49 protein-coding genes and 1 pseudogene (2 of these 50 running past the window's edge) are annotated in these 57,671 nt (G+C 67.3%); 20 read left to right on the top strand and 30 right to left on the bottom strand.

Annotated elements, in window-relative coordinates; genetic code table 11:
* The 3 genes in view from ACAG21_RS11870 to ACAG21_RS11860 are tightly spaced (at most 11 nt apart) and all read right to left on the bottom strand, a layout consistent with a single transcriptional unit that may run on beyond the window.
* Window positions 1-1,157, bottom strand: partial view of an amidohydrolase family protein gene (locus ACAG21_RS11870; protein WP_370496262.1) — the 5' portion only. It extends 157 nt beyond the left edge of the window; the window shows 1,157 of its 1,314 coding nt (coding positions 1-1,157); it begins with the start codon at window positions 1,155-1,157; the stop codon falls past the left edge of the window.
* Window positions 1,151-2,347 (bottom strand): CoA transferase, encoded by a 1,197-nt coding sequence (locus tag ACAG21_RS11865; RefSeq protein ID WP_370496261.1) that lies wholly within the window; start codon window positions 2,345-2,347, stop codon window positions 1,151-1,153. Before ACAG21_RS11865 ends, ACAG21_RS11870 begins: the two co-directional genes overlap by 7 nt.
* A gap of 11 nt (window positions 2,348-2,358) precedes the next feature.
* Complete coding sequence (locus tag ACAG21_RS11860) at window positions 2,359-3,363, bottom strand: MaoC family dehydratase (RefSeq protein ID WP_370496260.1); 1,005 nt, start codon at window positions 3,361-3,363, stop codon at window positions 2,359-2,361.
* A 57-nt stretch (window positions 3,364-3,420) separates the two neighbouring features.
* Between ACAG21_RS11860 and ACAG21_RS11855 the strand changes: the two genes are divergently transcribed.
* Together ACAG21_RS11855 and ACAG21_RS11850 are read left to right on the top strand one after the other, a co-directional pair.
* Entirely contained in the window at window positions 3,421-4,566 is a 1,146-nt protein-coding gene (locus ACAG21_RS11855) for an acyl-CoA dehydrogenase family protein (protein ID WP_370496259.1), read from the top strand.
* 111 nt (window positions 4,567-4,677) lie between these two features.
* The gene (locus tag ACAG21_RS11850) at window positions 4,678-5,118 is read left to right on the top strand and encodes a CD225/dispanin family protein (RefSeq protein WP_370496258.1); all 441 of its coding nucleotides are present in this window, start codon (window positions 4,678-4,680) and stop codon (window positions 5,116-5,118) included.
* Here ACAG21_RS11850 and ACAG21_RS11845 read toward each other — a convergent pair.
* The 7 genes from ACAG21_RS11845 to ACAG21_RS11815 form a co-directional block, all read right to left on the bottom strand.
* Window positions 5,112-6,080, bottom strand: a complete 969-nt coding sequence (locus ACAG21_RS11845; RefSeq protein WP_370496257.1) for an enoyl-CoA hydratase/isomerase family protein — start codon at window positions 6,078-6,080, stop codon at window positions 5,112-5,114. The genes ACAG21_RS11850 and ACAG21_RS11845 overlap by 7 nt on opposite strands.
* A gap of 3 nt (window positions 6,081-6,083) precedes the next feature.
* Complete coding sequence (fadD4, locus tag ACAG21_RS11840; RefSeq protein ID WP_370496256.1) at window positions 6,084-7,601, bottom strand: fatty-acid--CoA ligase FadD4; 1,518 nt, start codon at window positions 7,599-7,601, stop codon at window positions 6,084-6,086.
* A 48-nt stretch (window positions 7,602-7,649) separates the two neighbouring features.
* Window positions 7,650-8,723, bottom strand: coding sequence for an alpha/beta fold hydrolase (locus tag ACAG21_RS11835; protein ID WP_370496255.1), 1,074 nt, complete (start codon window positions 8,721-8,723; stop codon window positions 7,650-7,652).
* A gap of 60 nt (window positions 8,724-8,783) precedes the next feature.
* Entirely contained in the window at window positions 8,784-9,044 is a 261-nt protein-coding gene (locus ACAG21_RS11830) for a hypothetical protein (protein WP_342926565.1), read from the bottom strand.
* 179 nt (window positions 9,045-9,223) lie between these two features.
* Window positions 9,224-11,053, bottom strand: coding sequence for a phosphoenolpyruvate carboxykinase (GTP) (locus ACAG21_RS11825; protein WP_370496253.1), 1,830 nt, complete (start codon window positions 11,051-11,053; stop codon window positions 9,224-9,226).
* Window positions 11,054-11,220: 167 nt separating this feature from the next.
* The gene (locus tag ACAG21_RS11820; protein WP_370496252.1) at window positions 11,221-12,762 is read right to left on the bottom strand and encodes a hypothetical protein; all 1,542 of its coding nucleotides are present in this window, start codon (window positions 12,760-12,762) and stop codon (window positions 11,221-11,223) included.
* On the bottom strand, window positions 12,759-13,799 hold the full coding sequence (locus ACAG21_RS11815; RefSeq protein WP_370496250.1) for a hypothetical protein: 1,041 nt from the start codon (window positions 13,797-13,799) through the stop codon (window positions 12,759-12,761). Before ACAG21_RS11815 ends, ACAG21_RS11820 begins: the two co-directional genes overlap by 4 nt.
* A 222-nt stretch (window positions 13,800-14,021) precedes the next feature.
* On the opposite strand from ACAG21_RS11815, the gene trmB reads away from it, so the two are divergent.
* The 3 genes from trmB (at window position 14,022) to ACAG21_RS11800 (ending at window position 18,443) form a co-directional block, all read left to right on the top strand.
* Window positions 14,022-14,840, top strand: coding sequence for a tRNA (guanosine(46)-N7)-methyltransferase TrmB (gene trmB / locus ACAG21_RS11810; protein WP_370496322.1), 819 nt, complete (start codon window positions 14,022-14,024; stop codon window positions 14,838-14,840).
* 2 nt (window positions 14,841-14,842) lie between these two features.
* A complete protein-coding gene (locus ACAG21_RS11805) occupies window positions 14,843-15,562 on the top strand; it encodes an NYN domain-containing protein (protein WP_370496249.1) in 720 nt (239 codons plus the stop codon).
* Between the two features lie 64 nt (window positions 15,563-15,626).
* Window positions 15,627-18,443, top strand: a complete 2,817-nt coding sequence (locus ACAG21_RS11800) for an MMPL family transporter (RefSeq protein ID WP_370496247.1) — start codon at window positions 15,627-15,629, stop codon at window positions 18,441-18,443.
* A 13-nt stretch (window positions 18,444-18,456) separates the two neighbouring features.
* Here the strand turns inward: ACAG21_RS11800 and ACAG21_RS11795 are convergent, their stop codons facing one another.
* Window positions 18,457-19,599, bottom strand: a complete 1,143-nt coding sequence (locus ACAG21_RS11795) for an AI-2E family transporter (protein WP_370496246.1) — start codon at window positions 19,597-19,599, stop codon at window positions 18,457-18,459.
* A 120-nt stretch (window positions 19,600-19,719) separates the two neighbouring features.
* On the opposite strand from ACAG21_RS11795, the gene ACAG21_RS11790 reads away from it, so the two are divergent.
* Window positions 19,720-20,934, top strand: coding sequence for a YbhN family protein (locus tag ACAG21_RS11790; protein ID WP_370496245.1), 1,215 nt, complete (start codon window positions 19,720-19,722; stop codon window positions 20,932-20,934).
* Here ACAG21_RS11790 and ACAG21_RS11785 read toward each other — a convergent pair.
* On the bottom strand, window positions 20,931-21,458 hold the full coding sequence (locus ACAG21_RS11785; RefSeq protein WP_370496244.1) for a hemophore: 528 nt from the start codon (window positions 21,456-21,458) through the stop codon (window positions 20,931-20,933). The two genes, ACAG21_RS11790 and ACAG21_RS11785, sit on opposite strands and share 4 nt — an antisense overlap.
* Before the next feature lie 241 nt (window positions 21,459-21,699).
* On the opposite strand from ACAG21_RS11785, the gene ACAG21_RS11780 reads away from it, so the two are divergent.
* Together ACAG21_RS11780 and ACAG21_RS11775 are read left to right on the top strand one after the other, a co-directional pair.
* A complete protein-coding gene (locus tag ACAG21_RS11780) occupies window positions 21,700-24,717 on the top strand; it encodes an MMPL family transporter (RefSeq protein ID WP_370496243.1) in 3,018 nt (1,005 codons plus the stop codon).
* Window positions 24,714-25,223: an XRE family transcriptional regulator gene (locus tag ACAG21_RS11775; RefSeq protein ID WP_370496242.1), complete on the top strand. Its 510-nt coding sequence runs from the start codon at window positions 24,714-24,716 to the stop codon at window positions 25,221-25,223. Before ACAG21_RS11780 ends, ACAG21_RS11775 begins: the two co-directional genes overlap by 4 nt.
* Window position 25,224: 1 nt before the next feature.
* Here the strand turns inward: ACAG21_RS11775 and ACAG21_RS11770 are convergent, their stop codons facing one another.
* Both ACAG21_RS11770 and ACAG21_RS11765 read right to left on the bottom strand, forming a co-directional pair.
* On the bottom strand, window positions 25,225-25,914 hold the full coding sequence (locus ACAG21_RS11770; protein ID WP_370496241.1) for a hypothetical protein: 690 nt from the start codon (window positions 25,912-25,914) through the stop codon (window positions 25,225-25,227).
* Window positions 25,911-26,573, bottom strand: a complete 663-nt coding sequence (locus ACAG21_RS11765) for a hypothetical protein (RefSeq protein WP_370496240.1) — start codon at window positions 26,571-26,573, stop codon at window positions 25,911-25,913. Before ACAG21_RS11765 ends, ACAG21_RS11770 begins: the two co-directional genes overlap by 4 nt.
* 78 nt (window positions 26,574-26,651) lie before the next feature.
* Here ACAG21_RS11765 and ACAG21_RS11760 point away from each other — a divergent pair, with 78 nt between their 5' ends.
* A complete protein-coding gene (locus ACAG21_RS11760) occupies window positions 26,652-28,637 on the top strand; it encodes a M13 family metallopeptidase (RefSeq protein WP_370496239.1) in 1,986 nt (661 codons plus the stop codon).
* Here ACAG21_RS11760 and ACAG21_RS11755 read toward each other — a convergent pair.
* The 5 genes from ACAG21_RS11755 to ACAG21_RS11735 all read right to left on the bottom strand — a co-directional run bounded on the left by ACAG21_RS11755 (window position 28,634) and on the right by ACAG21_RS11735 (window position 34,294).
* A complete protein-coding gene (locus ACAG21_RS11755) occupies window positions 28,634-30,871 on the bottom strand; it encodes a molybdopterin-dependent oxidoreductase (protein ID WP_370496238.1) in 2,238 nt (745 codons plus the stop codon). The genes ACAG21_RS11760 and ACAG21_RS11755 overlap by 4 nt on opposite strands.
* 19 nt (window positions 30,872-30,890) lie before the next feature.
* Window positions 30,891-31,466, bottom strand: a complete 576-nt coding sequence (locus ACAG21_RS11750) for a TetR/AcrR family transcriptional regulator (protein WP_370496237.1) — start codon at window positions 31,464-31,466, stop codon at window positions 30,891-30,893.
* An 80-nt stretch (window positions 31,467-31,546) separates the two neighbouring features.
* Window positions 31,547-32,353, bottom strand: coding sequence for a TrmB family transcriptional regulator (locus ACAG21_RS11745; protein WP_370496235.1), 807 nt, complete (start codon window positions 32,351-32,353; stop codon window positions 31,547-31,549).
* 13 nt (window positions 32,354-32,366) lie between these two features.
* Window positions 32,367-34,001, bottom strand: coding sequence for a cation acetate symporter (locus ACAG21_RS11740; RefSeq protein WP_370496234.1), 1,635 nt, complete (start codon window positions 33,999-34,001; stop codon window positions 32,367-32,369).
* Window positions 33,998-34,294: a DUF485 domain-containing protein gene (locus ACAG21_RS11735; RefSeq protein ID WP_370496320.1), complete on the bottom strand. Its 297-nt coding sequence runs from the start codon at window positions 34,292-34,294 to the stop codon at window positions 33,998-34,000. Before ACAG21_RS11735 ends, ACAG21_RS11740 begins: the two co-directional genes overlap by 4 nt.
* Window positions 34,295-34,782: 488 nt before the next feature.
* Here ACAG21_RS11735 and ACAG21_RS11730 point away from each other — a divergent pair, with 488 nt between their 5' ends.
* On the top strand, window positions 34,783-35,823 hold the full coding sequence (locus ACAG21_RS11730; protein WP_370496233.1) for a carbon-nitrogen hydrolase family protein: 1,041 nt from the start codon (window positions 34,783-34,785) through the stop codon (window positions 35,821-35,823).
* On the opposite strand, the gene ACAG21_RS11725 is transcribed toward ACAG21_RS11730, so the two are convergent.
* From ACAG21_RS11725 to ACAG21_RS11715, 3 genes are all read right to left on the bottom strand, one after another.
* Window positions 35,820-36,833, bottom strand: coding sequence for a L,D-transpeptidase family protein (locus ACAG21_RS11725; RefSeq protein ID WP_370496232.1), 1,014 nt, complete (start codon window positions 36,831-36,833; stop codon window positions 35,820-35,822). The two genes, ACAG21_RS11730 and ACAG21_RS11725, sit on opposite strands and share 4 nt — an antisense overlap.
* A gap of 118 nt (window positions 36,834-36,951) precedes the next feature.
* The gene (locus tag ACAG21_RS11720) at window positions 36,952-38,190 is read right to left on the bottom strand and encodes an MFS transporter (RefSeq protein ID WP_370496231.1); all 1,239 of its coding nucleotides are present in this window, start codon (window positions 38,188-38,190) and stop codon (window positions 36,952-36,954) included.
* Window positions 38,191-38,330: 140 nt separating this feature from the next.
* Complete coding sequence (locus ACAG21_RS11715; protein ID WP_370496229.1) at window positions 38,331-38,621, bottom strand: metal-sensitive transcriptional regulator; 291 nt, start codon at window positions 38,619-38,621, stop codon at window positions 38,331-38,333.
* Between the two features lie 99 nt (window positions 38,622-38,720).
* On the opposite strand from ACAG21_RS11715, the gene ilvD reads away from it, so the two are divergent.
* Window positions 38,721-40,433: a dihydroxy-acid dehydratase gene (gene ilvD / locus ACAG21_RS11710; protein WP_370496228.1), complete on the top strand. Its 1,713-nt coding sequence runs from the start codon at window positions 38,721-38,723 to the stop codon at window positions 40,431-40,433.
* Window positions 40,434-40,460: 27 nt separating this feature from the next.
* Here ilvD and ACAG21_RS11705 read toward each other — a convergent pair whose 3' ends face one another.
* The gene (locus ACAG21_RS11705; RefSeq protein ID WP_370496227.1) at window positions 40,461-41,126 is read right to left on the bottom strand and encodes an O-methyltransferase; all 666 of its coding nucleotides are present in this window, start codon (window positions 41,124-41,126) and stop codon (window positions 40,461-40,463) included.
* A 201-nt stretch (window positions 41,127-41,327) separates the two neighbouring features.
* On the opposite strand from ACAG21_RS11705, the gene ACAG21_RS11700 reads away from it, so the two are divergent.
* Window positions 41,328-41,483: a metallothionein gene (locus ACAG21_RS11700; RefSeq protein WP_090598597.1), complete on the top strand. Its 156-nt coding sequence runs from the start codon at window positions 41,328-41,330 to the stop codon at window positions 41,481-41,483.
* Between the two features lie 35 nt (window positions 41,484-41,518).
* Here the strand turns inward: ACAG21_RS11700 and ACAG21_RS11695 are convergent, their stop codons facing one another.
* The 4 genes from ACAG21_RS11695 to ACAG21_RS11680 form a co-directional block, all read right to left on the bottom strand.
* Window positions 41,519-43,615, bottom strand: a complete 2,097-nt coding sequence (locus tag ACAG21_RS11695) for a glycoside hydrolase family 3 C-terminal domain-containing protein (RefSeq protein WP_370496226.1) — start codon at window positions 43,613-43,615, stop codon at window positions 41,519-41,521.
* Window positions 43,603-44,124 (bottom strand): TIGR04338 family metallohydrolase, encoded by a 522-nt coding sequence (locus ACAG21_RS11690; RefSeq protein WP_370496225.1) that lies wholly within the window; start codon window positions 44,122-44,124, stop codon window positions 43,603-43,605. The genes ACAG21_RS11695 and ACAG21_RS11690 overlap by 13 nt, the downstream gene beginning before the upstream one ends.
* Window positions 44,121-44,870, bottom strand: a complete 750-nt coding sequence (locus ACAG21_RS11685) for a DUF2786 domain-containing protein (protein ID WP_370496224.1) — start codon at window positions 44,868-44,870, stop codon at window positions 44,121-44,123. The genes ACAG21_RS11690 and ACAG21_RS11685 overlap by 4 nt, the downstream gene beginning before the upstream one ends.
* Window positions 44,871-44,963: 93 nt before the next feature.
* The gene (locus tag ACAG21_RS11680; protein ID WP_370496223.1) at window positions 44,964-45,758 is read right to left on the bottom strand and encodes a lysophospholipase; all 795 of its coding nucleotides are present in this window, start codon (window positions 45,756-45,758) and stop codon (window positions 44,964-44,966) included.
* Between ACAG21_RS11680 and ACAG21_RS11675 the strand changes: the two are divergent.
* Together ACAG21_RS11675 and ACAG21_RS11670 are read left to right on the top strand one after the other, a co-directional pair.
* A pseudogene (locus ACAG21_RS11675) lies at window positions 45,751-46,882 on the top strand (sigma-70 family RNA polymerase sigma factor). The gene ACAG21_RS11680 and the pseudogene ACAG21_RS11675 sit on opposite strands and share 8 nt — an antisense overlap.
* A gap of 34 nt (window positions 46,883-46,916) precedes the next feature.
* On the top strand, window positions 46,917-48,335 hold the full coding sequence (locus ACAG21_RS11670) for an alpha/beta hydrolase domain-containing protein (RefSeq protein WP_370496221.1): 1,419 nt from the start codon (window positions 46,917-46,919) through the stop codon (window positions 48,333-48,335).
* Between the two features lie 9 nt (window positions 48,336-48,344).
* Here the strand turns inward: ACAG21_RS11670 and ACAG21_RS11665 are convergent, their stop codons facing one another.
* Window positions 48,345-49,196, bottom strand: coding sequence for a LysR family transcriptional regulator (locus ACAG21_RS11665; protein WP_370496219.1), 852 nt, complete (start codon window positions 49,194-49,196; stop codon window positions 48,345-48,347).
* Between the two features lie 170 nt (window positions 49,197-49,366).
* Between ACAG21_RS11665 and ACAG21_RS11660 the strand changes: the two genes are divergently transcribed.
* Window positions 49,367-50,296, top strand: coding sequence for a DMT family transporter (locus ACAG21_RS11660; protein WP_370496218.1), 930 nt, complete (start codon window positions 49,367-49,369; stop codon window positions 50,294-50,296).
* A gap of 52 nt (window positions 50,297-50,348) precedes the next feature.
* Window positions 50,349-51,593, top strand: coding sequence for an HNH endonuclease signature motif containing protein (locus tag ACAG21_RS11655; protein WP_370496217.1), 1,245 nt, complete (start codon window positions 50,349-50,351; stop codon window positions 51,591-51,593).
* Window positions 51,594-51,679: 86 nt separating this feature from the next.
* On the opposite strand, the gene ACAG21_RS11650 is transcribed toward ACAG21_RS11655, so the two are convergent.
* The gene (locus ACAG21_RS11650; protein WP_370496216.1) at window positions 51,680-52,819 is read right to left on the bottom strand and encodes a dihydrodipicolinate reductase; all 1,140 of its coding nucleotides are present in this window, start codon (window positions 52,817-52,819) and stop codon (window positions 51,680-51,682) included.
* Between the two features lie 63 nt (window positions 52,820-52,882).
* Between ACAG21_RS11650 and ACAG21_RS11645 the strand changes: the two genes are divergently transcribed.
* The 4 genes from ACAG21_RS11645 to ACAG21_RS11630 all read left to right on the top strand — a co-directional run bounded on the left by ACAG21_RS11645 (window position 52,883) and on the right by ACAG21_RS11630 (window position 57,127).
* Window positions 52,883-53,746 carry a MarR family transcriptional regulator gene (locus ACAG21_RS11645; RefSeq protein WP_370496215.1) on the top strand — a complete coding sequence of 288 codons (864 nt, stop codon included), beginning with the start codon at window positions 52,883-52,885 and terminating at the stop codon, window positions 53,744-53,746.
* Window positions 53,747-53,759: 13 nt separating this feature from the next.
* Window positions 53,760-54,479, top strand: a complete 720-nt coding sequence (locus ACAG21_RS11640; RefSeq protein ID WP_370496214.1) for a pirin family protein — start codon at window positions 53,760-53,762, stop codon at window positions 54,477-54,479.
* A gap of 34 nt (window positions 54,480-54,513) precedes the next feature.
* Window positions 54,514-55,938, top strand: a complete 1,425-nt coding sequence (locus ACAG21_RS11635; RefSeq protein WP_370496213.1) for a YhgE/Pip domain-containing protein — start codon at window positions 54,514-54,516, stop codon at window positions 55,936-55,938.
* A 79-nt stretch (window positions 55,939-56,017) separates the two neighbouring features.
* Complete coding sequence (locus ACAG21_RS11630) at window positions 56,018-57,127, top strand: phosphodiester glycosidase family protein (RefSeq protein WP_370496318.1); 1,110 nt, start codon at window positions 56,018-56,020, stop codon at window positions 57,125-57,127.
* Here the strand turns inward: ACAG21_RS11630 and ACAG21_RS11625 are convergent.
* Window positions 57,124-57,671: the 3' portion of a YoaK family protein gene (locus ACAG21_RS11625; RefSeq protein ID WP_370496212.1), read on the bottom strand. 154 nt of this gene lie beyond the right edge of the window; 548 of the gene's 702 nt are visible here — the last part of the coding sequence; its start codon lies beyond the right edge, outside the window — the gene reads right to left on this strand; the stop codon is at window positions 57,124-57,126. The two genes, ACAG21_RS11630 and ACAG21_RS11625, sit on opposite strands and share 4 nt — an antisense overlap.

Here is a 57,671-nt window from a genome sequence, read left to right as displayed (position 1 = left end):
GATCCCAGGAACATCGTCAAAGCTTCGGTCGCCGAGACACATTCGTCGGCGCCCAGCACCGCACCGCTGGGCGTGGTGCGATGTACCGCAGCCCGCATCGACGCCCACGGGTCACCGCGACCGAACGGCATATCGGTCGATAATGCCAAGCGCACCTTAGCTTTTCGCAGAGACGCGACCCGCCACAGGGCGGCGTGCTCGGCGGCGGGAATCTCGGCGAGGTACTGATCGCCGCGTTCGGCAACGAAGTTGGGCTGGGTCACCACGGTGAGCCCTTCGGACTGGGAAAGGTCCGCGAGGTCGGCAAGGCTGTCGTCGTCGACGACCGCGGCGTGCTCGATGCGATCTCGCGGATGGCTGCCGGCGGCACGCAACGCCGCGAGGGTGACCACCAACTGGGCCGCGGTCACACAGTGCACGGCAACCGGCTGTCCGTCGGCATGGTGGCCGGCGATCCATTCGGTCAGCGAGTCCAGGTCGAGACGGTCGTCGTGCAGGATCTTCTTACCCGGGGCCAAAAAAGACAGCCGCGGTGCGAACTCTGCGTGCCGGTGCGCCACCAGCAGTGCCACCATGTCGTCCGCGCCGAGATCCGGTGTGGCGTCGGTGACTCCGGTGACTCCGACCGCGGTGAGGCGCCCGCTCAGTTCGGCGAGGTCGTTGTTTTGCCGCTGCAGCGCCTCGGACCAACGGTCGCTGGCGCGCAGCCGCCCGTCGGGGTGGTCGGCCATTCCGAGCAGTCGCAGTGCCCCGGAATTGAGGATCCACAAAGCGCCGCTGCGGTGCTGGACGCGCACTGGACTGCCCGCCACGATGGCGTCGAGCGCCGCGCGATCCAGCTCACCGGCGACGGATTCGTGGTAGCCGATCGCGCGGATCCATCCGTCGGCGTTGGGGGTGGCTGTCGATAGTGCGTGTACGAGTTGATCTTTGGTGCGGACGCTCGGCGGTCCGAGCAGCAGCGAATCCATCGCCGCGGCGGCCGAGCGCAGATGCACGTGATGGTCGTGCAGGCCGGGCAGCACGGTCGCGCCGTGCGCGTCGAGCACAGTCTCGCCACTTCTGGATGTGAGGCCCTTGCCCATCTCCTCGATCTGCGCGCTGACCCGGATGTCGGTCACCGTGCCGTCCAGCAGGGTCGCCCGCTGGATCAGCATGACAGCAGCCGTCTTTCGCTGACCAGCCGGCGTACCGCCTCGTTGTCCGCGCCCAGTTCGGCGGCGCGGCGCTGCGACGGCGGCGGCTGCGGCGGGGGTGCCGGGCACTCGGGAACCGACGCCGCGCCGGGCGAAGCAGCATAGCCCGCGGCGATCCCCGCCATTGACACCTCGATCAACTCGCCGCCACCGCGGGCGATCGATTCGGCGACGCTCAAGGCGGCTTCCAGGCCGGTGAGCGGGTCGGCGATGGCATCTGCGCAGAACACCGGGCCGTCCGCGGCGGTGCCGACGAGGCCACCGGCCACCGCGGCATCGTCGCCGAACGCCGGCCGGCCGGGGTGCTGGTCATACCCGCTGATACGCAACCAGATTCGGCCGTCTCGCGGGGAAATATGGTCCGGGCCCAAACCGCGCCGGGCCAGTGCCGCGGGCCGCGAGCCCTCGATCACGATGTCGGCTACCGCGAGCAGCTCGCGCAGCTCGTCGGCCTGACTTTCGAAATCAAGGCAATACGAGAGCTTTTCGCCGTTCATCCAGTCGAAGAACGCGCGATTACCTGCCCGGGTGCCGTCCGGTCGTTGTGGGCTTTCGACTTTGACGACGGTGGCTCCGGCGCGGGCCAGCAGCTGCCCGCACAACGGCCCGGCCCACATCGACGACAGGTCGGCCACCAGCAGGGCACCGACGTCCCGGGCGGTGCCCACGCTGCTGATTCGCGCTACCCGCGGGGGCGTGGCGGCCGCCTCGCCCAGGCCGGCCGCCGGCATGTCGAGCAGACTGGTCCGCTCGATGATCGCCGAGACGAGACGCATTGCGGCCCAACGCTGCAGCATCGGCCAGGGATCGGCGGGCACCTCGTCAACTTCCAATAGCGCGGGGACGGCAGCGATGTCGTCGGGACGCGACAGCGTGATCGCGCACCAACCGTCACGCGCCGAGAGCAGCCGGGTAGCACCGCCGGCCGAAATCCGGCCGCCGCGGCGCAATCCGAGCAATCCGGCCCGGCCGGCCAGCAGCGTGGTCGCATCGACGGTGGCGCCCAGTTGACCACCGACCGCCATCGCGACCTGCTCGGCGCGGGCCAGCACCCCGGCGCGGGAGAAGTCCGGCGGCCCGCCGGGCAGGCCGGTCAGGCAGGCCAGCCCGCTGCTCCCCCACCGGGACACCGCGTTGCTCACCTGGACCATTGTCCTCCGGGTTAGAAGTGCAGCGCCCGCAGTCGCCAGTCCAGCACGGGCCGGTCGGGCTGTTCGGCTCCGTCAGCGACCGCGTAGACCAGCGATCGCAGTCCCAGCACGCCGGCGTCGGCCGACTCCACATGCAGTTCGCTGTACAGGGTGTCGCCCTCGTACACCGGCCCGGTGTGATCGCACGACTCCCAGCCCAGCACCGTGCCCAGATTGGGCAGCAGCCTGTTGGCCTGCGCGAACGCCAGGCCGATGGTGTGTCCGCCGTACACCAGGCGGCGCCCACCGGATCTCCAATCATGATGTGCTGCGGCGACGTTCAGGGTAAGCCGGGCCAGTTCGGGTGCACTGCTGACGACGTCGCCGGTGCTGCGGCGCACCGCACCCACCAGTGCGGTGTCGAAATGGGGTCCGGGCACCCGCTTTCGGAAGGCCTCGCCATTCCAGTGCGCCGCCGGCGCAACGGCGGGCGGTGCCGCATCGGTGCCGATCTTGGACAGATCGTCGGCGGGCGCGTTGGCGGGATCGAAGTCCGGGCTCGCGGGCAACATGGCGCAGCGGTAGAAATCGAGCACCAATTGATCGGCCTGGTCGATCGTGGTCATTCGCAGCGCGGCAAGACCCGTCGGGGCCCGGCCGGGCTTGGCCGAGTTGGCCCGCAGCCCAACGACTTCGGTGCGGGTGTAGAGGGAGTCGCCGATGACCGGGAATCGGTGGAAGGTCAGCCCGCGGTAGAACAGGTTGGCTTTGACCCGCTGGGTGACCAGCGTGCTCTGCCCAATGGCGACGTCGCAGACCAGCCCCGGGTGTGCCAGCGGTCCGGGCGCGCCCGTCACCGCGGCGCACAGGTCGGTGTCCAGGGCCAGCCGCAGCCGATCCCCGAGGATCGCCTGATGCGCGGCGGCCATACCCGCCGACAGCGTCGCCACCGGTGCCCAGTCGAAGACCTGGCCTCTGGACAGATCGTCGAAGTACGGCCCGCCCTCCCGGATTCCCGCATACCCGTTACCCGTCACAACGCCTCATGCTGGCAGGCTGTCGAATCGAGGGTCAATGCAGGAGGGTTGTCACAGGTGGATGACGAAGAAGACATGCTGGTCGCCACGGTGCGGGCGTTCATCGACCGGGAGGTCAAACCGACCGTCCGCGAGGTCGAGCACGCCAACTCCTACCCCGAAGCGTGGATCGAGCAGATGAAGCGCATCGGCATCTACGGCCTGGCCATTCCCGAGGAATACGGCGGTTCGCCGGTCTCGATGCCGGGATATGTGCGGGTCACCCAGGAGCTGGCCCGCGGCTGGATGAGCCTGGCCGGCGCGATGGGCGGGCACACGGTGGTCGCCAAGCTGCTGGTGTTGTTCGGCACCGAGGAGCAGAAGCGGACCTACCTGCCGCGGATGGCCACCGGCGAGGTGCGGGCCACGATGGCACTGACCGAGCCCGGCGGCGGCTCCGACCTGCAGAACATGTCCACCACCGCGCTGCCGGACGGCTCGGGCGGTCTGCTGATCAACGGCGCCAAGACCTGGATCAGCAACGCGCGCCATTCCGGGCTGATCGCGCTGCTGTGCAAGACCGATCCACATGCCACACCACGCCACAAGGGCATCTCGATCGTGCTGGTGGAGCAGGGTCGAGGCCTGACGATCTCCAGGGATCTACCCAAGCTCGGCTACAAGGGCGTCGAGTCGTGCGAGCTGTCCTTCGACAACTTCGCGGCTCCCACTTCTGCCGTCCTGGGAGATGTTATGGGCCAGGGCTTTTCGCAAATGATGAAGGGCCTCGAGACGGGGCGCATCCAGGTGGCGTCACGCGCGCTTGGCGTGGCGACCGCGGCGCTCGAGGATGCGTTGGCCTATGCCCAGCAGCGGGAGAGCTTCGGCCAGCCGATCTGGAAGCACCAGGCCGTCGGCAACTACCTGGCCGACATGGCCACCAAGCTCACCGCCGCCCGCCAGCTCACCCGTTACGCCGCGCAGCGTTACGACAGCGGCGAACGTTGCGACATGGAAGCCGGCATGGCAAAACTGTTCGCCTCGGAGATCGCGATGGAGATCGCGCTGAACGCGGTCCGCATCCACGGTGGCTACGGCTACTCCACCGAGTACGACGTCGAACGCTATTTCCGCGACGCGCCCCTGATGATCGTCGGCGAGGGCACGAACGAGATCCAGCGCAACGTCATCGCCGGCCAGCTGGTGGCCCGCGGTGGTATCTGAGCCGGGCCGAATCGGCGCTTGACCTCCGCCTGTGCGCTATATTTGCCTGACTTGCGCACCAGCAAACCGGCGCGGGAGTAAACCTGTTGGACCGAAAGAAAGTCGGTTGCCATGAGTTATCCCCCAGGGCCGTACGAAGGCTCCCCCGAGTGGCAGGGCCAACCGCAGCAACCCGAGTGGCAGGGCCAACCGCAGCAACCGGGCTGGCAGCAGCCACCGCAACCGGGTTGGCCGGCTCAGCAGCCGGGCGCCTGGCCGGGCCAGCAGGAGCCGGATAACTACCTGGTCTGGGCGATCCTGTGCACGGTCCTGTGCTGCCTGCCGTTCGGGATCATCTCGCTTGTCTACTCCAACAAGGTCTCCGGACTCTGGGCGCAGGGCCGGGTCGCCGAGGCGCAGGAAGCGTCGAGCAACGCCAAGAAGTGGGCGATCATCGGCGCCATCGCCGGTGGCGTGACGTATGCGATCATCGCGATCCTCTACATCGTCATCGCCGTGGTCGCCGTGTCGAGCATCCCGTCGACGACCAGCACCACCTTCGGCGGCTACTGAACAATCGGTTGCGCGCCAACGTAAGTCGCGTCAATCAGACCCCAGCGCAACGCCGTGTCGACACCGACGGTCCGGCCGGACAGCACCAGATAGGCCGTTCGCCAGCGGCCGATGCGACGGGTGATGCTGACGGTTCCGCCGGCACCGGGGATCAATCCGAGGCTCAGTTCCGGTAGCCCGAAGAGCGAATCCTGCTGCGCCTCAACCCATCCACAGAATGCGGCCATCTCCAAGCCGCTGCCCAGCACCCGGCCGTGCAGCTGGGCCCGGCAGGACCTGCCGAGCTTGGCCGTCAGCGCGTCCAGCGCCAGCGCCGGGCTGTGACGGGTGCGGGCCAGGTGCGCGCTCGCGGGATCGGCGAAGGTGCCGAATTCGGCGAGATCCCCGCCGCTGCAAAACGAGGGGCCGTTGCCGCTCAACACGATCCCGGTGACCGACGGATCGAGTTGCGCAACGGTCAATGCCTCCAGCAGTGCCGCGCGTGCATCGGTGGAAAACGCGTTGTGGCGAAGTGGGCGATTGAACCTGACCAGCAGGGTGTCGCCGTCGCGCTCGGCCTGCACCGGGTCGGGAACCTCGGGCATCCGGGCCGGGCCCCGTTCGGCGAGCCAGCGCGCGAACTCCGGACCGGCCTGCAGGGTCGAGTAGGCCAGCGATTCGGTCACCACTGCGGCCAGTGTCGGGACATCGGGCGTCATTGCGCGCAACACGTCGTCGCAGACACTGCTGGCCTGTGGCCAGTGCTCACAACGCTTGCGCAGCTCGGCGAGCGTCTCGGGCACAGAATCGACGGTGATCACCCGCCGGTCGTCGCAGGTGTCCTCGGTGAGCGTGAAAGTTGCTGTCTCCAGCCAGGACTCGTCCCGCGCGATCTCAGCGGCCGATGCGACGCCGACCACCACCCCGGGCGGCGACGGCAAGCCCGCCTCCGGCGCACTCGACGCATCGACCACCCGGAACATCGGCTACACCGAATACTTCTCGATCAGTGCATTCTTGTAGAGCTTGCCGGTGTCGGTGCGGGGTAGTTGCGTCTCGAACGCGATCGAGCGCGGGCATTTGAAGTGCGACAGTCGGTCTCGCAGCCACGTCATCAGCTCGTCACCGAACTCCTCGGTGGCATCGGCCTCCTCGACGGTCTGCACCGCCGCCACCACCCGCTGACCCATCTCGTCGTCGGGCACCCCGAACACCGCGGCGTCCAGCACCTTCGGGTGGGTGACCAGAAGATTCTCGGCTTCCTGCGGATAGATGTTCACCCCGCCGGAGATGATCATGTGGTGGCGTCGGTCGGTCAGGTACAGATAGCCGTCCTCGTCGAGGTAGCCGATGTCGCCGACGGTGGTCCATCCGTGCTTGTCGCGGGATGAGGCGGTTTTCGTTGGGTCGTTGAGGTATTCAAACGAAGCCCCGCCCTCGAAGTAGATCTCGCCGGCCTCGCCGGGCGGCAGCTCGTTGCCGTTCTCATCGAGAATGTGCACGGCGCCGCCCATGGGTTTGCCAACCGACCCCGGATGCGTCAGCCAGTCCTCGGCGAAGATCAGCGTCGACCCGTGCGCTTCCGACGACGCGTAATACTCGTCGACGATCGGTCCCCACCACTCGATCATCTGCTTCTTGATCTGTACCGGGCACGGCGCCGCGGCGTGCATCACCCGCTTCAGGCTGGATAGGTCATACGAATTACGAACGGCCTCAGGTAGTTTCAGCATCCGGACGAACATGGCTGGCACGAACTGGCCGTGGGTGATCCGGTGCCGCTGGATCGCGTCCAGCGTCCCCTCGGCGTCGAATTTCTCCATCACCACCGTGGTGAGACCGGCGCCCTGCACCGTCATCGACCACACCGACGGCGCGGTGTGATACAGCGGAGCGGGACTCAGATAGACCGTGTCGCTGTCCATCCAGAAGTCGACCAGAGCCGACATCATGCCCGGTGCGTCTTCCGGTGGCACATGCGGCAATTCGCGTTTGATCCCCTTGGGCCGGCCGGTGGTGCCCGAGGAGTACTGCAAAAGATCGCCCTCGATCTCGTCGTCGATCGGGGTATCCGGTTGATTCGCAACGCATTCCGGGTAGCGCTCCCAGCCCGGCAGCTCACCGTCGGCGATCAGCAGCAGTTCGGGTAGACCGTTCGGCAAATGCTCGGCCAGCCCGGCGAGAGTGTCACGCAGCGCGGCCGAACCGACGATCGCCTTGGCGTTGCTGTTGTCGATGATGTAGGCCGCCTCGGCCGCGGTCAGGTGGGTGTTGATCGGCACGTAGTACAAACCGCTGCGCCGGGCCGCCCACATAACCGCGTGGATGTGCTGATTGTTCTCCATCAGGATCGCGACGCTGTCGCCCTCGCGCAGACCCGCCTGCCGGAACCGGTGTGCCAGCCGGTTGGCCCGCGCTTCCAGTTCGTCGAACGTAACGACCGTTCCCGATGGATACAGGATGATCGCCGGCTTGTCGGCACCGAGGTAGGGGCGGATCTGCATGCGAAGACTGTACCGCCGCCAAATTTGACGGGTGTCAAGTGTCCGATCTCAGTGCAGAAAGTCCAGCACCGCCGACATGAACGCGGCCGGTGATTCCAGATGCGGCACATGGCCGGTGTCGGGCACCCCGACGAAACGGGCGGCCGGCATCCTGGCCGCGAACGCCTGAGCCATTTCGGCGATATTCCCTTTGGCGGGTTGCTCGTTGGGCGCGGTGTACTTCGCGCCCACATAGGTGCGGTCGGACAGGCCGCAGACGAACAGCGTGCGGGCGGACAACGACGCGACGAAATCCACTGCGGGCTCATTGAGCAGCATGTCGGTGGCGGCCGCCGAACTCTGCACCCAGCGCTCGAACTCCGGTGAGCGCCCGATCGCGGTCCGCACCGCGACGAACGGATCGATGAGTCGCGGGTCTTTGTTCACGAAATAATGCGCGATGTACTGGCGGATCTGATCGGCGGTCGAGGTCCGTTCGTCGGCCGCCCAGTCGTCGTGGCCCACCTGGCGGATCAGCTTGTGCCGGTAGTCCTCGAGTCCCATCGGGTTCTCCAGCACCAGCGCGGCCACCCGCTCGGGCAGCGCCCGGGCCATCTGCATGGCCACCAGCCCGCCCGTCGAATGACCCACGACAGCAACGGAATTCACGGCGAGAGCGTCGAGCAGCGAACGCAGGTGTGCCACCAGCGATTCCGTGGTCAACGTCGAGGGCTTGGTGGACTTACCCCATCCGACCAGGTCGGGAACGACTATCCGGTAGCCCGCGTGACGCAGCGCCGCGATGACGTCCTTCCAGTACGCGCCGAAGAAGTTCTTCCCGTGCACCAGCGCGACGGTGCCCCGTGGCCGCCCGCTCTCGGGCGCAATGTCCATGTACGCCAGCCGCGCCCGCCGTTCCCACTCCGGAGCCTGGCGATCGATCCACGGTGCCTCGGCGACGTGCGTGACGTCGAGATACTGCACCGGATGGGGATAGGGATAGTCCTCCAAGCCGATGCCGAGGGCGTCACCCGAGGGCCAGGGTATCGCCGGCTCGGCGTCACGTGGTCGTGCCGGCGTGCCGTGACAGGCAGAAACCAGCAGTCCCGCCGCGAGGAGTGCACGGCGACGGTCGACGATCACGATTCGATGATCTGCACCGGCGCCGCCGCCGTGCAAGTTGCGCTGGTAGGAACTACCGCGTCAGCCGTGCGGCGCCTCGGAGATCTTGGAGTCCGGCTTGCCCAACGTTTGGCACCACGTCTGTGCGGACAGGCGCGTCGCGGAAATCTCCAGATTGGCCGGGTCCTGGCCGCTCTTGTCCTTCAGCATTTTGCTGACCTCGTCGTTCTGCTTCTTCTCGTCCTGCGTGGTGAAGTCCTTGCACTTGGTGTCGCCGCCGGTGTTGATCACTTGTGACGCCGAGCATCCGCTGAACAGGATTCCCGCCGCTGCAACCACAATCGTGAGCGCGGGGGTCGTCTTGGACTTCACAGACTTCATCGTCGGCCTTCCGGGTTCGGGTGTTAGCTATCTATACACCGCAGCGTGCGGTTCCAAACACTCGTTTGCCGAGAACCCGGCGAATGAATTCGGGCTGACGCGTCTTGCGCGCCAGCCCGATTCAATGTTTCCTGCGGTGTTTATTCGGCCTCGGCAAGCCGCTGCTTGAGCGCCTCGAACTCGTCGCGGACGCCGGTGGGCAGCTTCTCGCCGACGAACTCGAACCACTCCTCGATCAGGGGCAGTTCCTCGCGCCACTCGGCCGCGTTGACCGCCAGCGCCTTGGCCACGTCGCCGCCCTCGATGTCGAGCCCGTCCAGGTCCAGGTCGTCGGCGGTCGGCACGATGCCGATCGGGGTGTCCTGGCCGCCGGCCTGGTGCTCGATGCGGTCGACGATCCACTTGAGCACCCGGCTGTTCTCGCCGAAGCCCGGCCACAGGAAGCCACCGTCGGAGTCGCGGCGGAACCAGTTGACGAAGAACACCTTTGGCAGCTTGGACTCGTCGGAGTTCTTGCCCAGGTCGATCCAGTGCTGGAAGTAGTCACCCACGTGGTAGCCCAGGAACGGGAGCATGGCCATCGGGTCGCGGCGCACGGTGCCGACCTTGCCCTCCGCGGCGGCGGTCTGCTCGCTGCCCATCGTGGCGCCCATGAAGACGCCGTGCTGCCAGTCGCGGGCTTGGGTCACCAGCGGCACCGTCGTCTTGCGACGCGCACCGAACAGGATGCCGGAAATCGGCACACCCTGCGGGTCGTCCCATTCCGGCGCCAGGATGGGGCACTGCGACATCGGGGTGCAGTACCGCGAATTGGGGTGCGCCGCTTTGGTGTCCGTCTCGCGCAGGATCCAGTCGTTGCCCTTCCAGTCGATCAGGTGGTCGGGCTCGCCTTCCAGGCCTTCCCACCACACGTCGTTGTCGTCGGTCAGCGCGACGTTGGTGAAGACGGTGTTGCCGGCCTCCATGGTGCGCATCGCGTTCGGGTTGGACTTCCAGTTGGTGCCCGGCGCGACACCGAAGAAGCCGAACTCCGGGTTGACGGCGTAGAGGCGCCCGTCCTTGCCGAACCGCATCCAGGCGATGTCGTCACCGAGGGTCTCGGCGCGCCAGCCCGGGATGGTCGGCTGCAGCATCGCGAGGTTGGTCTTGCCACACGCCGACGGGAAGGCCGCCGCGAAGTAGTAGGCCTTGTTCTCCGGGGAGATCAGCTTGAGGATCAGCATGTGCTCGGCGAGCCAGCCCTCGTCGTGCGCCATCGCCGAAGCGATACGCAGCGAGTAGCACTTCTTACCCAGCAGCGCGTTACCGCCGTACCCCGAGCCGTAGCTCATGATCTCGCGGGTCTCCGGGAAGTGGGTGATGTACTTGGTCTCGTTGCACGGCCACGGAACGTCTTTTTGGCCCGGCTCCAGCGGGGCACCCACCGAGTGCATCGCCTTGACGAAGAAGCCGTCGTCGCCGATCTTCTCCAGCGCCGCCTTGCCCATCCTGGTCATCACCTTCATCGAGATGACGACGTACTCGGAGTCGGTGATCTCCACGCCCAGCTTGGGGTCGTCGGCACCCAGCGGGCCCATGCAGAACGGCACCACCCACATGGTGCGACCGCGCATGCACCCGCGGTACAGGTCGTTCATCGTGGACCGCATCTCGGTGGGGTCCATCCAGTTGTTGGTGGGTCCCGCGTCGATCTCGCGCTCGGAGCAGATGAAGGTCCGCGACTCCACCCGCGCCACGTCGGACGGGTCCGACAGCGCCAGGTAGGAGTTGGGGCGCTTCTCCTCGTTCAGCTTCTTCAGGGTGCCCGCCTCGACGAGTTGGGTGGCCAGCCGGTTGAACTCCTCGTCGGAGCCGTCAGCGAACACAACCCGGTCGGGCTGGGTGAGTTCGGCGACCTCCTCTACCCACGCCAGCAGCCCCCGATGATTCGTGGGTGCGTTGTCTAGACCGGGAATGGTCGCTGAGGTCATCGAACTCTCCTGAATTCATCTCCGTACGCGCGGGCATATTGTGATTGCGTATGCAGTCGCCCACACAGATATTGACATGGTGGCGTTAGCTACAGGTTATCGTGATCCCCTTGCTGGGGAAGGCCCGGGCGGGTATAAGCCTTCTCACAACAACGATTCAGAAGCGTCTATTCTTCGTCATCCGCGCTCCTCGAAGCCCTTTTAACGTTTTCTGCCCCGCCGGCGTCTTCAGCGGAGTCATCGCCCCGGGGAATACCCGGTTCCCCGAGTTCTGCACGCACCGCGTCCAGCGCGGCCTGAACCGTCGGCATTTCCCGGTCCCGGGCGGCGGTGGCCCGCGCCGTGGCGATGGCGTGCTCGCGCAGCTCGGTGTCGATCACGCTGATCTGTTCGGACACCTGGGTGTTCTCCGCCTCGTCATACGCGACCAGCCCGGTGCTCAGCAGCGACTCGGCGGCCAGCACGCGCGTCGCGACCAGCTCCTCGACGACCGATTTCAGCGCCGACGTCAGATCTGCCGTCCAGCGATCCAATAACGCGCGGTCGTGCAGCAGGGCGCGCAGTTTGACCACCAGCACCGTGACCGCCACGCCTACCAGCACGCACACCACCGCGCCGGCGATCTCCAGCGCCGGATTCAGCCGATGGGCGACACCAGCCACCAGTCGCGACAGCGTCAGCGCGACGCCCACCCCGAACCCGACGCCCAGCAGCAGCATCAGCCAGGTCTCCTGCCGCCGGGATTTCAGCGGCGGCGGCGCGACGTCGGCGGTGGGCAGCTGCTCGACCGGCGGTAGCTCCATCGGCAGATCCAGCTCGCGCGCAACATCGTCGAGCTGGGTGGTGGTGCCCTCGTTCACCTCGCTGACCACCTCGGCGGCCCGGCTCCGCGCGTGCGCCTCGAATCCAGCCATGTCGCGGCGTGGCAGATGCGCGGCGTCCTCTTGTAGCTCGCTGCGCACCGACGAGCATCGATTCAGCGCGAAGTGCGACAGCTGAACGCGCGCCTGCTGGGTCTGGCCGCGCATCCGGATGGTGCGCTCGGATTTCGCTTGCCGACGCTCCCGCAACGCGGTGCTGCGCTCCTCGCGCAGCGCGTCGACCCGGGCCCGCCGCCCGGCGCTGTCCGCGTCACGATCGAACCGCCGCGAGACCATTTGAAGCCGAGATTCCCAGGCTCGCAACCGATTCCGGCGCCCGACATCGGAAGCGTCGAGTTGCTCCGCGACGGTGTCGACCAGTTCGTCCAGCTGCGGCTCGCCCAGCTCGGGCGCGGCGGCCGCACCGACCCACGGCACCTGGGCATAGCGCGGCGCATGGGCGGCGAGCTTGTCGCGGTTGGCACTGAGCACGTCGCGCCACGCGCGGTGCACGTCGATCTTCGACACCACCGCGACGACGACGTCGGTGTCCTCGCAGGCGGCGTCGAGCAGCGCGCAGTCCGACGCGGTGAGTTCGGCGGCCGCGGAGACGACGAACACCACCGCCGTCGGCGCCTCGCCGGGCTGCAGATCCGTCGACTCGACGAACTTGTGCGCGGGCAACCGCTCGCCCAGCGCGGTGGCCACCGCCGTCACGCCGGCCATCCACGGGCCGGTGACCAGCACGACGTCGCGGCGGCTGACCACCGGCGACTCCAGCTGCGGCCCGATCGCCGCGACCAGTTCGTCGACCTGGGCAGCCGCATCGCCGGACGCATCGCCGCTCATGACGCCCCCCGGGTCCGCGACCACAGCCGCAGCGATCCGCGGGCGATATCCGCGCCGCAGCTGCGGTGCAATTCACTCGCCGATCCGCGGCTGAAGCGCTGCCAGCGCTGGGCGCGGGGCAGGTGTCCGTCCGGGTCGTCATCGCTGTCGACATCCAGCCCGGTCGCCTCGGCGACCTCGACGGCGGCGGCCATCCGCGCGAGCACGGCGTCGTCGCCGGACAGGAATCCGCTGATCCGCTCCCCGATCGCGTGGCCGACCGCCAGGGCCTCCAGCTCCGCGGCGGCGTCCAGCACCCGCTGGTAGCGCACCTCGGCGCCCAGGGCCGACAACCGGGTGAGCACCACGTCGACGCCGCTGACCCGCCGCAGCAGGGCCCGGAACTGCGCCGGCGTGCCGCCGCGACGCACCGCGGCGACGCCCAGTGCGGTGCCGAACAAGTCCAGGCTGTCCAGCAGCCGCAGCCGGGCGTCGGCCGGCACGGGATTATCCGCCGCGACGAAATCCTCGAACGAGCCGTCCAGGGCGGCGGGGTGGGCGGCCAGCGTCTGCAGCGCTGTCCACGAGGTGGCGTCCAATCCGTCGAACGCGGAGACCGCCAGCAAAGCGATCATCGGTGCGACCGGACCGCCGACGACCTCGGCGAGACGTGCGCTGGTGTTTTGTGCCCGCAACAGCGGACGACCCCCGCCGCGACCCGACAGCGAGCCGAGCAGGTCGGCCTTATTGAGCACCGTCAGCACCGGGCGGCCAGCGACGGCGATCGCCTCGGTGTCCTCGGGTTTGACCACTTCAGCGATGACCTGAACAGCGACGTCGGCCTCGCGCTCGGCCGGGGTCACCACGATTCCCGACGCCGCCCCGGCCTGACTCAGCGCACGTGCCACGGCGCCGCGCCCGACTCCGGTGCGTCCGTGTACCGCCACCCGCAGCGGCGCCGCGACCTTCTCGGCGATCGCGCTCACCCGCGCGTCGTCACACTCGGCAGCAAATCGTGCCAGCTCGTCGGTAAAAACTTGGCTCCCCCGTACGTTCATTTCTTGCCTGCTCGATCCGATCGGCCCGCGCCCCAGTGCGACGTTGCTTCCCGCCGCATGCGGGGCTGTCGCCAGCACTGGGCCTGTTTGCCGGGCAAACGATCGGGCACCTCCGCATAGTGGCACTTGCGTGTTCGAGTTGCGAGCCACCGCTTATCTGTTACCAGTTGAAGGCAACTGTTGGGTATCAATCTGGACCAGGGGCGGCTACATCGGGGATTCATGGGCCACCATGGACAAATGCACGCGCAACCCGGGGTCGGGACCTGTCCCGATGCACCGGTGGAGGTGGGAACCGGCCTGGACATCGCAGAAGGTGTGACGCCAGCGTCGAATCCGGACGGTTCGGACGCCCCTCAACGGGGCTATCTACCGGCCACGAGCTTCCGCTCCAGGCGTTCCACCCTGTCCGGCGGCCAGCGAGAGGCGTGGGACCGGCTGTGGCCGGCGATCGGCCGCTCCGACATCCCGCGTGGCTTCGAACCGCTGGACACCCGGGCGTGGTTCGGCCGGCAAGCGCCGCTGGTGCTCGAGGTCGGCTGCGGCAGCGGCACGTCGACGCTGGCGATGGCCCGCGATGAACCTGAAATCGACGTGATCGCTGTGGAGGTCTACAAGCGGGGCCTGGCCCAGCTGCTGTGCGCGCTCGACCGCGAGCAGGTCACCAACATCCGGTTGATCCGCGGCAACGGGATCGAGGTGCTGCAGCATCTGATCGCACCGGCCACGCTGACCGGGTTCCGTCTCTACTTTCCCGACCCGTGGCCGAAGGCGCGCCACCACAAACGACGCTTCCTGCAACCGGGCACGGTTGCGCTGATCGCCGACCGGCTACTCCCCGGAGGTGTCCTGCACGCCGCGACGGATCATCCCGGCTACGCCGAGCAGATGGCCGAGGTGGGCGACGCCGAACCCCGGCTCTGTCGCGTCGAACCCGGCAGCGAACTGCCGATCTCGACCGTGCGCCCGACGACCAAATACGAACTGAAAGCCCAAGAAGCGGGCAGCTCCGTATCCGAGTTCATCTGGAAAAGACGATGAGTATGAGCCTCGCAGAAGAAACGACCGCGGAAACCACCGCCGCGCCGGCGGCGCCGCCCGGTAACGAGCTGGGCAGCCTCGACGCGGCACCGCGGCGGGTGCTGCTGGTGTGGGACGCCCCCAACCTCGACATGGGCCTCGGCTCGATTTTGGGGCGGCGCCCGACGGCGCTGGAGCGCCCCCGCTTCGACGCCCTGGGGCGCTGGCTGCTGGCGCGGACGGCCGAGGTCAGCGCCGGGCGGCCGGGCGTCATCGTCGAACCCGAGGCCACCGTGTTCACCAACATCGCCCCGGGCAGCGCCGAAGTCGTTCGGCCCTGGGTGGACGCGTTGCGTAACGTGGGGTTCGCGGTCTTCGCCAAGCCGAAGATAGATGAAGACAGCGATGTCGACCGGGACATGCTCGCCCACATCGAACTGCGGCGCCAAGAAGGGCTCGCGGCGCTGGTCGTAGCTTCGGCTGACGGGCAGGCGTTCCGGCTGCCGCTGGAAGAAATCGCCCGCTCCGGGGTTGGTGGCACAACCCCCGTCCAAGTGATCGGATTTCGCGAACACGCGAGTTGGGCACTAGCGTCGGATACCTTGGACTTCGTTGATCTGGAGGACATCGAGGGTGTTTTCCGGGAACCGCTGCCGCGGATCGGCCTAGATTCGCTGCCCGACCAGGGAGCGTGGCTGCAGCCGTTCCGGCCGCTGTCCGCGCTCTTGACCACGCGTGTGTGACACTGGCTTGAAAAACCGAAAGACGCTGCGCGGGTCGCTGTTAGTGATCCAGTAAGGAGCTTACGTGTTCGCCTGGTGGGGTCGAACCGTGTACCGCTACAGGTACATCGTGATCGGGGTCATGGTGGCTCTGTGCCTTGGCGGTGGCGTCTTCGGGATGAGCTTGGGCAAGCATGTCACGCAGAGTGGCTTCTACGACGACGGCAGCCAGTCCGTCGCGGCCTCGATCCTGGGCGACAAGACGTATGGCCGTGACCGGACGAGCCAGATCGTAGCGATCTTCACCGCGCCGGACGGCAAGACCGTCGACGACCCGGCGTGGCGGCAGCAAACCGTCGACGAACTGAACAAGTTCGTCAAGGATCATTCCAGCCAGGTGCTCGGCTGGGCCGGCTATCTCGCCTTGGCTCCCGGCTCCGAACCCCCCAACGCCCAGATCAAGGGCATGGCAACCGAGGACAAGAAGCACACCTTCGTCACCATCCCGCTCAAGGGCGACGACGACGACACCATCCTCAACAACTACAAGCTCATCGAGCCGGCCCTGCACAAGCTCAACGGCGGCAAGATCGAACTCGCCGGACTGGAGCCGGTCGCCAGCGCGCTGACCGGCACCATTGCCACCGACCAGAAGCTCCTGGAATACCTGGGGCTCCCGCTGGTGACCGTGGTGCTGTTCTTGGTGTTCGGTGGCGCGGTCGCCGCCGGCCTGCCGGTCATCGTGGGCGGCCTGAGCATCGCCGGGGCGCTCGGCATCCTGCGCTTCGCCGCGATCTTCGGCCCGGTGCACTTCTTCGCCCAGCCCGTGGTCTCGCTGATCGGCTTCGGTATCGCCATCGACTACGGCCTCTTCATCGTCAGCCGATTCCGGGAGGAGATCGCCGAGGGCTACGACACCGAGGCCGCGGTGCGCCGTACGGTGATGACGGCCGGTCGTACGGTCGTGTTCTCGGCGGCGCTGATCATCGCCTGCAGCGCCAGCCTGCTGGTGCTGCCGCAGGGCTTCGTGCACTCGCTGACCTACGCGATCTTCGCCGCGGTCGGGCTTGCCGCACTGCTGTCGATCACCCTGCTGCCGGCCGCCCTGGGCATCCTCGGCCGCAACGTCGACGCCCTGGGGGTGCGGACCGCGTTCCGGGTGCCGTTCCTGCGCAACTGGAAGGTTTCCCGGGTCTACCTGGAGTGGCTCGCCGAGCGCCTGCAGAAGACCAAGACCCGCGAAGAGGTCGAGGCCGGCTTCTGGGGCAAGCTCGTCACGACCGTGATGAAGCGCCCGCTGGCGTTCGCCATCCCGATCGCCGTCGGGATGATCCTGCTGGTCATCCCGCTGGGCAACCTGTCGCTCGGCGGCATGAGCGAGAAATACCTGCCACCCGACAACGCGGTGCGCCAGGCGCAGGAGCACTTCGACAAGCTCTTCCCCGGGTACCGGACCGAGCAGCTGACCGTGGTGATCAAGAGCAACAACCACAGCAAGGTCACCGACCAGCAGGTGGCCGACATCCGCAACCGGATCTCGGGGATCACCGGCTTCACCGACAAGACGTGGGAGGAGCGCCCCTGCCCGGTGATCGCCGACAACCCCTGCGTCGCCGGGCCGAACGGGACCACCCAGCCCAAGGACGATTCGGTGCGGGTGATCCAGAACGGCCTGGTCAACAAGAACGATGCCGAGAAGAAGATCAAAGAGCTGCGGGCGATCAACCCGCCGAAGGGCCTGACCCTGCTGGTCGGCGGCACGCCGGCGCTGGAGCAGGACAGCATCCACAGCCTGTTCGACAAGGCTCCGCTGATGCTGGTGTTGCTGCTGTCCGCCAGCCTGTTGCTGATGTTCCTGGCCTTCGGGTCGGTGGTGTTGCCGATCAAGGCCGCGCTGATGAGCGCGCTGACGCTGGGCTCCACACTGGGCATCCTGACCTGGATCTTCGTCGACGGGCACTTCTCGACGTGGCTGAACTTCACGCCGACGCCGCTGATGGTGGTGCTGATCGCGCTGGTCGTCGCGGTGGGCTTCGGTCTGGCCACCGACTACGAGGTGTTCTTGGTGTCCCGCATGGTCGAGGCCCGCGAACGCGGCATGTCGACGGCCGAGGCGATCCGGATCGGCACCGCGACCACCGGACGTCTGATCACGGCCGCCGCGCTGGTGCTCGCCGTGGTCGCCGGCTCGTTCATGTTCTCCGATCTGGTGATGATGAAGTATCTGGCGTTCGGCTTGGCGGCGGCGCTGTTGCTGGACGCGACCGTGGTCCGGATGTTCCTGGTGCCCTCGGTGATGAAGCTGCTCGGCGACGACTGCTGGTGGGCCCCGCGCTGGGCCCGGCGGCTGCAGAACAAGATCGGCCTGGGCGAGATCGACCTGCCCGACGAACGCAAGCGCGCCGTCGTCAACGGCCGGGCGCTGCGGCCGCCGGTTGCGGCCAGCCTGGTCGCCGCGAAACCGCGGGCGCCGCACGACCCCACGCACCCCGGAGCGCCCCCGGAGCCGTCGCGGCCGTCTGAGCCGCGGCCCGCAGCGGAGCTGCCTCCGGGTCCCACCCGCGCCCCGTCCCGGCCCAGCCAGCCGACGGAAGCCAAGACGACCCGCTTCTCTGCTCAGGGCAGCGCCGACCCGCGGCCCGCGGCGCCTGCTGCGCCGCCCGCGCCGCCGCCGTCGGCCGGTCAAACCAGGGCCATGCCGGTTCCCGGCAACCACGAAGGCACAGCCGAGCCGACCACCGCGCTTCCCGTGATGCGTTCGGAGGGCAACGAATCCGATCCCGCCACCGAGAAGATGAATGCGCGCGGCCAGGCCGACAATGGCGACAATGCGCGTCCACGCCGCCGCGCGGGCGGCGGGCTGTCGGCCCAGGATCTGTTGCGCCGCGAGGGACGGCTCTAGTCCCGCTCGGGTTCTATTCGGACCGCGTCACCGGATCGTCCGCCTGGGCGTGCAGCACGATGCCCTCGGCATCCTCGTCCAGTTTTTCGGCTTCGGCGGCCGGATCCCGGGCGAGCAGCACCTGGATTGCGTTGTTGAGGAACGCCACCGTCGGGACCGCCAGCAGGGCGCCGACGATCCCGCCGAGCACACCGCCGGTGGAGATCGCCAGCACCACCCCAAGTGGGTGAATCGAGACCGCGCGGCCCATCACCAGTGGCTGCAGCAGATGTGACTCGATCTGGTTGATCACGACCAGCAAACCGAGGGTGATCAGCGCGTAGACAATGCCTTTGGTCAGCAGCGCGACCACCACGGCCACCAGCCCCGAAATCAGCGCACCGATCAGCGGGATGAAGGCGCCGAGAAACACCAGCGACGCCAGGGGCAGCGCCAGCGGAACGCCCATGATGGCCAGCCCGGCGCCCACCCCGGCCGCGTCGGTGAAGGCCACCAGGAAGGTGGCCCGCACGTAGGCGATCAGCGAGCCGTATCCGGCGCGGCCCGCCTCCATGACCCGGTCGCGCACGCCGATCGGGAAGATCTTCACCGTGTAGGCGAAGATGTTGCGGCCGCCGTACAGGAAGAAGATCAGGGTGAACAACACCAGCACCGCGGCGGTGAGCAGTTCGGTGAGGGTGGCCGCGGTGTTCAGTGCGCCGCTGGTCAACTTCGACTGGTTGTTGTGCAGCGCCTGAATCGCGGCATTGCCCGCGTTGGTGATCTGCTCGCTGCGCAGGTGCACCGGCCCTTCGATCAGCCACCGCCGGGTGGTGTCGATGCTGCGGGTCACCTGCTCGGTCAGGTCGGGCAAACCGACGATGAACTGGGTGATGACGAATGTGAGGATGCCGCCCAGCACCGCGAACCCGCCGAGTAGCACCAGTGCAACGGCACCGCCGCGCGGCAGACCCTGCCGATCCAGCCAGTCCACCACCGGCACCAGCAGCGCACTGACCATCAAAGCCAGCAGCACCGGGACGACGATGACCTCGAGCTTGGCCACCACCCAGAAGAATGCGAGCGCCGCAGCGAAGATGGCCAGCAAACGCCAGGCCCACGCTGCGGTCTTGCGGACAAGGGGCTCGACCGAGTCGTCGTCGGAGTTTGCCGGCATCCGGCCAGCCTATCGGGCTGGGGAGTTGGGTAGTGAGGTCAGCACGATCCGGTTACGACGACGACACGCGCGGAGTTGCGTCTTGATCGGCGTGCCACCTGCGCGGTTACCCTAAATCACGTGCCGCACGACGCGCCCATCCGCGACCTCCGCTTCCCGGGCGGCGGGACATTCGCGCACGAGGATGCGCCGCCCGCCCCCGCACGCGAGAGCGAGACGCCGCGCGGCAAATACTGGTGGGTGCGCCCGGCGGTGCTGGGCCTGGTCGCGATCGTGCTCGGCGTCGAGGTCGCGCTGGGCTGGGATCAGCTGGCCAAGGCGTGGACCAGCCTCTTCCAGGCCAACTGGTGGTGGCTGCTCGCGGCGGTGGCGGCGGCGGCCGCATCGATGCACAGCTTCGCCCAGATCCAGCGCACCCTGCTGAAGTCCGCCGGGGTGCACGTCAAGCAGCTACGCTCCGAGGCCGCGTTCTATGCCGCCAACTCGCTGAGCACCACGCTGCCCGGCGGCCCGGTGCTGTCGGCGACGTTTTTGCTTCGGCAGCAACGCATTTGGGGAGCGTCGACCGTGGTCGCGTCCTGGCAGTTGGTGATGTCGGGGGTACTGCAGGCGGTGGGTCTGGCGCTGCTCGGGTTGGGTGGCGCCTTCTTCCTGGGCGCGAAGAACAACCCCTTCTCGCTGTTGTTCACCCTCGGCGGCTTCATCGCATTGCTGTTGCTTTTTCAGGCGGTGGCGTCGCGCCCGGAGCTCATCGAGGGCATCGGCGCCCGCGTCTTGTCGTTGTTCAACTCCGCGCGCGGCAAGCCGGTCGACACCGGCCTGGCCAAGTGGCGCGAGATCCTGATGCAGCTCGAATCGGTCAGCCTGGGCCGGCGCGACCTCGGGGTGGCGTTCAGCTGGTCGATGTTCAACTGGATCGCCGACGTCGCCTGCCTCGGCTTCGCCGCGTACGCCGCCGGCGACCATGCGTCGATCGCCGGATTGACAGTCGCATATGCGGCCGCCCGCGCGGTCGGCACGATTCCGCTGATGCCGGGTGGGCTGTTGGTCGTGGAGGCGGTGCTGGTGCCCGGCCTGGTGTCCAGCGGCATGTCGCTGCCCAACGCGATCTCGGCGATGCTGCTCTACCGGCTGATCAGCTGGCTGCTCATCTCGGCGGTCGGCTGGGTGGTGTTCTTCTTCGTGTTCCGCACCGAAAACCCCGGCGGCTCCGACGACGACCCACCGACCGGGCCACTGCCGCTGATCGAGCCACAGTTGCGGCGCTGGGACGACGATCCCACGGCCGATGCGCTGCAGGGTCCCCTACCGCCGCCGGAGAATGGCGCCGACTAGCCGACGTTGTTCTGCCGGGAGGGGCCGGGCAGTGCGCCGCTCGCGGCCGGGGCCGGGGCGGTCGCCGCGGGTGCGGTGCCCAGCCCGGCGGCCGGCGAGACGGGCAACGCAGGCACCCCGCCGGCGCCTGGGGCCTGCTGCATCATGCCCATGGCCTGGGGAATGCTGATCGGCAACTTGCACTGCATCGACAGGTTGGTCAGCGGCTGCGCGATCCCGGCCACATCGGCGGCCACCTTGGGGTTGGCCTCGAAGTAGGACTTCAGCCCGGTGGCCGACTGCGGGCCGACCTGCTGCTGCAGCATCGTGGTCATCGCATGGTTGGTCTCCGGGTGCGAGTCCAGATAGTCGCCCATCGATTTGGAGACCGACCCGATCGTGCGGGCGATCTCGCTCGCCGCACACGGGTCGTTGGCGCCCGTGGCCGGCGGCCCGGCCAGCAGAGCGACGGCCGCAGCGGGTACCGCCGCGGCGAACAACCCGGCAACGAGCGTGCGCCGTCCCGTCAGAATGCCTGTCTTCATGCCTGAACTCCTCATCCCCGCGCGACCCTGCGCCATCCTGCCATCGGGGTCCGCACGCTGCCACCTGGCGTGACGCAGATTCCGCTTGATCACCGGTCGGCAACGACTCGGTCGCGACTCGGCTACGGAGCCGTCTGCGCAGCTCACGAATTCGTTAAGCCGGACTAATGCACAGGCTGCTGCGGTATCGTCGCCCTCACGCGTAAGCGAGATACTTGGGGAGCCTGAAATCCAGCAGTTTATGATGCGCCTCAGCCGCAGCCTGCGCAGGTACCGCTGGTTGGTCTTCACAGGCTGGTTGTTGGCATTGGTCCCGGCGATCTACCTGGCGTTGACGCAGTCCGGGAATCTCACCGGCGGCGGTTTCGAAGTGGCCGGTTCGCAGTCGTTGAAGGTCCACGATCAGCTCGAGGAGCAGTATCACGACCTGGGCGCGTCGTCATTGGCCCTGGTGGCCGCCCCCCGACCCGACGCCAGCTATGACGACATGAACAACGCCGTGACGCAGCTGCGGCAGATCATCGGCGAGTTCCCCGGCGTCACCGAGAAAACCAACCCCACGCAACGCCCGCCGCAGCCCGACCGGCCGTATGTGCTGACGTTGCGGCTCGACTCACGCAATGCCGGCACCAGCGACATCGCCAAACGGCTCCGCCAGAAGGTGGGCGTGAAGGGCGACCAGTCCGGCCAGACCGCGGACGGCCGGGTTCGGCTCTACGTGATCGGACAGGGCGCGCTCAGTGCGGCCGCCGCGGAGAACACCAAACACGACATCGCCAAAGCCGAACAATGGAACCTGCCGATCATCCTGATCGTCTTGCTCGCGGTGTTCGGCTCGCTGGCCGCCGCGGCGATACCGCTGGCGCTTGGCGTCTGCACGGTCGTGGTGACGATGGGACTGGTCTATTTCCTGTCGGCGTACACCACCATGTCGGTGTTCGTGACCTCGACGGTGTCGATGTTCGGTATCGCGCTGGCGGTGGACTATTCGCTGTTCATCTTGATGCGGTTCCGCGAGGAATTGCGGGCCGGGCGCCAGCACCGCGAGGCCGTCGACGCCGCGATGGCCACCTCCGGGCTGGCGGTGGTGCTGTCCGGGTTGACCGTCGTGGCGTCCCTGACGGGGATCTACCTGATCAACACCCCGGCGCTGAAATCGATGGCCACCGGCGCGATTATGGCCGTCGCGGTGGCGATACTGACCTCGACGACCCTGACGCCGGCAGCGCTGGCGACGTTCGGCCGGGCGGCGGCCAAGCGCTCGGTGCTGCTGCATTGGTCGCGGCGACCGGAAAGCACCCAGTCCCGATTCTGGAACCGCTGGGTTTCAGCCGTGATGCGCCGGCCATGGATGTCGTCCATCGCGGCGGCGGCGGTCCTGCTCGTCATGGCCGCACCGGCGGCGTCGATGGTGCTGGGCAACAGCTTGCTGCGCCAGTTCGACTCCGCGCACGAGATCCGCGCCGGCGTCGCCGGGGCATCTCAGGCTCTGGGGCCCGGCGCGCTCGGTCCGATCCAGGTGATGGTGAGCTTCCCCGACGGCTCCGCGTCCGCACCCGAGCACAGCCAGACGTTGGCCGCCATCCGGCAGCGGATGACGCAGGCCCCGCACATCGTCTCGGTGACCCCACCGCAGTTCGCCGACGACAACAGCAGTGCGTTGCTGTCCGCGGTGTTGTCGGTCGATCCCGAGGACATGGGTGCCCGGCAGTCGGTCGACTGGATGCGCGCCCAGCTACCGACGGTTCCGAATGAGGGAACCGCACGCGTCGACGTGGGCGGGCCGACGGCGCTGATCAAGGACTTCGACGACCGGGTCTCGGCCACCGAACCGTTGGTGCTGCTGTTCGTCGCGGCCATCGCGTTCGTGATGCTGTTGCTGTCGATCCACTCGGTGTTCCTGGCCCTCAAGGGCGTGCTGATGACGCTGCTGTCGGTCGCCGCCGCCTACGGAAGCCTGGTCATGGTGTTCCAGTGGGGCTGGTTGCGCGATCTCGGGTTCGCCCACATCACGTCGATCGACAGCACCGTTCCCCCGCTGGTCCTGGCGATGACGTTCGGGTTGTCGATGGATTACGAGATCTTCCTGCTGACCCGTATCCGGGAACGCTTCCTGCACACCGGAAACACCCGCGACGCCGTCGCCTACGGCGTGAGTACCAGCGCCCGCACCATCACCAGCGCCGCCCTGATCATGATCGCGGTATTCATCGGCTTCGCGTTCGCCGGCATGCCGCTGGTCGCCGAGATCGGGGTGGCGTGTGCGGTCGCGATCGCGGTGGACGCCACCGTGGTGCGGCTGGTGCTGGTCCCGGCTTTGATGGCGATGTTCGCCCAGTGGAACTGGTGGCTGCCGGGCTGGCTGCGCCGCGTCCTGCCATCGGTCGATTTCGACCGGCCGCTGCCCGCGGTCGACCTCGGCGACGTCGTCGTCATTCCCGACGACATCTCGGCGCTCACCGCTCCCAGCGCGGACGTGCGCATGGTGCTCAAGTCCGCGGCCAAGCTCAAACACCTGGCGCCCGACGCGATCACGGTGGCCGATCCGCTGGCTTTCACCGGCTGCGGGCGCAACTGCAAGGACGCCGACGAGACCCGCGGCCAGGGGCCGGGACAGATACCACACCAGGTCAACATCGGCGATGGGGAGACTGTCGCGGTCACGCTCGGCGCCGAGAAGAACGGCAGCAACGGCCAGACCAAGGCCGCGGCCAAGAAGCTGGTCGACGGCCTGGCCGCGCGCAACGGCATCGCCCGGGCCATGCCGTGGGGCGATCGGCCGGTGCATCCGGTCACGCTGTGGCGGAGTCGGTTGTCGGTTGCCATCGACGCGCTCGAGGCCGGTGCCCGCGACCGCGGCCGGCCGCAATACGCGCGCCGCAGCCCGGTGGAAACCACCCACGTGCAATTGCCCACCGGCGACCGGCTTCAGGTCCCGACGGGTGCCGAGACCCTGCGTCTCAAGAGCTACCTGATCATGTCCCGTAACAGCAGCCGTGATTATGCCGAATTTGCTGACATGGTCGACGCTTTAGAACCGGAAACGGCTGCGGTGGTGCTCGCCGGAATGGACAGGTATTACTGTTGTCAACCGCCCAGGCAGCAATGGATCACTTCCCAATTGGTCCGTCGACTCGCGGATCCGAATCCTTCCGATCTGCCTGACGCCGTCTCGGAACCGGACGCCAAGGCAGAATGGGAGGACGTAAGGCAGCGCTGTCTGTCCGTGGCCGTCGCGATGCTGGAGGAGGCGAGGTGACGTTGGCAGCCGACCGTCGACGCGTGCCGCCGCCCCGGCAGCCCGCCGCAGAGACTCGTCCGCAGCATGATTTCGATCAGCCGGTGGAATTCTGGCCGACCGCCGCCATTCGCTCGGCGCTGCAGGGCGGTGACATCGACATCTGGAAGCGGATTGCCGCCGCGCTGAAGCGCGACCCGTTCGGCCGCACCGCCCGCCAGGTCGAAGAAGTCCTCGAAGGCACCCGCCCCTATGGCATTTCCAAGGCGCTGTGGGAGGTGCTGGAGCGCGCCCGCACCCACCTGGAGGCCAACGAACGCGCCGAGGTGGCCCGCCACGTCGGGCTGCTGATCGAGCGATCCGGCCTGGCTCAGCAGGAATTCGCCGCCCGTATCGGGGTGGCAGCCGAGGACCTGGCCGCCTACCTCGACGGCAGCGTCAGCCCGTCGGCCTCGCTGATGATCCGGATGCGCCGACTGTCGGACCGGTTCGTCAAGGTGAACGCGCCCCCGCCCGACGCCGACTGACTCAGCGGGCGTTGATCGGCAGCACGTCGTTCACCAGCCAGTCGCTGCCCCGCTTGACCAGTGCCACCCGCAACGCCGGCGCCGCCCGGCTGGGCGGCTGACCCGGGGTGTTCTGGGTGACCCGCAGGATGACTGCCACGCTGGCCGCGGTGGGTCCGAGCGCTTCCACCCCGGCCGCCAGCGTCGAAGCCTGCGCCGTCACATTGCGCTGCGCGAGTTCGGCGCTGGACTTCTGATACTGCTGCTTGAACGCGTCCGCGCGTTCGGGCACCATCATCGCCGCGGCCCGGTCGATGGAGCTGGTCGGCGCGCCCGGGGTGAACGACGCCATTGCCTCCGCCATCCCGCTGGCGACCTGGGCCACGTCGCGGGAATCCTTCTTGAAGTCGCGGTCGGTGCTCGTCCAGTGCGTGTATCCGGTCAACACCGCGGCCACCAGCGCCGCGGTGCACAGGAAGACGACAGCCAGCCGCAGCCCCGGCGCGTCGTCGTCGGTGCCGACGCTGACCGAATCCCGGCGCAGCAGCCAGAAGTTGACTCCGACGCCCTCGGTGATCAGCACCAGCAGCACCGAGCACACCGACACCCACCACAACGGCCAATCGAGGATGACGCCGATCATCAGCAGCGCACCGATCGTGGCCAACGGCGCCAGAACGTCGAAAGCCAGCAGCCGCCACAGGTTTCTCATCGGATCGACTCCAGGTGAGAGATCATCAGTTTGCCGTCCACGTTGGAAACGTCGAGGCGCAGGCTCCAGTGCACGGTCTGCGGCTTGGCACCGACGTTCTCGCTGACCGACGTCGCGACCAGCATCACCGAATCCGTCCGGCTGGCGAATGCCGGCAGCTTGGTGGTGACCACCGGCCGCGCGACACCGGGTTGGCTGTCCAGGTCGTGATGCACCGTCTCGATCGCCACCGACTCGATGCGCCCGCTGCTCTGCGACTGCAGCTTCTCGACCACCTGCCGGTACGGCTGCACGGTCGCGTCGAACTCGGTGTTGAGCTCGCCGACGGTCCCGTCGTGCAGCCGCTGCAGGCTGGCGTCGATGTTGGTGCTGTTCATGTTGATCAGCACGCCGGTCCAGTCGGCGGCGGTCTGCATCACACGACTCAGATAGGTGCGCTCGGCCGACTCGGCGCGGTGGTCGGACCAGATGATTCCGACGAGTACCACCGCGGCGACCGACAGCACGCCGAGAACCGCCGAGGCGATGCCGTACGGAGAGAAGATCGCGCGGTCGGCGTCTTCGTCGTCGTCTTCGTCGGCGTCGGGCTCGGGCGCGCCGGCGTCCGCGTCGCGCTCGTCAGCGTCGGCCGCCGGCTCGGTCTGTTCGGCCCCAGGCATGGGCGCGAGGTTACCCCGCCGTCCGCCGCGGTCGGCGCAGCAGGCGTCCGGCACGCGGAAGATGGTAAGGATGGCAGGGTGACGTATGCGGCCACCCGCTCGGGCCTGGACCTGAGCCACATCGACGAAAACACCCGTCCCCAGGACGACCTGTTCGGTTACGTGAACGGTCGCTGGCTGGCCGACTACGAGATTCCCCCGGACCGCGCCACCGACGGCGCCTTCCGCACCCTGTTCGACCAGGCCGAGGAGCAGGTCCGCGACCTGATCATCGAAGCCAGCGAAAGCGGTGCGGCACCGGGCAGCGACGAGCAGCGCATCGGCGACCTGTACGCCAGCTTCCTCGACGAGGACGCCGTCGAGCGCCGGGGCCTTCAACCGCTGCACGAGGAGCTGGCCGCCGTCGACGGCGCGGCCGATTCGGCGGCGCTGGCCGCGGCCGTCGGTTCGCTGCAGCGCACCGGGGTGGGCGGCGGCGTCGGCGTCTACATCGACACCGACTCCAAGAACTCGACCCGCTACCTGGTACACGTCAACCAGTCCGGCATCGGGTTGCCCGACGAGTCTTACTACCGCGACGAGCAGCACGCCGAAGTGCTGGCCGCCTATCCCGGACACATCGCGCGGATGTTCGCCCTGGTGTACGGCGGGGAGCCGGCAGAGCACGCCGATACCGCGGCCCGCATCGTGGCGCTGGAGACCAAACTCGCCGCCGCACACTGGGATGTGGTCAAACGCCGCGACGCCGATCTGACCTACAATCTGCGGACCTTCGCGCAGCTGCAGACCGAAGGCGCGGGTTTCGACTGGGCCGGCTGGGTCACCGCGCTGGGCAGCACCCCGGAATCTGTCGCGGAAGTCGTTGTGCGCCAGCCTGATTACCTCACCGCGTTCGGTGCGCTATGGGACAGCGAGGATCTCGAGGACTGGAAGCGCTGGGCGCGTTGGCGATTGATCCGCGCGCGTGCGTCGTGGCTGACTGACGCCCTGGTCGCCGCCGACTTCGACTTCTACGGCCGGTTGCTGACCGGGACCGAGCAGATCCGGGACCGTTGGAAGCGTGGGGTTTCGCTGGTCGAGAACCTGATGGGCGACTCCGTCGGAAAGCTGTACGTGCAGCGGCATTTCCCGCCGGACGCCAAGGCTCGCATCGATGCGCTGGTGGACAACCTGCAGGAGGCCTACCGGGTCAGCATCAGCGACCTGGACTGGATGACGCCGCAGACCCGGGAGCGTGCGCTGAACAAGCTGCGCAAGTTCACCGCCAAGGTCGGCTACCCGACGAAGTGGCGCGACTACTCCGCGCTGGTCATCGACCGCGATGACCTCTACGGCAACTGCCTGCGCGGGTATGCGGTCAACCACGACCGTGAGCTGGCCAAGCTGGGTGGACCGGTGGACCGTGACGAATGGTTCATGACACCGCAGACCGTCAACGCGTATTACAACCCGGGGATGAACGAAATCGTCTTTCCCGCAGCCATTTTGCAGCCGCCGTTCTTCGACGCCCTGGCCGACGACGCCGCCAACTACGGAGGTATCGGGGCGGTGATCGGCCACGAGATCGGGCACGGCTTCGATGACCAGGGTGCCAAGTACGACGGCGACGGCAATCTCGTCGACTGGTGGACCGATGACGACCGCAGCGAATTCGGCGCCCGCACCAAGGCGCTGATCGAGCAGTACGAGGCCTACATCCCCCGCCAGCTCGACGGCGCCCACCACGTGAACGGCGCCTTCACCGTCGGCGAGAACATCGGCGACCTGGGCGGGCTGTCGATCGCGCTGCTGGCCTACCAGCTGTCGCTGGACGGCGGACAGGCCCCGGTGATCGACGGCCTGACCGGCGTGCAACGGGTGTTCTACGGCTGGGCTCAGGTGTGGCGCACCAAATCCCGTGCGGCTGAGGCCATCCGGCGGTTGGCCGTGGACCCGCACTCACCGCCGGAGTTCCGCTGCAACGGCGTCGTCCGCAACCTCGACGCCTTCTACGAGGCCTTCGACGTGGCCGAGGACGACGCACTGTTCCTGGCGCCGCAGCGCCGGGTCAGGATCTGGAACTAACCCCCGGCCGCCGCCAACGCCTCGATGCGTGCCGGCACATGCTTGTGCCAGGGCGTTCCGGCGTAGGAGTCACGCCACCCGGTCGACGTCAGCACGTTCGGGGCCACTCCGGGGACGACGGTTCGTCCGTCATCGGCGACGTAGTCCAGCCCGAAACCGTTGGGCAGAGCCGCATGTCCGGGCAGCATCGTCTCGGTGATCTCGACGGTCGCCTCCGCGCTGCCGGCCGCGGTGGTGATGCGCGCCCGGCAGCCGTCGACGAGGCCGAGGTCCTGGGCATCCTCCACGCTGACCCGCAGCGCTCCGTCGGCGTCGCGTTTGCGCCAGGACGGGTCGCGGATGATGTCGTTCGCGGTGTAAGCGCGCCGCTCCCCGACCGACAGCACGATCGGCAGCTCCGCGGTGGTCAGTTGCGGCGGCGCGGCGGCTAGAGCCCGCAAATCGTCCAGCATTTCCGGGATTTCGAGCGCGATCTTGTGATCGGAGTGGCTGATCAACGCGAAGTCGTCCTCGTAGTTGTGCGCGGTGAAGACGACCCCCGACGGGTTGTTCAGGATGGCCTCGAACAGCCCGTTGCCGTCGGCGTGACCGGCCCGTCGCACCGCCTCGGGATAGGTCATCGCCGCTTTCTGCGCCAGCCCCCACACCGCGGCGGCTCCGGCCATGCCCTCGGGCAGCGTCGGCCCGAGCGTTTCGTAGAGCACATAGGGCACCAGCCGCGCCATCGTCGGATTGCCCGCGACGGCGGTCAGGAATGCTTCGGCGTACGCCTGCAGGCCCTGCTCGGCGGCCTCGCGCAGCGGTCGTAGCTCCGCGTCGTCGAGGACACCGAGCGCACGCACCAGTCGGGCCCAGATCTCCGGCTCGGGCAGTGTTCCCTCCAGCGGTTTGAGCAGTGGTCTGCGCAGGTGAAAGCCGTTGTGCGGGAACTCGAAATTGAAGAACGTGGCTTCGGTCTTCTCGTACTGGGACGCCGCCGGCAACACGTAGTGCGCCAGTCGGGCGGTCTCGGTCATCGCGACGTCGACCACCACCATCAGTTCCAGGGATTGGAAGGCCTCCCGGCACGCGGTCGAATCGGCCAGCGAGTGCGCGGGATTACCGCTTTCCACGATCATCGCCCGGAACCGGTCGGGGTGGTCGCTGAGGATCTCCTCGGGCACGACATTGGCGGGGATCAGGCCGGCGATGATGGGCGACCCGGTGACGGGGGTCCGGCCCGACACCGTGCTGAACAGCGAGGCCAGCGACGAATGCAGGTGCTGGCCACCCTTTTTCGCGAAGTTGCCGGTGAAGATCCAGAGCAGCTTGTTCAGGTAGGAGCTCAGGGTGCTGTTCGGTGCCTGCTGAACCCCGAGGTCTTCGAACACCGAGACGCTCTCGGCGGTGCCGATGCGCCGTGCCGCGGCGCGCAGCAGTTCTTCGTCCACGCCGCACCGCTGGGCATAGTCGGCGATCGGGACGTCACGCAGCGCCGCCCGCACGGCCTCGACGCCGTGCACATGCTTGGTGAGAAACGCTTCGTTGCACAGGTTTTCCTGAACCAGCACGGCGGCCAGGGCGGCCAGACACCAGGCATCGGTGCCCGGTCGCACCCGCAGGTGGAAGTCGGACATCTTCGCGGTGTCGGTCACGACGGGGTCGATCACGATCAGCGATCGCGCGGGGTCCTTGGCGATCTCGTTGAGCACCACCCGGGCGCGCGGGAAGCTCTGCGACATCCACGGGTTCTTGCCGACGAACACCGACACTTCGGCGTGCTCGAACTCGCCGCGAGTATGGCCGCCGTACAGGTGCCCGTCCACCCAGGCTTCGCCGGTCTTCTCCTGCGCCAACGCGTTTGACCGGTACTTCGACCCCAAAGCCTTGAGGAAGGCGCCGCTGTACGCCCCGCCCAGGTGGTTGCCCTGCCCGCCGCCGCCGTAGTAGAAGATCTTGTCGCCGCCGTAGGTGTCACGGATGTGCTTGAAACCTTCGGCGATCTCGACAATCGCGGTGTCCCAATCGATTTCCTCGTAGCTGCCGTCAGGGCGGCGGCGCATCGGGGAGGTGAGGCGGGCACGGTTGTTCTGGTAGTGGTCCAGCCGCAACGCCTTGTTGCAGGTGTAACCCTGCGATGCCGGATGGTTCTTGTCGCCGCGGATGCGCGACAGCGTACGATCTTCGACTTGTACGACGATGCCGCAGTTGCATTCGCAGAGGATGCATGCGGTCGACTGCCACTCAGCGGCCATCGCGGGACTTCCTTTCGAGCTACTTCTTCAAGGCGGCCAGCAGCAAGTTGCGCAGCTGGCGGTGGATGAGTTCCAGCGGCGCCACGTCGCGCCGCACCCGGGCCAACACGATGGCGCCCTCGAGCGCCGAGATGGTCAGGACCGCGAGTTCGCTGGCCTGCACCGCAGGTATGCCGTCGGCGATCAGGCGCTGCGCTACCTGGCCGTTCCAGCGGTCGAATACCGCGGCCGCCCGTTCGATGACGGGCGCCATCCGCTCGCGGTCCTGCTCGTCACCGGATTCGACGGAGACCGCCACGATCGGACAGCCTGCGCGGTAATCGCTGTCGAGCAACTGGCGGCGGTACTTCTCGATCAGCGTGTCGAGCAGGTCCAGGCTGCTGTGGGCGTTGTCGATGACGGCGCCGACGTGTTCGCCGGCGTAATCGACTGCCTCGCAGAGCAATTGGGTGCGACCACCCGGGAAGTAGTGATAGGCCGAACCACGCGGGGCCCCACTGTGCTCGAGAACGTCCGAGATCGCGGTGGCGTGAGCACCCCGTTCCCGGATCAACAGCGCGGCGGAGATCACCATCCGCTCGCGTGGACTGCGCATCGCCACCCCTTTCGTCTTATGTATGATGCTATACATAAGTGCCCAGGAGGCGAAAGCTCTCGGCGTGAAATGGGCGGCCATCAGCCGTTGCGGCAGCTCGGGGCGTCGCGCCGGGGCGGATCTGCGGCGACTTCGCCACCGGCGGCCCACAGCACCTCGAACAGGTTGCGGTGCATCTCGACGTACTCGAGGCTCTCGACCACCAGGGCGAAGTTCTCGCGCTTGGACGAAATCATCGCCGCCGACACGTCACCGAGGATCATCGACATCGTGAAGACGTACTCGGCGGGCACATACCGGGTGCGGCGGTAGTCGTCGTAACTGGTGGGCCAGCCGCCGGGCAGGTCCTTCTCCGGCGACCGCAGCACATGCAGCCACAACTGCCGCTCCCGCCGGCCGGCGACATACTCCTGCATCGCCTCGACCCCCGGCACGCTCAACAAGTCGCGCATCGACAGCACGGCCCGCAACGGCGATGGCCAGTCCAGGGTCTCGAACAGTGCCGTCCGGATACCGCTCGCACCGTCGAGGTACCGCACCCGCGGCGTCGTGCCGGCTTTGGCATGAAAGGCCCGCAGTTGGGGCACCACCGATTCCAGCACCCGGCGCCGCTGCCCCCATTCGTCCAGTAGGCGCTGCGGATCTGCCGCTCGCACAATGATTCTGGGGCGTCCGCTGGCTTTCGGATCCTCGCGATGGCTGCCCCCTTCGATCAGCGACACCAACCCGCGCCGGGCCAGGCGTTTGGCGATGTCGTATGCGTTGGTACGGCTGATCTTCGACGCCTCGGCCAGCTGGGCAATGGTCGCCGAGTCCATGTTGAGCGCCGCAAGGTAGAACCGTGCCTCCTTCGGCTCCAGCCCCGCTTCAACCAGCTCTGACCACATGGCGTCTCTCCCGTCAATGGACGAGGGCCTTCTCCACGCCGACACCGGTCAGGGATCGAACCTCCATTTCCGCCTGCTTGGCCGGATCTTCAGGCCGGCGTCGCCCGAGGTAGGTACCGATGATCCCCAGTGCGAACGCCAGCGGAATGCTGACGATGCCGGGGTTCGCCAGCGGAAACCACGCAAAGTCGTGGTGCGGGAACATCGCCGAGCGATTTCCGGATACCGCGGGCGAGAAGACGATCAGCACCAGGCAACTGAGCAGGCCGCCGTAGATACTGAACAAGGCGCCCAGGGTGTTGAAGTTCTTCCAGAACAGCGAATACAGCAGCGTGGGCAGGTTCGCCGACGCGGCGACGGCGAACGCCAGCGCCACGAGGAACGCCACATTCTGGCCCATCGCCAGGATTCCGAGAACGATGGCCAGGATGCCGATTACGACGACCATCGCCCGCGACACCCGAACCTGTTGTTCCTCGGAGGCCGCACCCCGCTTGATCACGCCGGCGTAGATGTCGTGGGCGAACGAGGTGGCCGCGGTGATCGCCAGGCCGGCCACCACCGCCAGAATCGTGGCGAATGCGACGGCGGAGATCACGCCGAGGAATACCGTTCCGCCCAGCTTGAATGCCAGCAACGGCGCGGCGGAGTTCTCTTTTCCAGCGGTCGCGAGGATCACGTCGGGCCCGACCAGCCATGCGGCGCCGTAGCCGATGGCCAACGAGAACAGGTAGAAGATTCCGATCAAACCGATCGCCCAGGTGACCGAGCGGCGGGCCTGGATGCCGGTCGGAACCGTGTAGAAGCGCATCAGCACGTGGGGCAGCCCGGCCGTTCCCAGCACCAGGGCAATGCCCAAGGAGAGGAAGTCCAGCTTGGTGATGTGAGTCGCGCCGTACTTAGCGCCCGGACCGAGGATGTCACGACCGGCGACGGCTTCGTTGGCCGAATGGGCAACCATCGCTTGGGCATTGGCGAGCAGCCGGGAGAAATCACCGCGAACCGCGATCACGACCAGCGCGAACATGATCGCGGCACCGGTCACCAGCAGGACGGCCTTCACCATCTGCACATACGTGGTGCCCTTCATGCCGCCGATCAGCACGTAGGCGATCATCAACCCGCCGACGACCGCGACCACCGTCGACTGACCGATCCGGCTGCGCACGTCGAGCAGCAACGCGACGAGCCCACCGGCGCCGGCCATCTGGGCGAGCAGGTAGAACAGGGAGACCGTGAGCGTCGACACGGCGGCGGCCATCCGGACCGGACGCTGCCGCAGCCGAAAGCTCAGCACATCGGCCATCGTGAAGCGGCCGGTGTTTCGCAGCATCTCGGCGACCAGGAGCAGCGCCACCAGCCATGCCACCAAAAAGCCGATCGAATACAGGAATCCGTCGTAGCCATAGATCGCGATGGCACCGGATACGCCAAGGAACGACGCGGCCGACAGGTAGTCGCCGGCGATCGCGAATCCGTTTTGCGCCCCGGAGAACTCACCGCCTCCGGTGTAGAAATCGCTGGGCCGCTTGGTGGTTCGACCGGCCCAGACCACCAGGGCCATCGAACCCGCGACGAACACCCCGAAGACCGCGATGTTGACCAGTGGATTGCCGACGTTGGCGGCAGCCGCAAGGGTAGCGGTCACGCGCTCACTCCTTCGAGTTCGTCGCGGAGCTTCGCGGCCCGCGGATCGAGTGTGCGACCGGCGAAGCGAACGTAGGCGACGGTAATTCCGAAAGTCGTGACGAATTGGCCAAAGCCAAGCAGCACACCGAGATTGACGTTGCCGAACACCCTGGTCGCCATCAAAGAATGCGCATACGTGGCGAGCAGCATGTAGGCCAGGTACCAGGCGAGGAAGAACGCCGTCATCGGAAAGACGAATCGCCGTACCCGGTGCCGCAGATCCTGAAACTCCGGGGTGGCTTGCATGCGCACGAAGTCGTCGAGTCCCGGCGCCGTTCGCGCCGCCCCGAAGCAAGCTGCCGAATCCTGTTCCGAATGGCCATTGTTGGACGGCTGCGGCGGCGCGACAGGCGGGGTAGGCCCGCGTTGCTGTTGGCTGCTCGCAGTTGGCTGTGACACGTGAACCTCCGAATTCAGCACAAAGTGGTGTCGAAAAGTGTCGACTTACTAAATCGAGCGCGGCGAATAGTGTTGTGCATCACTATAAGTGGCCGACCGCCGTCGGCAACTCATCGGTGAAAGCCTTTGCCTATCACCTGCTCGACAGAAACTCCCAGTGGCCATCGTTGTCGAGAAGTGTCGACAGTCAGGTCGAAATATCCGCCAGGACAATCCGATTGACAGGCAATTGGCGGTGAATAGAGTGGTCTTCGCGGACCGGTCCGGCCCGCGAAGCATTGTCGATCGATCACAACAATCTCGAGAAGGGCCACGACATGTCATCGCTTCGCCTCCCGACAGTGGCTGTTGCCGCCGTGAACGCGGCGCCCGTCTTCCTCGACCTGCGAGCCAGTATCGACAAAGTCGAGGACCTGGTGGCAACCGCCGCCCGAGACGGAGCGCAGTTGGTCGTGTTCGGCGAGGCATTTCTCGCGGGATTCCCGATCTGGAATGCCGTTCTGCCTCCGATCGATCAACACGGATGGCACGAGCGGCTCGTCGCCGAATCGATCGTCGTGCCCAGTCCCGAAACGGAGCGACTGGGCCGCATCGCCCGCGCGAACCGGGTGACACTGTCGGTCGGAGTAAACGAACGCAATCCCGATAGCCTGGGCCAACTTTGGAACTCGAACCTGGTGTTCGACCCGAGCGGGCGGCTGGTGAATCACCGTCGCAAGCTCGTGGCCACCTGGTACGAACGCCTCACCTGGTCACACGGAGACGCTCACGACCTGCGCCCGGTCGAGCTCGACGGGTGGCGTCTCGGCGCGCTCATCTGTGGCGAAAACACCAACACGCTAGCGAGATTCACCTTGCTCGCCCAGGGGGAACGGCTGCACATCGCGACCTATCCGCCGGCGTGGCCGTTCGACGGCCGGTCCGAGGACTTCGACTACGACCTCTGCGAGTTCATCCGGCTACGCAGCGCCGCGCACGCGTTCGAGGGCAAGGTATTCGTCGTCGTCGCGGCCACGACGCTGGACGACACGGCTGTAACGGCGGTCGCCGGCGGCGACACCCGCATCGAAAAGGCTTTGACGGCAACACCTCCCGCCGCGATGGTGATCGGCCCCGACGGTCGGGTCGTGGCCGGTCCGATGACCCAGGCCCAGGGAATCCTGCACGCCGAGGTCGACCTGCGCAAGGAAGTCGTCGCCAAGCAGGCCCATGACATCGTCGGCACCTACAACCGTGCGGACATCTTCAGCCTGTCGGTCGACATGACGCGCCCGAAGATCCTGCGCGCCAATCACCAGGTAAGCCAACCGGGTCAGACCGACTCGGCCACCGAGGACCGCGTCGTCGTCACGAACAATCTCGACGCGGCCTCGACCGGCTAGTTGGTGATCCAGTCGCTGGAGCCGTCGTTCTTCTTGTACGACCCGCCGCTGGAGTTCTTCACGATGATCGGATCCCCGGGCCCGAAGTTGTCGAAGAACCACTTGGCGTTGCTGGGGCTGATGTTGATGCAGCCGTGGCTGACGTCGCGCTTGCCCTGGTCGTCTACCGACCACGGCGCGCTGTGCACGAAGTCGCCGACGTTGTCGAATCGGACGGCCAGCTCGACGGTCACCTTGTAGCCGTAGGTCGAGTTGACGGGAACCCCGTAGGTCGAGGAGTCCATCACCACCGAGGGCATCTTCTCCTGGACGTAGTAGGTGCCGTTGGGGGTTTGGTGGTTACCGGCCGTCATGCCCATCGACATCGGGATGGTCTTCTCCAGCGTGCCGTTACGGGTCACCGTCAGCTGGTGCGTCGCATCGTCAGCCGTGGCGATCAGCTGGTCTCCGGTCCGGAAGCTGGACTTGGTGCCGCCGGCGTCGATGTTGACCGCGGTGTTGGCGGGCCAGAAGTTGATCGGGCGCCAGCGCAGCTGAGTCGGGGTCATCCAGTAGAACTTGCCCGGGACCGGCGGGATCGACGAGACGTGCACGGCGGCCTGGGCGGCGCCGGCGTCGTCGACCCGTCCCGGGAAGTTGATGATGATCGGCTGCGCGACGCCCACCATCGAGCCGGTCTTGGGCACGAATGAGGGCGTCCCGAACGGCGCGGTGCCGGTGAACGGGGTCGGGTCCTGCCCGTCGGCAGCACCGGCCGCGGCCGGCACGACGCCGGGCGGCGCCCAGGGCGGCGGTGGCGGCGCGTCGCCGGGCGGCGGGGGTGGCAACCCCGGCAGCGGCGGCAGCTCGAACGGCGGCGGAGGCGGCGCGGGGGGCGCGGCGACCACGTTCGGGTCGGCGGGAACCGGGTCCGGATCGGCGAGTGCGGGGCCGGCGCCGAGCACCAGCACGGCGGCGACGCCGACCGCGTTCAGAGCCGCGAAGAGGCTTGCCCTCGTCCAGCCCGACATATGCGTACCTCCAGTCAGTTACTGGACCCCAGTGTGGCATAGCGACGCCACCAGCTACCTAATCCGGGCCGGCCACGACACCACTTCTGCCCGCATTTAGGCCCGGTGACCTGCCAAGCTAGGAATCGCGTGAGCTTGCCGGAGCAACGTCGAGCATCCGTCGGTTGACCGCAATTCCGACCAGCGCGATTCCCATCAGACCCGCCGATGCGGTGAGCATCGTGGCCACACTGTGCTCGTACAACAGGCCGCCGCACAGTGAGCCGGCCATGATGCCCACCTGGAACGCCGTCACGTACAGACCGGACGCGCCGTCGGGGTCGTCCGCGCCGTTGCGCATCGCGGCCGATTGCATCATCGGGGACACCGCCGTGGCCATTGCGCCCCACAGCACGATCGCGGCGGTCCCGATCAGCGCGCTCGCCACGGTGGTGGTGCGGTCGCCGAACGCCAGCGCGGTCAGCACCACGAACGCCACGGTCAACCCGGCCATGCACAGGATGATGGCGCCCCGCGGCCGCCGGTCCAGCGGCCGCGCCACCAGGGGCACCGACAGCAGGCCCGCCAAGCCGTAGGCCGCCAGCAGCCAGGCCTGGTTCGGTCCGCGCACGCCGACGACGTCGCGGATTACCACCGAGATGTAGGTGTAGGAAACGAAATGGCCGGTCACCGCGACCATCGCGAGCAGACTGACCGTGATCAACCACGGGTTGCGGTGGTGACGCGACCGCGGGCCGACGCAGGCCAGCTGGTCTTCGGTGAGCACCATTTGCGGCAGCATCGCCCGGGCGGCGATCGTCACGACGACGGCCGCGACCAGCACGCACACCACCGCCAACCGCCAGCCCCACATCAGGCTCAACGCCGCCGTGAGCGGGCTCCCGACCACCAGAGCCAGGCTGGTCCCGACATAGATGGAGGTCGTCGCGCGGCCCGCATGGCTGGCCGGCACCAGCCGGGTGGCGATCGGGGCGATCACCGCCCACAGCAGGCCGTGCGTGAACGCGCACAGCACGCGTCCGGCCGCCAGCACCCCGAAGGTAGGCGCCAGCGCCGAGATGGCCTGCGAGGCGGTCAGGCAGGTCAGACTCAACAGCAGCGCGCGCCGGCGCGGCCAGTGCGCGGTCCAGCGCACCAGCGGAACCGTCGTCAGCGCCGCGACCAGCGCATACCAGGTCAGCAGGGTGCCGACGTAGACGACACTGACATGCAGGTCGCGGGAGATCGCGGACAGCGCGCCCACCGGCAGGATCTCGGCCGTGACATAGATGAAGGCCGCCGCTGCCAGCACGGCCAGCTGCACGGCGATCCGTGGCGTCCACGTTCGCGCGGCGGCTGTTCCGGTTTCGGCAGTCATGGCGTGGGATACGGTATCGGCCGGGCTCCCCAGTTCCTGGGTTGTCGTGCCTAATGCGATCACACTGCCTTACCGTACGCACCTCAACAACGGGTTCGGCCAACTTAGGACCGCAACACCGGTCTCAACTACGTCACCGATCAGGAACGAACGAGACGCGCGATGGCCGCGGATGCCTCGGCCAGCTTCTCGTCTGCCTCGCTGCCGCCCTCGGCGACGGCGCGGGTCACACAGTGCCCGAGGTGCTCGTCCAGCAGGTTCAGCGCCACCGACCGCATCGCGCTGTTCACGGCGCTGATCTGAGTAAGCACATCGATGCAGTACTTGTCTTCCTCGATCATCTTGGCGATGCCGCGCACCTGCCCCTCGATGCGCCGCAGCCGCTTGGCGTAATTGTCCTTCTGCTGCGAGTATCCATGTGGAGTCGTCATCTCAGCCTCTCTGCGGCGTGGCAAACCTCCACAATACCCTATACCCCAGCGGGGTATTACCCGTGAAATTGGCTTGTCAACACCGCGCATACTTGATCAATGGCCCTGCACACCGACGCGGCAACAGCCGATATCAAGCCCCGCAGTCGTGACGTCACCGACGGTCTGGAGAAGACCGCCGCCCGGGGCATGCTGCGTGCCGTAGGCATGGGCGACGAAGACTTCGCCAAGCCGCAGATCGGCGTCGCCTCGTCCTGGAACGAGATCACGCCGTGCAACCTCTCGCTGGACCGGCTGGCCAAGGCGGTCAAGGAGGGGGTGTTCGCCGCCGGCGGCTACCCGCTGGAATTCGGCACCATCTCGGTCTCCGACGGCATCTCGATGGGCCACGAAGGCATGCACTTCTCCCTGGTGTCACGCGAGGTGATCGCCGACAGCGTCGAGACCGTGATGCAGGCCGAACGACTCGACGGCTCGGTGCTGCTGGCCGGCTGCGACAAGTCGCTGCCCGGCATGCTGATGGCTGCCGCACGTCTGGACCTGGCCTCGGTGTTCCTCTACGCGGGCTCGATCCTGCCGGGCGTGGCCAAACTCTCCGACGGCAGCGAGCGCGAGGTGACGATCATCGACGCGTTCGAGGCGGTCGGCGCCTGCTCGCGCGGGTTGATGTCGCGCGAGGACGTCGACGCCATCGAGCGCGCGATCTGCCCCGGCGAGGGCGCCTGCGGCGGCATGTACACCGCCAACACGATGGCCAGCGCCGCCGAGGCACTGGGCATGTCACTGCCCGGCAGCGCCGCTCCCCCGGCCACCGACCGCCGCCGCGACGGGTTCGCCCGGCGCAGCGGACAGGCCGTGATCGAACTGCTGCGCCGCGGCATCACCGCCCGCGACATCCTCACCAAGGAAGCCTTCGAGAACGCAATCGCGGTGGTGATGGCGTTCGGCGGCTCGACCAACGCGGTGCTGCACCTGCTGGCCATCGCCCACGAGGCCGAGGTCGCGCTGACGCTCGATGACTTCAGCCGGATCGGGTCCAAGGTGCCGCACCTGGCCGACGTCAAGCCGTTCGGCCGGCACGTGATGTCGCACGTCGACCACATCGGCGGCGTCCCGGTGATGATGAAGGCCCTGCTCGATGCGGGGCTGCTGCACGGCGACTGCCTCACGGTCACCGGACGCACCCTGGCCGAGAACCTGGCCGCCATCGAGCCGCCGGACCCGGACGGCAAGGTGCTGCGCGCGCTGAACAACCCGATCCACCCGACGGGTGGCATCACCATCCTGCGCGGTTCGCTGGCGCCCGAGGGCGCGGTGGTCAAGTCGGCCGGTTTCGACTCGGACGTGTTCGAAGGCACCGCAAGGGTTTTCGACGGCGAGCGCGCTGCTCTGGACGCGCTCGAAGACGGCACCATCACCAAGGGCGACGCGGTGGTGATCCGCTACGAGGGCCCCAAGGGCGGGCCCGGGATGCGCGAAATGCTGGCCATCACCGGGGCGATCAAGGGTGCCGGGCTCGGTAAAGACGTGCTGTTGCTCACCGACGGCCGGTTCTCCGGCGGAACCACCGGCCTGTGTGTGGGACACATCGCACCGGAGGCAGTGGACGCCGGGCCGATCGCATTCCTGCGCGACGGCGACCGGATCCGGCTCGACGTCGCCGGCGGCACCTTGGACGTGCTGGGCGACGCGGCCGAATTCGCTTCTCGCCAAAGTGGTTTCACGCCTCCTGCCCCGCGTTACAAGACCGGCGTGCTGGCCAAGTACGTCAAGCTGGTCAGCTCGGCCGCGATCGGCGCGGTCTGCGGCTAACCGGTTTGGCCGCTATGCGGCCGCGGTTCAGAGATCTTTGACCAACGCAATGGCGAAGCCGTCCCAATGCTTGGCTCCGACCGTCTGAATCACCGCGGTGTCCAGCTGCGCGTGCTCACCCATCACCTGCAGCGTCTGACGGGTCGCGGCGACCTTCTCGTCACCGGAATCCGGTGACAGGATTTCGCCTTCCCGAATTACGTTGTCCACCACGATGAGTGCGCCGACGCGGGTCAGCTTGATCGCCCACTCCAGGTACTTGGGATAGTTTTCTTTGTCCGCATCGATGAACACCAAGTCGAAGGGGTCGCCGTTCAGCGTCCGCAGGGTTTCCAGTGCCGGGCCGACGACCACCTGGACCCGATCGACGACGCCGGCCCGCTTCAGGTTGGCGCATGCGACGTCGGCGTGCTTGGACTCGAATTCCAGCGTCACCACCTGTCCGTCCGGGCCCGCCGCGCGCGCCAGCCAAATGGTGCTGAAACCACCGAGGGTGCCGATTTCGAGAATGCGCCGCGCCTGGATGGCGCCGGCCAGCAGCGACAGGAACTTGCCCTGCTGCCACGACACCGCGATCTGTGGCAGACCGGCGGCGTTGCTTGCCTCCAGCGCCGCGGCCAAGGCCGGATCGTCACCGATGACGGTGCTGTCCAAGAAGGCGTCGACGTCTTGCGGGGTGGGTTTGTCGGTCATGCGATCCACGCTAGCCGCACGTGGCGCCGGCCGCCGTCTCGCACCTGGTCGTGCATCCAATCGATAACAGACACACCGCTGAGGCTTTACCAGATACCCGTATGGGGTATACATTGATCGTGGCGGCCCGCTCGTCGGGCAGCCACGGAAGGTAACCACTGGATTGCGGTGAAACCAACCGGGATCCCGTAACAGACAAGGGTGATTCACATGGCGCACTACGACGAGGGGACCCAGCTGACTTGCGGTCACGAGGGATGCGGATGTCGCGTCCGCATCGAGGTCGCATGCCACTGCTCGGGCGCGAACGAGGACTACCGCTGCTCCTGCGGCGAAGCATTGGTGCCCGTCAAGTAAATCCGGCCGGCCGGTCGTCGCGTTCGACGTGCCAATCAGCGCCCGAACGCACGACCGGCCAGCTCGACCTCGGCCGTCAGCCGAACCGCGACCGCCGAGGCGCCGACGGCCACCGGGTATCGGCCCGGCTCGATCCGCCAACTGCCGTGTTCGTAGCGGGCGAGCAAGCGCGGGTCCGCCGAGATCGTCACCCGGCACGTCGCACCCGGGTCCAACTCGACCCGCTCGAATCCCAGCAACCGCGGGCGTTGGTGAGACAGATACAGCTGTGGGACATCGGCCCCGCTGCGCTCGCCGGTGTTGGCGACGGTGAAGCTCGCCGTGACCGTGTCACCGCCGGTGACCACCAAGTCGTAGTACTCAAAGCTGGTGTAGGACAAGCCATGACCGAACGCGAATAACGGCGTGTGCCCCTTACCGGCGAACCACCGGTAACCGACGTCCGCGCCTTCGAAGTAGTCGATCGCGGTCGGCGTGCCGAACGCGGCGCCGAGGCCAGGCAGCTCCGGGCGCGGCGTCTGGTGTAGTCCGGCCGGAAACGTGATCGGCAGGCGACCCGATGGATTCACTTGTCCGGCAACGACCTCCGCGATCGCCTGGCCACCGGCCTGGCCCGGATACCACGCCTGCAGGATCGCGTTCGCCGAATCTCGCCACGGCATCACCACCGGGTTCCCGGTCTCCAGCACCACCACCGTGTTCGGGTTGGCGGCCGCAACCGCGGCGATGACCTCATCTTGACCCCACGGCAGCGACAAGTCGGCGCCGTCGAATCCCTCGCCCTCGACCCGGATCCCGAACACGATCGCTACGTCGGCCCGTCGCGCGGCCAGCACCGCTTCGGCCGGACTGAGGCCGGGATCGAACTCGACCTGCGCGTTGGGCAATTGCTTCCTGAGTTCCTCGACCGGACTGGACGGCAACAGGTACAGATTTCGGGTGCTTCCGGTCAGACCCGCTCCTCCGATCGGGACCACCTGCGCGTAGCCGCCGGGCGGAACGACGGCACTCGAGCCGCAGCCCGTCGGAACTCCCAGCTGCGCGTGGCCGCCGATCACGACGATGCGGGCATCGGGTGCCAGCGGCAGCACCCCGCGGTTCTGCAGCAGCACGGTGCCCTGGCGTGCGATCTGCAGCGCAATCTCGTTGTGGGCGGCCATATCCGGCTCGGGACCGTCCCGGTCGATTCCGACCGCGAACATCGAGCGCAGGATCCGCCGAACCATGTCGGACAGGCGGTCTTTGGGCAGCTTGCCGTCGGCGTAGGCGGACCGCAGCGGTTCGGTGAATGCCTCCGCACCCCAGAACACGGTGTCGATCTGGGCGCCGCATTCCTGGTCCAGGCCGGACAGCGCGCACTCCCAGCTGGGTGTGGCGCCCCAGTCGGACATGACCCAACCCCGATATCCCCACGCACCCTTCAGGATGTCGTTGAGCAGCAGCGCGTTCGCCGAGGCGTAGTCACCGTTGACCTTGTTGTAGGCGGTCATCACCGCACCCGGCGCAGACCGCTCGATCGCGATCTCAAAGGCCAGCAAGTCGGACTCGCGATGCGCGTTGGGGTCGATGACAGCGTTGAGCCAATGCCGATTGGTCTCGTTGCAGTTCAGCGAGTAATGCTTGACGGTCGAGATGACGCCCTGCTGCTGGATTCCGTTGACGGATTCGGCTGCGATCGTCGCCGTCAAAAGCGGGTCTTCCGAGACGTATTCGAAGTTTCGGCCGTTGCGAGGGTCGCGCGCCAGGTTCATCGCGCCGGCCAGTTGCACGTTGAATCCACGGCTGCGAGCCTCGCGGCCGATCACCGCGCCGGCGGCGTGCGCGAGCGCCGGATCGAAACCCGCGGCCAGCGCCAGGCCGGCCGGCAGCGCGGTCGCGGTGTCACCCGGGCGGTAGCCGGGATTGGTGACGCCGAGCCCGGCATCGCTCATTCGTAGCGGCGGGATACCAAGCCGGGGAATCCCCGGCACGTAGCCGGCACTCATCGGCGTGCCGGGCGGGATGCGGTCGTCCGGCAGTGGCCACAATTCCGACGTTCCCATCACCGCGACCAGCAACGTGAAGCGTTCGTCGTCGGTCATCCGGCTCTCGACGTCGCGGGCCCGGGCGTCCGGATCGTCTAATTCGCCCATGTGACACCTTCTTTGGCGTACACCACCCGCAGCACATGCCCGAGCTCCGGCCCCATCACCAACTGCGCCAGCGTGCAGAGCGTGTCGACGAACTCCGGACCGTGCGCCGGCTGCGCCCGGCACAGGTGATGCGCCACTTCGTGCAGCACCACCAGCTCGCGTAGCGCCCAGTCGGCGGTGTGACGGTCGGGAACCGCGATAATGCCTGTGTCCTCGTAGTTTTCGTAATGAGCCGCGGTGGCGGCCCGCCGCGGACGCACTCTCAGGGGCGCCACCTCGGGCCACCGGTCGCGTACCGCCGGCAGCGTAAGCACCTGGTCAACATAGCGCTGCACCGACGCCACCGAGCCGAATCGCGCTTCCGGCGGCAGTGTCAACTGGCTGCCGAAGAACTCCACAGCCGACGATCGGTGCTCGGCGGCACGGTCGAACAACGTGCGGACGAACTCCTCGGCCGCATACACCTTGGCGCGCTGGGAATCCCGCTTCGGCGCATCCCCGGCGGTCACGTGCCCAGCGCGCTCCGCGCTCCGGGCAGCTCGGCACTGTTACCGAGCCGCGCCCGCTTGCCGGCCCGATCGCCGGCGCGCCGCGCCGCCGACGAATATCCCGCTGTCGCCCGGCTCACCTGGTAGGTGCCGCGCGCCTTGGACGCCTTGCGATAGTGATCGTGCAGCTCGATATCTTTGTCCCGCAATGCGATAGCGGTTCCCGGCCGACGGCTGCTGTCCTTGGTGGCCTCGCGCCGGGCCTCTTCGCGCGCCTCGCTGAGCCGGTGGCCGATGCGTGCCCCGAAGGCCAGCTGGAAGTTCAGCCGGGCGGTGATCGTCGGGGTGGGCCGGTGCGCGCCCGAGGCGAGGTAGGCATCCGAGGCGCGCACCATCTGAACGACCAGGCTGGCGTAGAGGGCGTGACTGGCGTCGATATCCTCGGCAAACCCGTAGGCGTAGACGAACGTCGAATTCGACGCCACGTCGCAGCGCACGTCGTTCGCGGATGCGATCAGCACGAATAGCTGCACGTAGGTCCGCAACCCCTTGGTGCCGGCCGCCCCGATCGTGATGGTCCGCTGCGTCGGCGCTTGGGCCGCCGAACGGTTGGACGAATGCGAACGGGCGACCGCCAAGTCGATGGACGCCGCCGTCGCCAACCGTTGCGCGGCCGTCATGAAGGCATCGGCCTCGTGCGCGTTGTCGGTGCCCTCGGCCTGACGCAGCAGCGCGGCGATGCGCGCCAACATTTTGTCGTCAGTCATAGCGCCACTCCTCCTCATCGCTTCGCTCTGCATCGTCGTTGGCGCGAGTCATAGCGCCAAACTACGGGAGCATCCCGACAATTCGCTCAACGCTCACAAACGCTCGATGATCCAGGCGACGACGTCGTCGAGCACCTCGTCCTGTTCCGGCTCGTTGAAGACCTCGTGGTAGAGCCCCGGGTACACCTTCAGCGTGACGTCGGTGGATCCCACACATTCGACCAGGCGACGACTTCCGGCGACGGGCACCAGCCGGTCGCATTCGCCGTGCACCACCAGTAGCGGAGCGGTCAGGGCCGGCGCGCGCTGCGGCATCGTCTCGCTGACCTCCAGCATCGCCCGGCCGACGCCGAACGGGATCTTTCCGTGGTAGACCAGCGGGTCGGCCTTGTAGGCGGCGACCACGGCGGGGTCACGGGAGATGGCGTCGACGTCGAGGTCCTGCACCGGCACGCCGGGCAGCACCGAGCCGAGGACTTTAGCGGCGAACGCCACCAGCCCGGGCACCGCGTCCTGGGCGGCCACCACCGGCCCGGACAGCACCATCAGGTCGTAGTTGTCCGGGCGCTCGACGCCGTAGGCGAAGACGATGCCACCGCCCATGCTGTGCCCGAGCACGATGGTTTTGAGACCGGGGTGTTCGCGGGTGGCGATACCGACCAGGGTGTCGAAGTCGGCCGTGTACTCCGACACGTCGCGCACCAGCATGCGTTTGCCGCCGGAGCGGCCGTGCCCGCGGTGGTCCAGCGCGTAGGTGACCAGTCCGGCCTGCTCGAAGCGCTGGGCGACATGGTCGTAGCGGCGGGCATATTCGCCCAGGCCGTGCGACAGCACCACCACGGCCCGCGGCGGGGTATCCGGCGTCCAGACGTCGTACACAATGCGCACGCCGCCGAGGCCGTCGAAGTTCCGTTCAGTGCGGGTCACGGGTCGTCCTAGTCATTAGGGGCAGCGTAATGGCTCCTGCGCCGCTGTTGTCCGAGGCGCTGCGTAGGCTCAGTCGGGTGAGCGTGCTCGCGGAGAATTCCGGCGACGCAGAAATCCCCGCCCCGGGTGGGGGCCACGGCGATTTCTCGGCCCATGCGGAGCCGTATCGCCGCGAGCTGCTGGCGCACTGCTACCGGATGACCGGCTCCCTGCACGACGCCGAAGACCTGGTGCAGGAGACGCTGTTGCGGGCGTGGAAGGCCTACGACCGGTTCGAAGGCAAGTCCTCGATTCGCACCTGGCTGCACCGCATCGCCACCAACACCTGCCTGAGCGCGCTGGAGGGCCGCACGCGACGGCCGCTGCCCACCGGGCTCGGCCAGCCTAGCTCGGATCCGACCGCCGAGCTGGTGGAACGCCGTGAGGTGCCCTGGCTGGAACCGCTGCCCGACATGACCGAGGATCCGGCCGACCCGTCGGTGATCGTGGGCTCGCGCGAATCGGTGCGGTTGGCATTTGTCGCTGCGCTGCAGCACCTCTCACCCCGGCAGCGAGCCGTGCTGCTGCTGCGCGACGTGCTGCAGTGGAAGGCCGCCGAGGTGGCCGACGCGATCGGTACCACCACGACCGCGGTCAACAGCCTGCTGCAGCGGGCGCGGACCCAGTTGGAAGCCGTCGGGCCCAGCTCGGATGACCGCTTGGCGGCGCCGGATTCGTCCGAAGCGCAGGACCTGCTGGCCCGCTACATCGCGGCGTTCGAGTCCTACGACATCGACCGGCTGGTCGAGCTGTTCACCGCCGAGGCGGTCTGGGAGATGCCGCCGTACACCGGTTGGTACCACGGTCCGCAGGCCATCATCACCCTGATTCATCAGCAGTGCCCCGCCGAACACCCCGGCGACATGCGGATGATCCCGCTGATCGCCAACGGGCAGCCCGCCGCGGCGATGTACATGCGGGCCGGCGCGCAGCACGTGCCGTTCCAGCTGCACGTGCTCGATGTCCGTCCCGACGGGGTGTCGCATGTGGTTGCATTTCTGGACGACACTTTGTTCACGAAGTTCGGCCTGCCCCGCTCCCTGTGACAGCGCAGCTGCCGATCCGAGAAGGGTTGCGCCCATGACGGAATCCCCCAGTATTACGCCGGCGCCCGGCAAGCCGCTCTTGCTGTTGGGCGGCTTCGATATCGGCGACCTCGGATATGTCGCCGAAGAGTTCTTCGTCTCGGGTACGGCCACGTCGTACGCTCCGGCCTCGGAGTTGCAACCCGACGGCCGTTGGGCCGTAACACCTTCCGGCACCGCCGATTACACGACTCGGGTCGTAGTGCTCACGCCGTCGGATCCGGAGCGGTTCAACGGGACCGTGCTGGTCGAGTGGCTCAACGTCAGCGGCGGCATCGACGCGCCGGCGGTGTGGATGATGGCGCACCGCGAAATCATCCGGTCGGGCTACGCCTACGTCGCGGTCTCGGCGCAGAAGGTCGGAGTGGACGGCGGTGCCAGCTTGCTCGGTTTCGACATGTCGCTGCGGAGCCAGGACCCGACGCGGTATGCGGCACTGAGTCACCCAGGCGATGCGTTCAGCTTCGACATCTTCTCGCAGACCGGCGAGCTGGCCCGCAATGCCGACATCCTGCGCGGCCTGCGGCCCGGACACGTTGTCGCCCTGGGTGAATCGCAATCGGCGATGTACCTCACCAGCTACGTCAACGCGGTCGATCCGCTGGCCGGAGTCTACGACGGTTTCTTGGTGCATTCGCGATTCGCTTCTGCCGCACCGCTGGACGGCGGCTCGGTCCTCGACGAATTTCAGGTGGACCTCCCCCAAGCCGTCAACTTCCGCGCCGACCTGCGCGTGCCGCTGCTGACGATCATCACCGAAACCGACCTGTTCGGCGCCGTGCGGCATGGCTACTACTTCGCCCGGCAACCCGACAACGAGCGGCTGCGGGTCTGGGAAATCGCCGGCGCCGCGCACGCCGACAACTACACGATCCAGGTGGCACCGATCGACACCGGCTCGGCGCCGCTGCAGGACATCGTGGCCGCCTATGCACCCACCAACATGCTGATGGGCCAGCAGCTCGACCATTACATCAATTTCGCGCCGCAGCATCACTATGTCGTGCAGGCGGCGATCGCGGCGCTGACCGCGTGGGTCCGGACCGGTCAGGCAGCACCGGCCGCCCCTCCCATCGAAATCGGTGAAGCCGAACCGCCCCAACCGATTCTGGATCGCAACGGCCTCGCACGAGGCGGCCTGCGTACGCCGTGGGTAGACGTGCCACTGGCCCGGACGTCAGGAGACGGTGCCTGGGACAACGCGCCGGAGAACGTGATGTCGGCGATCTTCGGTTCCGGCGAGCCCTTCGACGAGGCCACCGTGCGACGGCTCTACCCGGGCGGGGCCACGCAGTATCTGGACAGCTTCATGACGGCGCTGGATGCGGCCATCCAGTCCGGCTTCATCCTGCCCGCAGACCGTGCCGAGATCCTAAAGCTGGCCCGCGCCACTTACCCCGGCAACGATTCATAAAGTCCGCGTTCATCTTTCACCGGCCAGCACGTCGCGCACCGCGGCGTCGACGGTCTGCAGCACGTCGGGGTCCAGACCCGAGCGGCCGCGGACCAGGATCGAGGCGGCATTGGGTGCCGGCAGCCCCTCGGCCGCGCACACGCCGTCGGGAAGCTTGTCGATCTTCGGCAGCAGAGCCAACCCGAGACCCGAGCGCACTGCCGCGTAAAGCCCGGCCAGATCACCGCATTCGGCCACCACCTGGTAGTCCACCCGATGCTTCTCGAGCAGTGCGAAGGCCGGCTCGCGCAGGGTGCACGGTTCGGCATAGATCACCAGCGGCAGTGGCTCTGCCTGCTGCACGCTGAAGGTTCGTGCTGAAACCCAGTGCAGCTGAACGATTCCCGAAGCATTGGCACGATCCAGCCCGGATCCGTCGAGCATGATCGCCAAATCCACCAGCCCGCGGTCGATCGCGTCCGCCAGGGAAACGTTGCGGTCCAGCCGGAATCGCGGCCGCCGGTCCGGAAGGCGTTCGCGCAGCACGCGGGTCAGGGCGGGCAGCATCACGTCCGCGCCGTGCTCGGTGGCGCCGACCGTGAGCACTTTCTGTTCGGTCGCACCCAGATCGTCGAGCGCCGCGTCGTGCGCCGCCAGAATCGTGCGTGCATGCCGCAGCACCCTCTGACCCGTCTCGGTGAACAAGACGCCTCGCCCGGAGCGCTCGACCACCGGCTCACCGACCACACTCTCGAGTTTTCGCAAGTGCTGACTCACCGCGGACTGACTCAGGCGCAGCGCCGCGGCCGCACGGTGAAATCCGCCACAGTCGGCCACCGCGACGAGACTGCGCAGCGGCGCGATATCGAGCACCTGGGCCATGCCGTCACCCTAGTTCGATCAGCAGAAATGATCAATCATTCAACGCGTGAGCGGTAAATATGCGTCGCACGGGGATGATCGATAAGTAATCACAATCGGTCTTGATCGCCATAAATCGTTGGACGCAATAGGTAGCCGTTCGCGAGCATGGAGGAATGCACCTGCCACGCATGCCTTTGAGTACCGCTTCGGCGGTGACGTTGACCTATGCGATCGGGTATCCCATCGGCGCCCTCGCGGTGGCCGAGATGACCCCGATGGCCGTGCTGGTGCTGCGCTTCGGATTCGCCGCCGTCATCCTCGCGGCGTGGGCCCTGCTGGCGCGGGCGTCGTGGCCACGCGGTGCGCAGTTCGGCCACGTCATCGTCGCGGGCCTGCTGATCCAGGCCGTACAGTTCTGCTGCCTGTACGAGGCCTTGTTGCTCGGGGCGTCCGCGGTGCTCTGCGCGGTGGTGATCGCAATGAATCCGGTGATGACGGCGATCCTCGCCACGCTGTTCCTGCGCGAGCCGCTTGGCCGGCTGCGAATCGTCGCCCTGATTCTCGGCGTCGCCGCCGTACTTGCCGCCTGTGCGCGGCGCCTGATGGGCATGCACGGCGTCGACCCGGTCATGTTGCTGCTTGTGTTTGGGCTGCTTGGCCTTTCGGCCGGTGGGGTGTATCAGCAGCGGTTCTGCCAGGGCGTCGACTTCCGCACGATGAGTGCGGTGCAAAACTGCGTGGCATTCATTCCCGCGGCGGCGCTGGCGATGCTGACACCGTTCGCCGTGCACGACGCGGGCAAAGCCGCGGTCGCGATCGCGGCCATGGTCCTGTTCAATGCAACGCTCGCGGTCAGTATTTACCTGCGCGCCATCAGCATTCACGGCGCAGCGGCGGTGGCGATGCTGTTCGCGGTCATTCCCGCGGCCGCCGCGGTGCTGAGCTGGCTGATGCTGGGTCAGCGCCCGGACGTCGGCGTCGCGATCGGGCTGCTGGTTGGCGGCCTGGCGTGCTGGCTGAACAGCCGGGCCGCCAGCCGGCACCGCGCGCAGACACCAAGCCCCGAGCCGGAATTCGCGCCCGCGCAGCACAACATGGTTTGCACAGCGGCCGACTAGCGTTGGCGATCCGTCAGCGAAACTTGTCGTACCCCGCTGCGATGATGGCGTTATGTCCTTGACCGCTTCGTCTAGCGCCGTTGAATCGCGCCCGGCGGACCGTCTTGGGGTGTTGTTCGAGGAGTTGGCGGAGTTGGCCGGTCAGCGTAATGCGATTGATGGGCGAATTGTGGAGATTGCCGCCGAGATCGAGCGCGACGAGTTGTGCGGGGCTACGGGGGCGCGGTCGGTGGCCGCATTGCTGGCGTGGAAGCTCGCCCTGTCCTCGGCCAACGCCCACACGATCACCACGATCGCGGGCCGGCTCGAGGAGTTCCCGCGGTGCGCGGCCGGGATGGCCGAGGGTCGGCTGTCGCTGGATCAGGTCGGCGTCATCGCCGCGCGGGCCGGCGAGGGATCCGATGCGCACTATGCGGAGCTGGCCTCGGTGGCGACGGTCAGCCAGTTGCGCACCGCGGTCAAGCTGGAACCGCGCCCCGACCCGGACCCTCGGCCGCAACCGCAGCCCTCGATCACCACCACCTCCGACGAGGAGTTCACGTGTTGGCGGATCAGACTTGCCCATCCCGAGGCGGCGACGTTCGAGGCGGCGTTGGCGTCTCACCGGGATGCGCTTTTCGCCGAATGGAAACGCGATCACACCGAAAGCGACCCCGCGCACAGGCCCCCGCTGCCGAACACCATCGACGCGTTCATGCGCCTTATCGAAGCCGGCTGGGATAGTGAGGCGGCCCGCCGCCCGCACGGGCAGCACACCACCGTGGTGGTGCACCTCGACGTGCAGCAGCGTGCCGCCGCACTGCATCTGGGTCCGCTGCTGTCTGAGGCACAACGCCAATACCTGACCTGCGATGCCACTTGTGAGGTCTGGTTCGAACGCGACGGCGAGCCTATCGGCGCCGGCCGCACCACCCGGGTGATCAGCCGGCGGCTGCGCCGCGCCCTGGAGCACCGTGACCGTAGCTGCGCGGTCCCCGGGTGTGGGGCGACCCGTGGTCTGCACGCCCACCACCTCCGGCACTGGGAAGACGGCGGCCCCACCGAGTTGTCCAACCTGGTGCTGCTCTGCCCGTATCACCACCGGTTGCACCACCGTGGCGTGATCACCCTCATCGGACCCGCTGACGCTCTCATCGTCACCGACGAGGACGGCCGACCACTTAGCGCAGGATCGCTCGCGCGTCCCCCGAACCTTCCCCTGCCCGATGTCCCACCGTGCCCCGGGCCAATCGGTGAGCGCGCCGACTGGTGGTGGTATGACCCCTTTCAACCCCAACCACCACCACCAAACAACTAGGTCGGTTACCAGAGCCGGTAATCGCCGGTGCGGCGCCGAACCCGAAAAGTGGTGCGACATAAACAACGTCGCCTAAACGCGGGTCGCTAGACCGCCAGCAGGCGACTGTCCGGTGGTGGGCCTCCGACCGAGCGGACCAGGCCGGCCCCGGTGATCAGCGGCAGGTCGAGTGCGGACAGTAGTCCGGGCGCGGCCGCGCACACCGCGGGAATGGCGTTGACCATGCGCGAGGAGCCCGCGATGCGCGCCCCCAGATCGTGGTCGTGGTCCTCGGCCATCTCGAATTCGCAACGCATAGTCGGCGAGCCCTCAATCTCGACGCGGTACACACCGCGGCCCGACGCCAGTCCGAAACCGAGGTCTTTCGGCGGAAGACTGATGTGCGGTTGGGGCCAGTCTCCGGCGATGTCGTCGCGCATCCGCGTCACGTGGTCGACGACGAAAGTTGGCCTTTCCCCGACGTATCCGGTGAGCGTCGAGCGCATCGCGGCGATCGTTCCGGCCTCGATGTGCCCGGTGGGGGTGTCGAATGACTCGGCGGCGGGGACGCGTTCGTTGCTCTCCTCGATGTGGTCGATTTTGACGCCCAGCCCAGTGGCCAACTGGTGCAGCACCGGGCCCCAGCCGAAGGTGAATATCCCCGGCTGCGCAGCGAACGCCGGATACTCCGGTGGCTTACCGAAACCGAGGATCTCGTACACCGCCGCCTGGTCCGGGTAGGTGGCGTAGTTGAACATCTCCGTCACCCGCACCGATTCGATGACCCGCGACACTCCGGTAAGCACCAGCGGCAGAACATCATTGGCGAAACCGGAGTCAATGCCGGTGGTCAAGAACGACACCCCGCCCTCCAGCGCGGCCCGGCGTAGCGGATCGGTGAAGGCACCGTCGACGGCGTCGGGAAAGACCAGCGGCACCACCGAACACGACACCACGTTCTTACCGGACCGCAGGATTGACACCATGTCCTCGACAGCCTCCAGCGGGCGCAAATTCGCCCCGGCGGCGTAGACCACCGCGTCGGCGTCACCCGCCAGCAGTGCTGCCGGGTCCTGGGTGGCCACCACGCCGACGGGCGCGATTCCGCACAGCTCCCCGGCGTCGCGGCCCGCCTTGGCGTCGCTGTGCACGACGAGATCGGTCAGTTCCAGCTCGGGGTGGTCGATCACGCCCCGCAGGGCGATGACACCCATCGAGCCCGGCCCCCAGACTCCCACCTTCAGCACGACTAGTCTCCTAATATTAGGAATGCTGTTCTTACATTTTGGACGAATGCTAGGGAGCCAAGCATGGGTACGTCAACCGCCAAGTCGCCGCCCACCGCGCGGGTGATGGATGTGCTTGCCTCGCTCGCGGATTCGCCGGACGGGCGAACCTCGGCCGAGCTGGCGAAGACCTGCGGGATCAGCACCTCGACCTGCGCGCTGGTGCTGGCCGAGCTGGAACGCCGGTCCTGGGTAACCCGGCGCGGGGACCGCCGCTTCTGCCTGGGCAGCGGACTGTTCGGGCTGGTGCACGGGCTACGGACACAGTTCCCCCTGCTGGACCGTGGCCGCGATGCATTGGCCTTCCTGCACCGCACCCTCGGCGCGGGCTGCTCGATGTCGAAGATCGGCGACCGGCACCTGACCACGGTCGACGCGGTGGGCCACGGCACCGATGGCGCGCATGCCGTCGGCCAGCGCTTCCCGATCGATCCCCCGTTCGGCCTGGTCGCGATGGCCTGGCGAGACGACGATTTCGTGGCTGCCTGGCTGCAGCGGGTGACGCCGCGGCTGACCCGCGACGAAATCGCGCAGCATCAGCGGGTACTCGCCGACATCCGGTCCCGCGGCTACGGCGCCTGGCGGTTCGACGACACTCACCAGTCGCTGCACCTTCGGCTGGCCGACCTGCTCGCGTCGCTGGAACCGACCGCACAGGTCACCCGGCAACTCACCACGCTGATGACCATGGTGACGCTGCAATCCGTTACCGACACCCTTGAAACAGACTTGCCGTCAACGGAATTCGTCGTGCTGCCGATCTTCGGCCAGAACGGGCAGCCGGAGTACCAGATCGAGATCCACCTGGGCGGCCCGGCCGGTTTGACGCTGCCGGCACTCGATGCCGCGCTGCAGCACGCACAGCGACTGCTGGGCGCGCAGGTGTGATTACGCTGAAGGCATGCCTGCCAACTTCGAGATTCGGCGCGCAGCTGACCGGGCTGTCACCACGACGCCGTGGCTGAAATCCAGACATTCGTTTTCCTTCGGCGACCACTACGAGCCGGATAACACCCACCACGGCCTGCTGGTGGTGAACAACGACGACGTCGTGGCGCCACGGAGCGGATTCGACACCCACCCGCATCGCGACATGGAGATCGTCACATGGGTGCTGGAAGGCGAATTGACACACCAGGATTCGGCCGGCAACCACGGTGTCATCTATCCAGGCCTGGCGCAGCGCATGTCGGCGGGCAGCGGGATCCTGCATTCGGAGAAAAACGATTCATCAACGCAGCCAGTGCATTTCATCCAGATGTGGGTTATCCCCGATGAATCTGGAATACCACCGAGCTATCAGCAACACGAGATCGGCCACATCGGCGCCGAACTGGTGACCATCGCCTCGGGCATCCCGGGGCGCGACGCGGCGATCTCGCTGCACCACCGCGATGCGGCCCTGCACGCCGCGCGGTTGCAGCCCGGCAACACCGTCACTACTCCCGGCGCCCCCTATCTGCACGTCTTCGTGCCGCGCGGCCGGCTGACCCTGGGCGGGACCGATGAACTCGCCGAAGGCGATGCGGCCCGCATCACAGACGGCGGCGGCGCCCGGCTGACCGCGCACGAACCGACGGAGCTACTGATCTGGGAGATGCACGCCAAGCTGGGCGGCTAGACCAATAGAGTGGGCGTGACAGACGGGAGCTGGGATGTCGAAAGGCCAACCGCGGCACGCGGTGCCGAATCCGAAGCGGAACGCAAAGGCGCTGAGAACCGTGCGGTTCTGGGCGTTGCCGATCGGCGCCACGCTGGCCCTCATGTCGGCGCTGTGCGCGCTGTATCTGGGCGGCATCTTGAATCCCACCACCAACCTGCGCCACTTCCCGATCGCGGTGGTGAACGAGGACGCCGGAACCGCCGGCCCGAAGATCGTCGACGGACTGGTGTCCGCGCTGGACAAGAACAAATTCGACATCCGCGTGGTGTCCCACGACGAGGCCAAACGGCTGCTGGACCGCGCGCAGGTGTATGGCGAATTGGTAATTCCGCCAACGTTCTCGTCGAGTTTGCGCGAGTACGGCGAGAGCGCGGTGATGCCGGCCAAGGCCGACCGGCCTTCGGTCACGATCTTCACCAACCCGCGCGCCGGAACACTGGGCGCCGGCATCGCCGGACAGACCCTGAACCAGGCCATGGCTGTTGCGAATACCAAAGTAGGACAATACCTTTCGTCGCAGGTCGCGGAGCAGACCGGCGGTGCGCCGTTGACCGGTGCGTCGCAGGCGGGACTGGCCAGCCCGATCGACATCAAATCGGCCGTGTACAACCCGCTACCCAACGGCACCGGTAACGGACTGTCGGCGTTCTACTATGCATTGCTGTTGTTGCTGGCCGGGTTCACGGGCAGCATCGTGGTGTCCACCTTGGTGGATTCATTGCTCGGGTATGTGCCCGCCGAATGGGGGCCGGTGTATCGATTTGCCGAGCAGGCCAACATCTCTCGCTTCCGCACCTTATTGGTGAAGTGGGGCATCATGCTGGTGCTGGCGTTGCTGACGTCGGGTGTCTACCTGGCCATTGCACACGGGCTCGGCATGCCCATCGCGCTCGGCTGGGAGTTGTGGGCCTACGGCGTATTCGCGATCGTCGCGGTCGGCGTGACGTCCAGTTCGCTGATCGCGGTGCTCGGTTCGATGGGCCTGCTGTTCAGCATGCTGGTTTTCGTGATCCTCGGCTTGCCGTCGGCGGGCGCCACCGTCCCGCTCGAGGCGGTGCCGCCGTTCTTCCGCTGGCTGGCCGAGTTTGAGCCGATGCACCAGGTGTTCCTGGGTGTCCGGTCGCTGTTGTATCTCAACGGCGACGGGGCGGCCGGCCTGACGCAGGCGTTGGTGATGACGTCGATCGGTCTGGTGATCGGCCTGCTGGTGGGCGGTATCACCACGCGCATATACGACCGCAGCGGCTTCCACCGGATTCCCGGCGCGATCGGCGTGGCAATCGCCGAGGTGCACCAGTCCCAACACCAGGCGCGCAAGACCGGTAAGCACGAGAGTTCGGACCAAGCCCCCGACGCCGAATCCAGCCACCCGGACCCCAGCGAGCCCGACGCCGAAAGCGTAAGCGAGCAAACGTAATTCGGGCGCGGCCTAAGTGTCACACGTTTGTTATTTATGTTGACAGTGTGGCCAATGTGACTGATGCTGTGAGTGTTGCATCCACATCAGGGCCGAAAGGGCTGCCGTGCTGACACGACGCACCAGGTTGCGCCGACTGGCGGCAAGCCTCACGACGATGTTCGCCTGCACCCTGTTGACCGGCACCGTCGCAGCGCCCGCCGCGCACGCCGCGGATGCCCGCGAGTTGCTGGCCAGCGCGATCGGCGCCACCAAGGGCTCGTATCTGGTCTACAACTTCGGCCCCGGCCATCCCACGCCGTTGATGGACGCCAGTGGCCGCTGGTACGAGATGAACAACGGCGGCCACCTGATGATCATCAAGAACGCAGCGGAACGCCTGGCGCCGCACCTGTTGGTCGACACCCACCGGGGTGACCAGGCGCGCTGCGAGAACAACCCCGGCGCCCGCACCGGCGAAGGCCTGTGGCAGGCCTCCGAGCTCTACGCGCCGCTGCAGGCATGGCAGCGGATGGGGCAGCCGACCATCGCGATCAACGCCAACTTCTTCGACGTGCGGGGGCAGAAAGCGGGGTCGTGGCGTCAGACCGGCTGCAGCTCACCGCTCGGCGCGTTCGTGGACAACACCAACGGGCAAGGCCGCGCCAACCAAGCGGTCACCGGTACCGCGGCCTACCCCGGCAAGCAAGGGCTTTCCGGCGGTGGCGAGAGCTGGTCCTCGCTGACGACGATGATCCTGCCGACCGGTGGGGCGCCGTACGTGGTGTGGCCGCGCAGCAAGAACGACTACGACGCCGCCACCCCGGTGGTCGCCGACCTGCTGAACAAGAACGAGAAGTTCGTCGCCGTGTCCGGGATCGGGCTGCTGGCGCCCGGCCAGACCCAACAGCTGCACGACGGCGGTCCCAGCGCGGCGCGCACCGCCCTGGCCTACGTCAAGCAGCGCGACGAGATGTACATCTTCGAGGGCGGCAGTTACACGCCGGACAACATGCAGGACCTGTTCCGCGGCCTGGGCAGTGATACCGCGATCCTGCTGGACGGCGGCGGGTCCTCGGCGATCGTGCTGCGCCGCGACACCGGCGGCATGTGGGCCGGCGCGGGTTCGCCACGCGGCTCGTGCGACACCCGTCAGGTGCTGTGCGACTCGCACGAGCGCGCCCTGCCCAGCTGGCTGGCCTTCAACTAAACACCCTCAGCGGCAATCATTTTCGGTTCAGCGGCACCATACCGGAAGATCAGCAGGCTCGCCGCCACCACGGCCGCCGTCAGCGTGAACACCGGCGCGATGACGAACCGCGACAGCGTGGCGCCGAGAAAAGCACCGGCGCACATCGTGACGATCACGCTGATGCGCAGCTTTTGACGTTCGCCGGTGCCACCGGAGGCCCGGCTGTCCAGACCGAGGCTGACGATCGTCGACGTCAAGACGGTCGTCGACAGTTCCTGGATGCCGAACTGGCGGGCACTCGAATGCTGCAGACCGAACGTCACCGTGAGGAAGCCGATCATGATCAGCTTGGTGTTGTCGTGATAGTGCAGCACTCCCGCACCGGCCAGGATCGACAAGGTAAGCAGCAGAACGATTTCCGTGGCCAGTACGGTGGTGATCCACTGTCGGGCCCGCTCACCGAAATACCGTTGCAGGCGCCCGCTGAGAATCGTGGTGGTGACGAAGGTGGGCAGCGCCACCGACACCGCCGTCAGGTCGATGCTGGTACGCGGGGCAAGCC

It is taken from the genome of Mycobacterium sp. pR1184 (assembly GCF_041287235.1).
In the GTDB taxonomy this organism is placed as follows: Bacteria; Actinomycetota; Actinomycetes; order Mycobacteriales; family Mycobacteriaceae; genus Mycobacterium.
The sequence above is the reverse complement of the archived record's forward strand: the minus strand, read 5'-3'. Positions and strand labels throughout refer to the sequence as shown.

Coding starts and splice junctions, on each gene's coding strand:
- ACAG21_RS11865 (WP_370496261.1), bottom strand. CDS start 2,347: ATGGTCCAGGTGAGCAACGCGGTGTCCCGGTGGGGGAGCAGCGGGCTG.
- ACAG21_RS11850 (WP_370496258.1), top strand. CDS start 4,678: ATGAGTTATCCCCCAGGGCCGTACGAAGGCTCCCCCGAGTGGCAGGGC.
- ACAG21_RS11845 (WP_370496257.1), bottom strand. CDS start 6,080: ATGTTCCGGGTGGTCGATGCGTCGAGTGCGCCGGAGGCGGGCTTGCCG.
- fadD4 (WP_370496256.1), bottom strand. CDS start 7,601: ATGCAGATCCGCCCCTACCTCGGTGCCGACAAGCCGGCGATCATCCTG.
- ACAG21_RS11825 (WP_370496253.1), bottom strand. CDS start 11,053: ATGACCTCAGCGACCATTCCCGGTCTAGACAACGCACCCACGAATCAT.
- ACAG21_RS11820 (WP_370496252.1), bottom strand. CDS start 12,762: ATGAGCGGCGATGCGTCCGGCGATGCGGCTGCCCAGGTCGACGAACTG.
- ACAG21_RS11815 (WP_370496250.1), bottom strand. CDS start 13,799: ATGAACGTACGGGGGAGCCAAGTTTTTACCGACGAGCTGGCACGATTT.
- trmB (WP_370496322.1), top strand. CDS start 14,022: ATGGGCCACCATGGACAAATGCACGCGCAACCCGGGGTCGGGACCTGT.
- ACAG21_RS11805 (WP_370496249.1), top strand. CDS start 14,843: ATGAGCCTCGCAGAAGAAACGACCGCGGAAACCACCGCCGCGCCGGCG.
- ACAG21_RS11795 (WP_370496246.1), bottom strand. CDS start 19,599: ATGCCGGCAAACTCCGACGACGACTCGGTCGAGCCCCTTGTCCGCAAG.
- ACAG21_RS11785 (WP_370496244.1), bottom strand. CDS start 21,458: ATGAAGACAGGCATTCTGACGGGACGGCGCACGCTCGTTGCCGGGTTG.
- ACAG21_RS11780 (WP_370496243.1), top strand. CDS start 21,700: ATGATGCGCCTCAGCCGCAGCCTGCGCAGGTACCGCTGGTTGGTCTTC.
- ACAG21_RS11770 (WP_370496241.1), bottom strand. CDS start 25,914: ATGAGAAACCTGTGGCGGCTGCTGGCTTTCGACGTTCTGGCGCCGTTG.
- ACAG21_RS11765 (WP_370496240.1), bottom strand. CDS start 26,573: ATGCCTGGGGCCGAACAGACCGAGCCGGCGGCCGACGCTGACGAGCGC.
- ACAG21_RS11755 (WP_370496238.1), bottom strand. CDS start 30,871: ATGGCCGCTGAGTGGCAGTCGACCGCATGCATCCTCTGCGAATGCAAC.
- ACAG21_RS11750 (WP_370496237.1), bottom strand. CDS start 31,466: ATGCGCAGTCCACGCGAGCGGATGGTGATCTCCGCCGCGCTGTTGATC.
- ACAG21_RS11745 (WP_370496235.1), bottom strand. CDS start 32,353: ATGTGGTCAGAGCTGGTTGAAGCGGGGCTGGAGCCGAAGGAGGCACGG.
- ACAG21_RS11725 (WP_370496232.1), bottom strand. CDS start 36,833: ATGTCGGGCTGGACGAGGGCAAGCCTCTTCGCGGCTCTGAACGCGGTC.
- ACAG21_RS11720 (WP_370496231.1), bottom strand. CDS start 38,190: ATGACTGCCGAAACCGGAACAGCCGCCGCGCGAACGTGGACGCCACGG.
- ACAG21_RS11715 (WP_370496229.1), bottom strand. CDS start 38,621: ATGACGACTCCACATGGATACTCGCAGCAGAAGGACAATTACGCCAAG.
- ilvD (WP_370496228.1), top strand. CDS start 38,721: ATGGCCCTGCACACCGACGCGGCAACAGCCGATATCAAGCCCCGCAGT.
- ACAG21_RS11705 (WP_370496227.1), bottom strand. CDS start 41,126: ATGACCGACAAACCCACCCCGCAAGACGTCGACGCCTTCTTGGACAGC.
- ACAG21_RS11695 (WP_370496226.1), bottom strand. CDS start 43,615: ATGGGCGAATTAGACGATCCGGACGCCCGGGCCCGCGACGTCGAGAGC.
- ACAG21_RS11685 (WP_370496224.1), bottom strand. CDS start 44,870: ATGACTGACGACAAAATGTTGGCGCGCATCGCCGCGCTGCTGCGTCAG.
- ACAG21_RS11670 (WP_370496221.1), top strand. CDS start 46,917: ATGACGGAATCCCCCAGTATTACGCCGGCGCCCGGCAAGCCGCTCTTG.
- ACAG21_RS11665 (WP_370496219.1), bottom strand. CDS start 49,196: ATGGCCCAGGTGCTCGATATCGCGCCGCTGCGCAGTCTCGTCGCGGTG.
- ACAG21_RS11660 (WP_370496218.1), top strand. CDS start 49,367: ATGCCTTTGAGTACCGCTTCGGCGGTGACGTTGACCTATGCGATCGGG.
- ACAG21_RS11655 (WP_370496217.1), top strand. CDS start 50,349: ATGTCCTTGACCGCTTCGTCTAGCGCCGTTGAATCGCGCCCGGCGGAC.
- ACAG21_RS11645 (WP_370496215.1), top strand. CDS start 52,883: ATGGGTACGTCAACCGCCAAGTCGCCGCCCACCGCGCGGGTGATGGAT.
- ACAG21_RS11640 (WP_370496214.1), top strand. CDS start 53,760: ATGCCTGCCAACTTCGAGATTCGGCGCGCAGCTGACCGGGCTGTCACC.
- ACAG21_RS11635 (WP_370496213.1), top strand. CDS start 54,514: ATGTCGAAAGGCCAACCGCGGCACGCGGTGCCGAATCCGAAGCGGAAC.